Origin of the sequence: Candidatus Methylomirabilis limnetica (genome assembly GCF_003044035.1) — a bacterium.
Taxonomy (GTDB): domain Bacteria; phylum Methylomirabilota; class Methylomirabilia; order Methylomirabilales; family Methylomirabilaceae; genus Methylomirabilis; species Methylomirabilis limnetica.
In genome coordinates this window covers 225583-281483 of record NZ_NVQC01000022.1, presented here as the reverse complement: position 1 = coordinate 281483, position 55901 = coordinate 225583, and the positions used below count along the sequence as shown (strand labels likewise).

The window sequence follows — 55901 nt, the reverse complement described above, 5'->3', positions numbered from 1 at the left end:
CGCTGCGCCCGAGCGCGTTGCTCTCAATGGGTCTCATCACCTTTTATGCTGCCCTGGCGGGCGGGAGCGTATCTGTGGTCAGGGCGGCAGTGATGGCTGACGTCTACCTGCTAGGGTTGGTCCTTGACCGGGAGGCTGATTCGTTCAATACCCTCGCCCTCTCCGCCCTAGGGCTTCTCCTTTGGCAACCGCTGTTCCTGTTCGATGTCGGGTTTCAGCTCACCTTTGTCGCCACCGGGGCGATCTTGGTTGCGGTCGATCGGGTGCCGTTGATTTCACTGCCGCCGCCATGGCGATGGGCTGTAACCCCCGTGGTATTGTCTGTTGCGGCCTTCTTCGGGACAGCCCCGATTCTCGCCTCGACCTTCTATCGGATCTCACCTGTCGGCATCCTGGCCAACCTTCCGATCGTGCCCCTGAGCGGGCTACTCACGGGGGCGGGAATGCTGTTTGCCGTGCTGGCGACGGTAATCCCACGATCCATCGGGTGGTTTGCCACACTCATAGGATTGCTGATCGATCTGCTGGTCAACCTCGCCGGCTGGTTTGCGCGCGTGCCGTTCGCGTCGGTGACGATCTTCCCCCCGTCCGTACCGATGGTCGTCTGCTACTACCTGGCCCTGGGCGCATGGATTGCGGTTGCATGGCGACGGTGGCTCCGGTGGATGGCGTGCGTAGCGACCCTCGCTCTCGCAATCCTGGTCAGCGCACGGATGTTTCCCATTTTTCAGAACGGCCAGGTACGAATGACGGTCCTCGACGTTGGGCAAGGCGACGGCATTGTCCTGGAGCTTCCCGGGAAGCGAACCATCCTGATCGACGGCGGTGGTCTATTCGACGATCGGTTCGATATCGGGGAGCAGGTGGTGGTCCCGTTCCTGCTCTCCCGTTGGATCGGCCGCGTGGATCTCATGGTCCTCACCCACCCACATGCGGATCACCTGAACGGCCTGCAAGCCGTCCTCCGCCGTTTTCCGGTCGGCCAGGTCTGGGATAGCGGCCAGCGAGCGGCCATGCCGGCATACCTCTGGCTCGAAGAGACGCTACGCTACAGGCGTATCCCCCACAAGATCCTGCACGACGGGTACCGGACGTCTGAGTTTGCTCCGGTACAGATCGCGGTGCTGCATCCTGCTAACCCGATGCCCCACGACTCGCCCCGTGGCCATTTTTCTGACGTGAACAGCAACTCGCTGGTCCTGACCGTACGGTACGGTAAGGCAACGCTGCTCTTGCCCGGTGATATTGAACAGGAGGCGGAAGGCCTGCTGCTTGAGCAGGGAGCGGATCTGCAGGCCCAGGTGCTGAAGGTACCGCACCACGGCGGCAGAACGAGCAGCAGTGAGCCGTTCCTCGCGAGAGTGCAACCGAAGATCGCTATAGTTTCTGCCGGCTACCGAAACCGCTTCCGGCATCCGCATCAGGAGACGTTAGACCGGTACCGTGCAACCGCCATCGACCTGTACAGAACCGACCGGGATGGCGCCGTCACCGTCACGAGTGATGGCAACACCGTCGAAGTGGCGACCTTTCGACAGCCCGGTCGGCAGCTATGGCAGGGTAGCCGGCAGCCGTAGGGGCGCCGCTTGCTGCGCCCGATATGAGGCATCTGGTCCATGGGGTGGACAGCGGGTGACTCCGCTTAATCTCGCCGTACGTCCTTGTACGGCTCGAATCGGCACTGACAGGCTGCGCTGTCCGTGCTTTGCCTGTCGGCGACGACGCATCGCCACCCGCCGCCGTCCACCCCCAGCCCTGCCCATACCCTCGCGGGCGTGACGCCTGTAGTGGCATCAGCGTAGGCCGGGTTAGCGCCGCATAACCCGACGATCTCAGATGGACTGGACGCTGACTGGGATCGTTCAAGGTTCAAACTAAGGCCATGGGATAGAGGGACAGACACTATTTATTGGGTTCCGTTCGTGGTCTTCCCTTCTGCACCACGTGTATGACTCGTCCAGTGTCCTGCGCACCTCCCAGATGAACCCGTCTCTTTGCAGTCGCTGCCCTGTCATCGTGTGCCTCCGATTCGCTGTCGTTTCGAAAGACCGCCTGGTGATCATTCCCGCGTTGCCTCACATGATACGGGTGGCCGGCTGCAACGGTTCGGATAATCCGTGGCATGCACGATCATGACCGCGAGCATCACGAATCGTCACGATAATAGTGTCTGTCCCTATTTTTCGCGGGGATCCTTAAAGACCTCTGAGGTCTCTCGCAATAGCCCGATTGTGGGCTTGCTTTACCCTTCTTCCGGAGGGTGTCTAGAGCGTAGCCCAACGGCATGTCGCGCTCCTGAAGGAAAATCCTGCACATCCTTCGCTGCACTTCAAAAAGGCTGGTAAGCTGTGGTCCGTGAGAGCTGGTCCTCATCATCGGGCGCTGGCGGTCGAGGACGGCGCGGATTTCATCTGGGTGTGGATCGGTGCTCACGATGAGTACGAGCGAATCATCAAGCAACAAAGCTAACTCAGCGCTTCAGACCAATCGTCCAAAGGTGATGGCTGACCGTGGTCGGTATGCCCCGTGCTGGCCGCGGGGTATTTTCGATTCGATTACCACGAACTCAGCTCGTGTTGCCATGCTCAAGTACGGCATCAAAGATCTCCGCCTCTTCCACGCTGACGACCTCCGCTTCCTCTGTCGGTTCACCTGCTACCCATCCTGACGACTCCGTCTGGCGAGTTGGTGAAAGAACTTGCCACACCTCCGCAGGACTTCTATACTCATTGTCCATGAGCCCATTAGCAGCTCCACGCGCGACGCCTCTTCTCAGATTACTGCCGGTCTATACTGGTGCGACTTCAATTGATGAAGCGCTTCAAGATCAGCGGGGGGTGCGCCTGCTCTGGCTCGAAGTGTTGGTCAATGACCGTCTTGACCTCACGCCGTGGTTGGAACGCCGCGAGGTCCAAGAGGCATACCAGAAAGCGTGTCGGTGGTACACCACCTACCGGAGCTTGATCGAGACCTTGCTCAGCCGTTCACCCCTCCCTGCTGATCCAGGCCCAGTCGATCCCCGCGAGTACCGTCTGTTTGCGGAGGCGATCCGATTTGTCGCGACTCACGACTGAGCGACTTTCAAAGCTGCTCGAAGAGTACGTACGCCAGACCGGCGTGTCTGTCGATCTCTTGCTGGTCGGCGGCCTTGCGCTGCAGGCATACGGCTATGCCGATCGCGCGACTCAGGACGTCGACGGCGAGGTGACGGGCGATCTCGAGCCCTTGGTTGAATTTCTCCGGCAGCACAATATCCCAGCCGACCTTGGAGAAAATATGTCCGGGTGGTCGGTTATCGCCATGCCTCCTGGATACCGTGATCGGACCTCGGTGATGTATGAGCAGCCCGGCCTTCGCGTGCGGCTCTTACATCCGACCGATTTTGTCATCGCGAAGCTACGGCGAGGAACAGAGCTCGATCTGGAGGACGCGGAATATGTCGTACGTCGCTTCGACCTTACCCCCGAAGCGGTTCAGGCGGCTGCAGCGGCCGCTCTTATGGCTTCGCCGAAAGATACAGCGCTCTTCCTCTTCCGCAAGACAGTCGAGATATTCTGTGCGCGACTGATCGGGCAGCCTAGAGATTCCTCGTAGATCTCCATCACCTCCAAGCGAGCCCGCCTAAAGCGCCCATCGATGGGGAGCTTTCAGTTATGACGGGGAGCCACTACTGTCCCAACGTTAGTAGTGTAAAATCAATTGGTTACCGTCATCCGCGTTCAGTGCCTGGGACATCGAGGCTCCTCCTCAGGGCCGAATGATAGGCTTCGGAAGAGGCGACCGTCAAAGGGAAAGGAAGACTATTTGTTGACGGCATCTCAACGGAAGCGGTATCGTAGAGAAGATGTCTGCACCGAATTCTAGACTTTACCATGCCATAGAGGCAGAGTGAGACGAGCATGACGACGATCCATGTCCAACATATCGGTGACAAGGCGGTGTTACCGCAGCAGGAGCTCAACCGGCTGATTGAGCTCGCACGGCGGTGGGAGGAGATTATGGTGCAGACGCCAGACGATGATGTGCCGACTGTGGACATCATGCGCCTAGTGGAACAGGGAAGAGCGTTTGACTTCTGGAAAGAGGAGGGAGAAGAGATCTACTCGGCAGGTGACGGTGAGCCAGTGTGATACCCCTGACCCTCTCTCGTGGTGACGTTGTCCTGACGCGATTTCCGTTCACCGATCTGATGGGCTCCTCACTCCGACCTGCCGTCGTTGTGTCTCAAGGCCAGGTTGGCCAGGACATAGTGCTCGTAGCGGTTTCGAGCGTCGTGCGCGGGTCGCTTGTGCCCACCGATTACTCCATTGATATCACACACCCGGAATTTGCCCTTACAGGTCTGCGTGTGACATCGGTCTTACGGATGCACAAGTTGGCTGCCGTGGAACGTTCAGTTGTCGTCCGTCGTCTGGGGCGCCTCGGCCCACGGTTACAAGCGGAAGTAGACAGACTGCTGTGTGCGGTTCTGGGACTATAAGGACTCGTCGCGGCTCGACCTAACAACGCACTAAACGGAGGGGGCAGAGCAGCATTGCAGCCCTGTGGTGCAGGCGTAGGCCTGGGGTAGTTTCGTCCCCGCTGCGTGGTACGGGCGTGTGTGCCGGGCATGGCACAGAACTGACGGGGCGCAAGTCCCCGTGCCAGGTGTTCGCGGAGCCGAAGGCGAGGAGAAGCGTAAGAGCCTGCCATGAGCTTGCCGAAGGGGCGTCGCCGCTGGGCGTGGTCTGCAAGAAGCGTGGAGCAAAGACGCTCGACGCCCTTCATCTCGGCTCAGCGCGTCCGTTCCAGGCGGTGACCGGGAGTCGGATCCCGTTTATCACAGCAGATATACGACAGCGAGATGCGGCACGTCGGCTCGATCTCACAGTCGTATGGATTGGATCGGCTCAGCCATGCGCGAATTGATGGCATATCCGGCTGATCTCCGCCTCTTCCACGCCAACGACCTGCGCTTCCTCCGCCAGTTCCCCTGAGAATCATCTGCTTTCCCTCTTTCTTCGCTCCCAGCGATAACCGCGTACACCCTTCGTCCTCGTTTGTCATTGCATCGAAAGTCCCCCTCACGCCGTCATTGCGAGGGAGCGTAGCGACCGAAGCAATCTCGCACTGCAAGTGCGGTGGGATTGCCGCGCTCCCGTTGGGCGCTCGCAATACCCCATGCGCCGGCGGCACGCTCATGGGCATGAAAGGCCTCACCTTCTCCCTCACCCTCCCCTTGTAGGGGCAGGCCTTGTGCCTGCCCAGATCGGGCGACCACAAGGGTCGCTCCTACGCTGAGGGCGGGGGACTTTCGGAGCAATGACGAGCCAGTGAGTTGTACGGTCTCGGTACAAACTTTCATACCCATCTGCCTGTGCGTGCCCACACGTAGACGGTGGGCACGCCGCCGATGCTATCTCACCAGCCCTGCAAGTATAGAGTATTCTGGCACTCAGGCAGTCACGCTTGCCTAGAGCCTATGTAATGGTTCATGGTCAGAGCACTTCTGCTTTACTGGGGTCAAGATGGAATGTATTTCCCTTCGTATCTCGCTTGTTCATCTACATTCGGTGAGCCTCAGCATTTTGTCCTTGACGGACAGGGGGGGGGAACACTGTAGTCGCGTTTTAGGAAGGAAGCGGGGAATCGACCGAACGGAAGACGTCAAAAAGGGGAGGCCAGCGATGACCCGAGGACACCTGAAGCTGCAGACAAGCAAATTTCTGCATCTTTTATTGTTTGGTTTGATTCTTCTTAGTCCTACCGTAAGACCATCCTTGGCAGCCGCTACTACGCCTCCATCGATCAGCACCCTCTCGCCCACCAGCGGCTCGACTGACGGCGGGAACACCGTGACGATTGACGGCACAGATTTGCAGTTTGCCACGTCGGTGACGTTTGGGGGAACGGCAGCGACCTTTGGATACAACAGCATGACCGGCAAATTACAGCCCGTCGCTCCCGCGCATGCAGCAGGTGCCGTCAATGTCAGCGTGACCACCCCGGGCGGCACCGCGACCAAAACAAACGGCTACACCTACGTCACTACGGTGACTACCGGCAACCTTGCTGTTACCGTCAAGCGTAGCGACACGAGCGCGCTGCTCTCCGGGGCCACGGTGACGCTGAGCGGGGGGCCGAGCACGCCCTCCCAGACGACCGGGGGGGACGGGACGACGACTTTCTCGAACCTTGCGGTCGGGAACTACATCGTGACGGCGAGCCTCGCAGAGTACCAGACAAACAACGCCCCGGCGACGGTCATCGCGAACACGCCACCGGTATCCATCAGTCTGACGCCCTCGCAGGAGCTGACGCCGCCGCCGCAACAGCCGAAGCCCCCGGTGGACCCGCCGGTCACCCTCACGCTAGAGGGCAAGGCCGTCGTGATCACCCACGGCTGGAACTCGGATGCCTCTAGCTGGGTGAAGGAAATGGCCGAGGCTATCTGTAAGGAGCTCGGATTGGCCGACCCCCCCACCTGGTCAGTCAAGGAGAACGATTCAGCCATAGTGTGTCAGGTCAACGGCTGGGATGTCTGGGTGTATGACTGGCGTTTAAACGCTGAGGCCTGGCTAGGCTGGGAGTTTGTGGGAGGAGGAATCAGACTCCCTTCTTATGCCAAATCTAACGCCGGGTTGCTTGGTTCGAAGTTGGCCATCGCCCTAAACAAGGGGGCTTACCAACACATCCATTTTATCGCTCATAGCGCCGGGGCCAACCTGATCGAGGAGGCATCACGTTGGATGAGGGTGTACAGACCGACGCGGACGATCCACGAGACGTTCCTGGATGCGTACGATGATGCGGGGGAGGTGTCGTCGTATGGTCATTGGGCTAATTGGGCGGATAACTATGTTGATACACGCAATACATCACCGCTCGGTATAGGAGATGGAACCAAGCTATTTCTCAAGGAAGCCTACAACATCGATGTCACGCCACGCGGGATCGATGCGAGGATAATCCAAAACCAAGACTGCGGTAGCCTACTAATATTGTGGGAGTTTTCGGTTTGCCGCCACGATCGGCCGTTCCGGTTCTATGGGGAGTCGATCTCTGGCGATGGATACCTGGGGGACGGCATTGGCAAAGCATACGATCCGATCAACGGTACCGCCGGGAAGGGCTACCCGCTATCCGTGGAAAACCGTTACACTCTGGATAGTTATCCGCGCACCGATGACAACCCTGCCCCTGGCACTTTGAATCATATCCTTCAGCTGAACACGCAATGCATAATGCAGGACGGAATCTGTTATCCAGACGCTCTCCCGCCGGGCATGTGGTCCACCCAGATTCTGGTGCCTTCGTACGTAGAAGTTACGCAACAGGTTGCAACGTTTTACGTAGAGTCCGTTAAGGGAGCGACTAACTCCCTGTACAGCTCGATCAAAATGGGGTGGTCCTTAGCCACGGGCCTTGTCCTGCAACAGACGCTCGCAGTGCGTGAGAGCGCCACCTCCGGGACTGCGACCGATTATCTCATAGTGGACGTCACGACTACGACACCGGCCAACACCCTGCGCTTCAACTGGAGCTTCGCCGTTGGGGGCGAGGGGCTGCTCCGGGTGTTCGTGGGCGGCAACCTGGTGCGCGAGATCGACCAGCGCTACGTGACGCCGTCCTCACCGGAAACGGAGGAGATCTACATCGGCAGCGTCGAGGGCCCCCTCCCACCGGGGACCCACCGCATTACCTTCCGCCTCGATGGCTTCGGTGCCAGCGCCAACGGGGTAGAGTTGACCGACGTGGATCTGGGGCTGCGGGCGGCGGTGAGCCCGACCCTCACCGTGACCAAGGCAGGCACGGGGACCGGCACCGTGACCAGCGCCCCAGCAGGGATCGATTGCGGCGCGGACTGCAGTGAGAGTTACGCTAGTGGCACGCCGGTCAGCCTCACCGCGATCCCCGATCCCCTCTCCATCTTCGTCGGCTGGGGTGGGAACTGCGCCGCCGATGGGACCGTCACTCTGGATGCGGCCAAAACCTGTACGGCCACCTTCACGGCCACCGTCATTGGACCGCTGACCATCTCGACTACCTCCCCGCCCGCAGGAGAGCAGGGAGCCGCCTACGGGTATGCGTTGCTGGCGGAAGGCGGAACGCCCCCTTACACCTGGAGCCTGGGTGGGGGCAAGAAGAACAAGCTGCCTCAGGGCCTCACGCTGACTTCGGACGGTATCCTCACCGGGGTTCCGACGAAGGCCAAGACCGCGACCTTTACCGTCCAGGTGACGGATGCGACATATGCCTTAGCGACGAAGAATCTCTCTCTCCAGATCGTCAAGAGTGTGAAGATCAAGACCAAAAAACTGAGAGGGGGTACAGTTGGGATACCGTACTCATCCACGCTGAAGACGAAGGGTGGGATCGCGCCCCTTGCCTTCAGTGTGGTCGGTGGGGCGCTTCCACCGGGCCTCACCCTTGATCCGGGTACTGGACAGGTCTCCGGGACACCCGCGGCTGCCGGTGCCTTCGACTTTGTTGCACAGGTGACTTCGAGCGGCGGCTCCAGTCATCAGAAGAACATTCGAATCAAGATGAAGTAGGGCGATTACCTGAGAAAGGAGGCGAATCCACAGAGGGTTTATTCCCCGTGGCTTGCCGCGAGTTCGTCATACCCGGCGGACCCCGGATCGGAGTCCGGGGCAGGCGCCGGTATCCAGAGGGTCCGACTAGATTCCCCCGTATCAAGTACGGGGCAGGCTTGTCAAGCACGGAATGACGGGTCAGAACAGAAGACGATACCCCGCGGCTTGCTGCGGGGTAGTTCATTTCAGGTCATCAAAGCTATCTCGGCCTCTGCGTAGTGTCAGCGTGTGGTAGGGCTCTTTGGCTGAGGGGCCGTTTGCTGGTGTCCGCTCGTGCGCCGCTTAGCCCTGTCGTCATATGGATCGACAACAGATTGCGATCAGCGTAGAATGCCTCCATGAGCATGGAAAAGGCGCTGGAGCGCGTTCTCAGCCGAGCTTCCGACGCGAACATTCGGTTTGACGATCTGTGCCAGTTGCTCAGGAGCCTCGGTTTTGAGATGCGAGTACGCGGCGGTCATCACATCTTTCGCAAAGCAGGAGTAGAGGAGAAGATCAACCTCCAGCGGGAGGGAAGTGAGGCAAAGCCATACCAGGTGTGTCAGGTGCGGGCCGTGATCCTGAAGTATCGGCTTGGAGGGCAGGAGCCATGAACAAGTACGAAGTGATCATCTACTGGAGTGAAGAGGATCAGGTATTTGTCGCAGAGGTGCCCGAATTGCCGGGCTGTTCGGCGCATGGGGCGACGCACGAGGCCGCACTGGCCAATGCTCAAGACGCCATCTGCCTCTGGATTGACACGGCCACAGAATTCGGTGATCCTATTCCCGTCCCGAAAGGACGGCGACTGATCTTCGCCTAGTCTCTGGCGGGACCATCCAATTCTCAATTCCGGTCAATTCTAGAGACGCAATACCGGCGCGTCGCCATGCTCAAGTACAGTATCGACGATATCCGCCTCTTCCACGGCAACGACCTGCGCTTCCTCCGCCAGTTCCCCTGAGACGCATCTGCTTCCGTTAGTGCTTCTACTCTCCTTTCCCCCTGGTGGGGGCCATTTCGGATGGGGAAGCAGAGCGAGGAGGCGATGTCGGTGGCGGAGATTCTGGAGCAGGAGAGCGATGCGACGGTCCACTGCTCGCTGGATCGTGGGAGGCTAGGGCGGCTGGGGAGCCGGCGGGGGCGAAGAGGTGGGCCAGGACGAGGCGCTCCTCTGTCCTTGGATCTCACTCAACCGCCGAGATCTCTGGCTCCGTAGGCTCCTATAAATTCTCTAGAGTTTACGATGGGGATACCCCGAAACGTCTTCAGTTGTCGGAGATGCCGATCGCCGGTAATTACACAATCAGCGTTAGCCTCTACGGCGCACTCCAGGATACGGTTGTCCGGTTCATCCTCGGTGATGAGGTGGATTGCCTCGCGAGGATGGATGAGCTGCGCAAGCTCCTGGATGGCGGTAGTGGCCTCGCGGATGTTCCTGGCGGACCAGTAGAATTTCCGGAGCAGAACCTCCTCGATCTCTTCGAGGATCGAAGGGGAAATGAAGAGCTGGATGGTCCTGGCCCTCCCGAGTCCTAAGATCTCCTCGGATGTGCCGCCGAAGTTGAGGGCAAAGATGTAAACATCGGTGTCGGCTACCGCCCGCACTACCGGCCTTTCCGATACTCCGCAATGAGACGCTCAACGTCAGTCTCTTTAGCGCCGAGCTTATGCGCCTGTTGGGCGCCGTACCCGCGAAGCGCTGCCCACCGCTGTTCCTGGAGGTACCGTCGGAGCGCTTCGCGGAAGAGCTCGCTCTTAGTTCTCCCCTCCTTCTTTGCGAAACGCTCAGCCTCTTGGAGCATGGCAGGTGGGAGCGAGAGGGAGGTGAGTTGCATGTCAAACGAGCGTCGCCCAGCCTCAGGACGTTAAATAGGGACAGACACTATTTATTGAGATCCTTTCTTGGTCTTCCCCTCTGTAACACGCGTATTACTTGTCCCAGCCAGGGCGTAGGTCGGGTTAGCGCAGCGTAACCCGACGATCTCAGATGGGACTACGTCTTCCTCGAGTTCATGGGCTGGGGCTTCTTTGCACTGCTGCTCTACTTTGGGGCGATCGCCCTGGTGTGGGGCCGCCCCGAGCCTCAGACTGTGGGGGGATCGATCGGAGGAATGACCCCTGCCCGTGCGGCAGTGGCCTGAAGGCGAAACGGTGCTGCGGGGGGTGAGGGGGCGAGTAGGGAGATTTATGAAGCCTTCTCGAAATTCTATTGATCGTTACGGTTTTGAATGAGAATATGAGTTCGTGAGTCACACCTTACAGTTGGTCCAGGAGTTGGTGGCCCGTCAGGAGGTCAAGGTTTCGGCGCATGGCTACGATGAGCTAGCTGCTGACGGCATCCTTATCAAAGATATTCTGGCCGGTGTGCAGGATGCAATGGTGGTTGAAGATTATCCGGACTATTTCAGAGGGCCATGTGTGCTGGTCTTACAGCGAGATCAGCGGGGCCAGCCGATCCATGTCGTTTGGGGGATTCCTCGGTATGCCTCCTCACCTGCCGTTGTGGTCACTGCATACCGACCCGATCCGGCTCAATGGACCAGCGATTTCCTGAGGAGGACAGTATGACCATCCGACGTCATACCAAGCTTGTACATGAAGGGGAGTATGTTGCTGAAGTCGAGGTGAAATTGCTCGATTCGGAAGAAGGATGGACGCCATATTTATCCATGGAGGATGCCCGGAAATTGGATGAGGTGCGGGAGGCATTACGGCGATGCGATCTCGCGACGGCGAGCAAGTTAGCTCGGGTCTTTCGTCTCACCCCCGTTGCGGCGTAGTCTTTCCAAACTTCCTCGCCCTCGTCGCCGCCTGCCGGCGAAACGGTGCTGCGGGGAGTAGGGGGTGATGCGCGCTTTCGGCTGCGTGACACCCCAGCACTGCCCCCGTAGAACAGCATTGCGCCTAAAGAGCAATTCATGGCGGATGTATTCGGTGTCAAAGAGGATATGACGTGGAGGCAGCATGAAGACAACGGACTTAATAGCGGAAGCCATTGCTCTCCCTGTGGAAGAGAGAGCCATGGTTGTTGACTCCCTTCTGAAAAGCCTCAACCCACCAGAAACGGATATCGACAAGAAATGGGCGTCAGTAGCCAGGCGACGCGTGGCGGAGCTGCGCTCCGGCGAGGTGAAAGCTGTCCCTGGAGATGAAGCGTGTGAACCCCCCAGCCTTCTTTAAGCGACGACTCGCCCTCGCCTTTCCTGCTGACAGCGTGCATGAGTATGTGTGATTGCAAGATCTGACCCCCACCCAAGCACAGCGATAGACTTCGCAATCCCTCGATTCCTCTCGTTATCGTGAGCGCAGCGAAGGGTCGGGGAAAGGGTTTGACAAGGCCAGGGGCGTGTGTTAAGAAACCCTCATGGTCGCCATCCAGCCGCCGAAAATCTACACAGTCAGCGATCTGACTGCCGAGATTCGCGCCAGCCTTGAGGACTCGTTCTCTGGAATCTGGGTGGAGGGGGAGCTCTCCAATTTTCACCAGCACTCGTCGGGCCACATGTATTTTAGCCTCAAAGATGAGGCGAGCCAGATCCGGGTGGTCATGTTTCGGACGGCCAACCGGCAGCTAAAGTTCCAGCCAAAAGATGGACTGGCGCTGCTGGTGTACGGCGAGCTCAGTGTCTATGAGCGCCGCGGTGAATATCAGCTCGTCGCGGAGTACATGGAACCGAAGGGCCTGGGGGCCTTGCAACTGGCGTTTGAACAGCTCAAGGAGAGGCTGCGGGCGGAGGGGCTGTTTGACGACATTCGAAAGCGGCCGATCCCGTTGTTACCGAGGCGGATCGGCGTGATCACCTCGCCCACAGGGGCGGCCATTCGCGACATCATTAATGTGCTCCAACGGCGTTTTGCCGGCGTCGACGTACTGATCTATCCCGTGGCGGTTCAAGGCGATCAGGCGGCTCCCGATATCGTCGAGGCGCTCGGTGAGTTGAATCGGCGAGGGGGATTGGACGTCCTGATTGTCGCCAGAGGCGGGGGCTCGATCGAGGACCTGCAGGCCTTCAACGAGGAGACGGTGGCCAGGGCGATCGCTGCGTCCAAGATCCCGGTCATTTCGGCTGTTGGCCATGAGGTAGATTACACCATTGCTGATTTCGTGGCAGACCTCCGGGCGCCTACGCCGTCTGCCGCCGCAGAGTTGGTTGTTGCCAAGCAGGACGAACTTATGCAGCGGCTTGACGACCTGGAGGCTCGGATGACCGGCGTCATACGATCGAGACTGCACGGCCTGAGGGTTCGGATGAGCGGGTTGGATCGCCACCTGCGACTGCTCAACCCGATTGAGCGAATTCGGATGCAGCGACGTTGCCTGGCGGAGCGTTGGAAGGACCTGACCGGCTGGGCCAATCGACGGTTGACGGTGCTCCAGAGTGACTTGAGGGCTACTGCCGGTAAGTTGGATGCGTTGAGCCCGCTGGCGATTCTCCACCGAGGCTATAGCATCTGCCTTCGACTCCCCGGCCATGAGATTGTGAAAGATAGCTCTGCGGTGAAGGCCGGTGACCTGGTTGAAGTGCGCCTCCATCACGGCCGGTTGCGCTGCGAGGTCGCCGAGGTCCAGACCGAAGCGTTGTTGCATCCGACGCAATAGACGCTAAGGACGCTAAGGACGCAATAGACGCTAAGGGGGGGTAGGAGTAGTAATGGAGGAGGTCCGGTTTGAAGAGGCACTCAAGCAGCTTGGGGCGGTCGTCTCCCGGCTCGAGATCGGAGACCTCCCCCTTGAGGAGGCCCTCTCGATCTTCGAGGAAGGGATTCGGTTAACGAAGCTGTGCTCGGCTCGGTTGAGCGAAGCAGAGCAGCGGGTAAATATCCTGGTACGCAGCGTCGGGTCGCCCTCTGGTGAACTTGAAGAGCGCCCATTCCCAGCCCTGAGCCCCGTCGAAGGGGAGGAGGGCGAGGAAGAGCTATGAGGGGGAGTCCTTGACACCGGAGGAGTTGGGGCAGTACCTGGAGGCGCGGCGGTTGCTGGTTGACGAGGCGCTGGACAGGTATCTTCCCGGTACAGGCGACAACCCGAAGGAGATCCACGAGGCGGTCCGTTACAGTGTCTTTGCAGGGGGCAAGCGCCTGCGACCGATCCTGATCCTGGCGGCGGCAGAGGCCGCAGGAGGACAGGCGGAACAGGCGTTGGGAGCTGCGGCCGCCATCGAGATGATTCATACCTATTCCCTGATTCACGACGACCTGCCGGCTATGGACGACGATGAGTTCCGCCGTGGGCGCCTGACCTGCCACAAGGTCTACGGCGAGGCGATGGCCATCCTGGCGGGTGATGCGTTGCTGACGCAGGCATTTATCCTGCTGTCGGCGGAAATCCCCTCGTACCCCCCTTTGCGAAAGGGGGGGTGGGGGGATTTGGAGGGGGTGCGTGGGTCGGAGGCCCGCCTCATGGTGATACAGGAGATCTCCCAGGCCGCAGGCAGCAAGGGAATGGTCGGTGGCCAGGTCGTAGATATCCTGCATGAGGATCGGGAGGTTGATCTACCAACGCTACAGTATCTGCATGCGCATAAGACCGGCGCCCTGATCAGGGTATGCCTGCGTGTGGGCGGCCTTCTAGCCTCGGCCGCATCGGAGCAGATGGAGGCCCTTACCATCTATGGCGAGCGGATCGGACTCGCCTTCCAGATCGTGGACGACATCCTGGATCTGGAGGGGAGCCTGGAGGCCCTGGGGAAGCAGGCAGGGAGCGACCTCCGCAAGAAGAAGGCCACCTTTCCGGCCTTGCTCGGGATCGAGGAGTCGCGGCGATGGGCCAATCGCTTAGCGTCGGAGGCGAAGCAGGCCGTGAGCATCTTTGGCGACCGCGGGGCGGCGCTTGCTGCGATCGCTGAGTTCGTTGTGACGCGCCGGGGGTGAGGGAACATCACGAACCTTGTCTTGAGCTCAGTCGAAGGATTGGTTCAACGCGTCCCATCGGTTGTTGACGGTCCCGCCGGCAAGAGGCCCAAACGGGTCCGGCTGGACCTTGCCGTGCAGGCGCAAGGCTTGGCGGCAAGTCGCGAGCGAGCCAGAGCGCTTATTCTGGCTGGCCACGTGCTGGTTGATGGCCGGGTGGCGGACAAAGCGGGGACGCTTATTGCAACAGGCGCACGAGTTGCGCTCATGGTCCCCGAGCATCCGTACGTGGGGCGCGGGGGTGTCAAGCTTCAAGGCGCCCTGGAGAAGTTCGCGGTTCCCCTGAACGGGCGCGTCTGCCTCGACCTCGGCGCATCAACGGGGGGATTTACCGACTGCCTGCTTCAGCATGGCGCCGCCCGTGTCTATGCCGTTGATGTCGGGCGCGGGCAGCTCGACGTGAGGCTCAGGGCCGATCTCAGGGTTACCGTCATGGAACGGACCCACGCCCTGACACTGACGCCGGCCGACTTCCCGGACCGGCCGGACCTTGCCACTGTAGATCTCGCTTTCATCTCTCTTGCCGCGATTCTCCCAGCTCTCCCACCGCTTCTTACCGATTCCGGTGAGATCCTGGCGCTGATCAAGCCGCAGTTCGAGGTCGGCAGGGGTCATGTCGGAAAAGGTGGTGTGGTCCGTGACCCTGAGGCGCATCGGCAGGTCGTCATAAAGGTCGGCAGACGCGCCGCCGAGCTGGGGCTCCAGATTCTCGGTGTAGCCCCATCCTGCCTGCTCGGGCCAAAGGGGAACCGCGAGTTCTTCATCTATCTGAGTAAGAGTAAGATCGGGACAGGCTTAGACCCAGAAGAAGCGGCCGAACAGGCCGTGGGAGGAGGAGCGTGAAACGGATCGGCATCATCGCCAAGCCCCATAAGCCGGAGGCTCGGCCTATCCTTTCCGAGCTGCTTGCGTGGCTTGAGGCTCGGGGTGTGGAAGCGATCCTGGATGAAGAGACCGCCGAGTTGGCCGGGACGTCTGGTGGTCATCCGAAGCCCGATCTGCCAGGGCTGGTGGATCTCCTCCTGGTCCTGGGAGGCGACGGGACGCTCCTGTCCGTAGCGCGCCTGATTGGGGCGCGTGACGTCCCGATTCTGGGAGTCAACCTCGGCGGCCTCGGGTTTTTGACCGAGGTGACACTTGAAGAGCTTTATCCAATCCTGGATGCGGTGTTACAGGGAATCTATGAGGTGACCCATCGGATCCTGCTGACCGCTACGGTCCACCGGCAGGGAGAGCGGATCGCTGAGTATGTCGCGCTGAACGATGCGGTCATCAACAAAGGCGTCCTGGCCCGGATGATCGAGCTGGAGACGTACATCGACGGGCAATATGTCACGACCTTCCGCGCCGATGGCCTCATCCTTTCTACTCCGACCGGCTCTACCGCCTACTGTCTTGCGGCTGGTGGGCCGATCGTCTACCCGACACTTCGCGCGCTTGTCCTGACCCCGATTTGCCCCCATACGCTCACCCTCCGTCCGCTTGTTATCCCAGATGCTGCAAAGGTGGAGATCGTCCAGGGCTTGACGAACGAGAACGCCTACCTGACCCTGGACGGCCAAGTTGGGTTTACCCTTCGCCATCGCGATGTGATCAGGGTCGTTCGCTCAGACCATACCATCACCCTGCTCAAGGCGCCCGGGAAAGACTACTTCCAGATCCTTCGGACAAAGCTGAAATGGGGCGAGCGGTAACGCCGTGCTCCGCGAGTTGAGTATAACGAATTTCGCTCTGATCGACGAGCTCCGGGTGGAGTTCGGCCCTGGATTGAATGTCCTCACAGGGGAGACCGGCGCAGGGAAGTCGATCATCATCGACGCATTGGGGTTGGCGCTGGGGACGAAGGGCGAGACGGAGCAGATCCGCACCGGGGCCGAAGGGGCGACGGTAGAGGCCGCGTTCGATCACTGGGACGAGGAGGCTCGGCGCCTGCTGGCCGACAGTGGGATTGAGTGTCCGCCTGATGAGTTCCTGCTCGTACGGCGCATGCTCATGCGGGAGGGAAAGAGTAAGACGTATCTGAATGGGAGACTTTCGTCGGCGGCGTGGCTTCGGGGTCTTGGCGATCTGCTGGTCGAGATCCATGGCCAGCACCAAGGGGTGGTCCTGACTCAGCCTTCTCGTCAGCGGATGCTTCTCGACGCCTATGCCGGTCTGACAGGGGATGTGGAAGCCTTTCGCGCGATGTATAGCAGACGGCAGGCCCTGAGGGCAGAGCTGGATGCCGTGAGCGCGGGAGAGCGAGAGAAGGCCCAGCGTCTTGACCAGCTTCAATATCAGCGAGGAGAGATCGCTGCCGCGCGCCTCACCGATGGGGAGGAAGAGGAACTCATCCAGGAGCGGACGATCCTCATGCACGCCGAGCGGCTACACGCGGCGGCGCACCTGGGGTACGAGGGTTTGTACGGAGAGCAGGGGTCGGTCATGGGTCGCCTGGCCGCGATCGTCTCGAAGCTCAAAGATGCGCAGAGCATCGATCCGAGGTTGAAGGAAACGGTTGATGCCTGCCTGGCTGCCATCGCGTCGATTGAGGATGCGGCAGCCCAGCTCAGGGACTACAGGGAGGGCGTAGCCTTTGACCCTGAGCGCCTCGAACAGGTGGAGGGGCGCCTGCACGAGATCGGCAAATTGAAGCGGAAATACGGTCATTCGATTGCCGAGATTCTCAGATGCGCCACGTCTACTGAAGCGGAGTTGCAGCGCCTCATCTGCTCAGAGGAGCGTGGGCAGGAGGTCGAACGGGAGCTTGCGACGCTGGAAGAGGCGCTGACGCAGCGGGCGGCTGCCATTACCGCGCGCCGGAATACAGCAGCCGATCGGCTGGCCGTGGCGGTGCAGGATGAGCTGCAGGCTCTGAAGATGGAGAAGGCGGTTTTTGCCGTCCAGGTGAGGGCTCGCCATGAGTCCGGCAGTCCGTGTTTGGAGGCGAGCGGGGCGGACGCGGTGGAGTTCCTGATTGCCCCGAATCCTGGCGAGGAGCTAAAGCCGCTTAGCCGCATCGCCTCCGGCGGTGAACTATCTCGAGTCATGTTGGCCATCAAGGCCATCCTCGCGGCCTCCGATCGGATCCCGACGCTGGTCTTTGACGAGGTGGACGTGGGGATCGGCGGGGGGATGGCCGAGGTGGTGGGCCAGAAGCTCTGGGCTATCGCGAAAGAGCGACAGGTTCTCTCAATCACGCATCTGCCTCAGATCGCGGCCTTGGCCGACCGCCATTTCTCGATTGTGAAGCGTCTCAATGGGGCTCGCACTGAAATCGCCGTCCAGGTGCTGGAGGGAGAAGATCGAGTCCGCGAGATTGCGAGGATGCTGGGGGCAAAGGGGCGATCGGATACCCCCCTGCACCATGCCCAGGAGATCATGGAGACTGCCCGGCGGTGGAAGGCTGCGAGGGTGCCAGGAGCTTCTGCTTGACAGGGCGCTATGAGCGGTCTACACTATGCCACATTAATAATCCGTAAATGAGAGGCCGGTGGCCTCCTCTCCGTTTTTGAAAGCCTTGATCCAGGAGGACTAAACAGTGTACGCAATTATCGAGTCGGGAGGTAAGCAATGCCGTGTGAGTTCTGGCGACCTTGTCACCCTTGAACGAATCGAGGGCGAGACAGGGAAGCAGGTGGAGCTTTCGAAGGTGTTGCTGGTGGCCGATGGAGACCAGGTGAAGATCGGGGCTCCTTACTTGCAAGGCGCCCTGGTTATGAGCGAGATCGTCAGACAGGGGCGTGGGCCCAAGGTTATCGTGTTTAAATTCAAGCGGCGAAAGCGGTATCGGCGTACGCAGGGACACCGTCAGGAACAGACCATCTTGCGAATTACAGAGATCAGGGCGTAACAAAGGTTCTAAGTTCAAGGTTCAATGTTCAACGTTTAGAACCTTGGACATTCATTCGAGGTGAAGAATGGCGCATAAAAAAGGGATGGGGAGTTCCCGGAATGGCCGGGATAGCCAAAGTCAGCGACTGGGCATGAAGGTCGGAGCAGGGCAGACCGTGCCGGGTGGCAGCATTCTGCTCCGCCAGCGTGGTACCCGCTTCAAACCGGGTAAGAATGTTGGGATCGGCTCTGATGATACGCTGTATGCCAGGGTATCCGGGGTCGTGACTGTCGAACGCCGAGGGGGACAAGGCCGCTTCCTCAGCATTATTACGGCAGTCTGACCTGCCTGGCGGCAGACAGGCGCGTTCACTTGAAGCTCGTCGATGAGGCCCGCATTCAGGTCAAGGCGGGGGATGGTGGTCGTGGCGCTATCAGCTTTCGGCGAGAGGCGCATGTCCCGAGAGGTGGGCCGGACGGCGGCGACGGCGGCGACGGCGGGAGTATCTATATTGTTGCCAGCCGTTCGTATCGAACCCTCAGCGACCAAAGGTATCACCGGCGCTCTCGCGCCAAAGACGGAGCGTACGGACGCGGCAAGAAGATGCATGGTCGGCGCGGCGCCGAGCTGATCATCTCGGTTCCGCTTGGTACGGTCGTCGTGGATGGCGACACAGGGGAGCTTCTGGCCGATCTGGTTGAGGACGGACAGCGGGTGCTGGTCGCTAAGGGTGGGAAGGGCGGCCGTGGCAATTCCCACTTTGCCACCCCCATCTTACAGGCCCCTCGCCTCGCCGATCCTGGGCAACAAGGGCAGGAACGGTGGCTTCATCTCACCTTGAAACTACTCGCCGAGGTCGGCCTGATTGGCCTTCCCAATGCGGGAAAATCCGCTCTTCTCTGTCGTATCTCTTCCGCCCACTCGAAGGTAGCAGCATACCCCTTCACGACGCTTACCCCACACCTGGGAACCATCGAGATCGATTCGCTGGGCACCTTCGTGGCGGCTGATATCCCTGGCCTGATCGAGGGGGCATCCTTGGGCGCAGGTCTCGGAATCCGTTTTCTGCGACATATCGAACGGACCCGCCTGTTGGTGCATGTCATTGATGTCTCTGACACTGCACGGGATCCTCGAGAAGCGCTGGCGGTGGTAGAGGAAGAACTCCGAGCCTTCAATCCCGAGCTGCTCACGCGCTCCCGCGTCATTGCCGCCAACAAGATCGATCTTCCCCATGACACCCATCTCCCCATGATGCGCGCCCTCTGTGCAGAGCGGGTTCTCCCCCTTTTTCCGATCTCAGCCGTGACCGGTGAGGGGATCGGGCAACTCGTTGAGTACCTGACCGATCAGGTTCAAGCCAGTTCCTGGTTTGGAGTTTCGAGTTTCGAGTTGCAAACGCCAAGCGTTGGGAGCCAGGTGGGAGGTGTCGCTGGGCAGGACCCGAAACCCGAAACCCGAAACCCGGAACTTGAAACTGCGGAGCCGTCAGCGGTAAACGGCCCATGAGCCGCGCGGAAAGATCATCGCCAGACGATCGCGCCGCCCCCTCGACAAAGCCTGTGGTGGCCCTGATCGAACCGCTCAGGGCAGGTGTGCGGGAGGCAAAACGGTTAGTCGTGAAGGTTGGCTCGGCCGTCCTGTCCAAGGGCGATGTCGCGTTGCATCAGGCGACGCTGGAGCGAATCTGTCGTGAGCTCGTCTGGCTTCGGAAGGAGGGGTGTCAGGTGGTCCTGGTCTCCTCCGGCGCCATCCTGGCTGGGATGAGTCGGCTTGGACTGACCGAGCGGCCCGGGAGCATCCCCTTGAAGCAGGCCGCTGCCGCTGTTGGCCAGAGCCTGCTCATGCGCCACTACGAGGAGGCCTTCGCACCCTATGGCCAGAAGCTGGGGCAGCTTTTGCTTACCCAGGAGGACTTTCGCTCGCGACACCGGTACCTCAATGCGCGGAACACCTTATTTACGCTGCTCCATCTGGGGGTGCTCCCTGTCATCAACGAGAACGACACTGTCGCAGTGGAGGAGATTAAGTTTGGGGATAATGACCATCTTTCGGTGTTAGTGGCGACGCTCCTCGGGGCGGACCTGCTCGTCATCCTGACCGACCTGGATGGGCTGTACACGGCTGATCCGAGGAAAGATCCTCACGCGCGGCTTGTCCATGAAGTGCCGCGGCGGTCCACGGATCTTCACTTGTGGGCCGACGAGTCGGGGACTGGGCTCGGCACTGGCGGGATGGTCACAAAGGTGGAAGCGGCACGCCGGGCGGCAGCCTCCGGCATCCCCACCATCATCGCGAACGGTCTTGTAGAAGGAACCCTGGAGCGGATCATCCATGGTGAGGCGGTCGGTACAATCTTTCAGGCGTCTGCTTCCAGGATGCGTAGTCGAAAGCGTTGGCTAGCTTTTGCGACGGAGCCCAGGGGACGGATTACTGTGGATGCCGGGGCCAAGGAGGCGCTAATCCGTCATGGTAAGAGCCTTCTCCCTTCCGGGGTTGTATCGATCGATGGCGGGTTCGAGGGGGGCGAGGTGGTCATCCTCTGCGATATCGAGGGCATAGAATTCGCCAGGGGTGTAGCGAACTATGATGCTGAACAGGTGGAACGGATCAAGGGCATCAAGAGCAATCAGATCGAGGATACGCTTGGCGCCAAGCTGTTCGATGAGGTGGTTCACCGGGACAACCTGGTGATACTGTGTAACTACTCAGGTGTTTAGGCTGTAGGCTGAAGGCTGTTAGCCATTGCGCATGGACCGAATCAAAGCGCCCAGAACCTTTTCGGTCTCCATCATTTTCGCGTCGCATTCGGCAAACGCCTGGCTCATCTGTGCGCGTTCCTACAGTCTAACAGCCTACAGTCTATCTACCTTGTAGTTACGATTCTGGCATAAGAATAGTCTCGAGTTTCGAGTTTTAAGTTGGGGAGGACTCGAAACTCGAAACTAGAAACTGGGACTTTCACACCGATGGGCAATGTGACGATGCAGATGGTCAGAGAGTTGGGGGAGGCGGCGCATCTTGCGGCTCGGGCCTTGGCCCTGGTGGTGCCGGAGGTAAAGAATCGGGCGCTGATGGCTATAGCGGACGCGCTGTGGAACGGCCGGGCGGAGATCCTCTCTGCTAATGAGATCGATCTAGCCGAGGCCAGGTTACAGCATCACTCGTCTGCGGTCCTGGATCGGCTGGCTCTCGACGAAAGGCGGATTGAGAAGATGGCAGCCGGCGTCCGGCAGGTGGCCGCGCTCTCCGATCCTGTTGGGGAGATTACCAGGATGTGGCCCAGGCCAAACGGTCTGCTCGTTGGCCGGATGCGGGTACCGCTCGGGGTCATCGGTGTCATCTACGAGGCCAGGCCAGGGGTTACCGCCGATGCGGCGGCCCTCTGCCTGAAGTCAGGGAATGCCGTCATTCTGAAAGGGGGTCGAGAGGCGATCCGCAGCAACAGGGTCATCAGCAGTCTGCTTGCGGATGCCGCCATGGGAAGCGGCCTGCCCAAGGGTTGCGTGGCCTTCATCGATTCGGTTGACCGAGAGGCAGTAACACACTTGCTTCAGCTTAGCGGGCTCGTAGACCTGATTATCCCCAGAGGAGGCGAGGAGTTGATCCGGGCAGTGCAGCGGACCTCAACCATTCCGATCCTGGCTCACGACAAAGGGCTCTGCCACACCTACGTTGATGAGGGGGCCGATCTCGTCATGGCGGAGGAGATTGCCTTCAATGCCAAGGTCGATCGACCGGGCGTCTGCAACGCCATGGAGAGCCTACTGGTTCATGAGCGGGTGGCCCCTCTCTTTTTGCCACGAATCGTCGGGCGGTTGCAGGAGGCTGGGGTTGAGATCCGGGGTTGCCCTCGAACAAGGGCCTTGGTGCAGGGTATCGTATCTGCCGCCGAGGTAGACTGGGATACCGAGTATCTCGACCTGATCCTGTCGGTCAAGGTGGTCGGCTCGTTCGAAGAGGCTGTGGCGCACATCGCTGCACACGGCTCCGGCTTGGCCGAGGCGATCGTCACAGCGGATCACAGCCGGGCTATGCGCTTCCTTCGGGAGGTGGATGCCGGTGCTGTGTTCGTTAACGCCTCCACCCGTTTCACTGACGGCGGCGAGTTTGGGATGGGGGCCGAGATGGGGATAAGCACGCAGAAACTCCACGCCCGCGGTCCGGTCGGCCTCACGGAACTGACCTGCGAGAAGTTCATTGTCATGGGCGATGGCCAGGTGCGAGACTCAACTAAATGATATGCGAAGTGCGACCCCCCCTCCCTCACCCTCCCCCTCGGAGGGGGTGCGCAGTGCGTTGAGTGGGCTTTTTCGCACCTCGCGCCCCGCACATTTCTGGTATTGATCATGCATATCGGCGTGATGGGGGGGACCTTTGATCCGATTCACCTCGGCCACCTGCGGGCCGCTGAGGAGATCTACTGGGCCCTTGGGCTGGATAGGATCACTTTTGTTCCGGCCGCCAGGCCCCCTCACAAAGAGGAGGAGTTTGAGGCGTCAGCCCTGCACCGGTACGAGATGGTTTCGCTGGCGACGGTCTATACGCCGTACTTCAGTGTCTCCCCAATTGAGCTGAGCCGCCCGGGCCGATCCTACTCGGTTGAGACGCTCCGGGAGTTTCGGAAATTGTATGGCGCAGAGAATGCCATCTACTTCATTATGGGCGTGGATGCGTTTCTTGATATCGCCACCTGGAAAGAAGCACAGGAGCTGCTGTCACTTGCCCAAGTCATCGTCGCTGCCCGTCCCGGCTGGCGGCTTGATGAGGTGGAGCGCCATATGACGTCCGAGCAGCGGCAGCTTCTGGGTAATCCTCGATTTGAGTACGTGAAGATCTCTGCCATCACGAGGGAGACCGCAAAAGCACACCATGAACCCCGTCCGGTCCTGTTGGTTGAAGTGGTATCGCTGGATATCTCCTCCAGTGAGATCCGGCAACTCGTGAAGGAGGGGAGGAGCATCCGGTATCTGGTGACCGACACTGTAGCCGCTTACATAGGCAAGAACCGCCTGTATTGTTCCGGGCAAAAGCTAATAGGCGAATGCGAGGCTTCGACGTGAGTTTAGACAAACGACCTATGTTGTCACGAGACGCGAGAGAGCGGATCGACACCGACACGCTGTTGCGACTTGCAGCAGCAGCAGCCGAAGAGGTGAAACCTATTTCCCTGGTACACCTCGATCTTCGTGGTCTCTGCTCTTTCACCGACCATTTCCTCATCGTAAGTACCCCCTCGATCAGACAGGGCCGAGCCATTGCCGAACGGATCGAGGAGCGGCTTCGGGAAGAACGAGTTCGGATATTCCATCGGGAGGACGACAAGGAGGCCCGTTGGATTCTTCTTGACTACAGCGACGTAATCATCCATATTTTCGACGAAGAGACGCGGCTGTACTATGACCTGGAGGGGTTGTGGGCCGACGCGCCGAAGCGAGAGTTGATTCGTCACGGATCGTCGGTTCTTTCGGGGTAGGCCGCTAGAATGAAGCTTCCCTGCGGCAAGCTGCGGGGTATCGTCTTCTGTTCTGGCCCGTCATTCCGTGCTTGGCACGCCTGTCCCGTACTGGATACGGGAGAATCCAGTCGGGCCCTCTGGATACAGGCTTTCGCCGGTATGACGAACTGGCGGCAAGCTGCGGGGTATCGACCCTCAACAAAATGAAACCGATACCCGTGAGGCGTGGGCTCATGAGCCTCGCTTCTTTTTTATTGGGGACTAGCCGTGCCTGAAGCCTCTACTCTCTCTTTTGAGTGTGAGGGTGATCTTCCGAATCGCTGGGGTGGCTTGCCTGCGTGCGGCCACGCACAGGCAGAGAGGTGATGGGGATGCCGTTGAGGGCAGCGCTACTGGAACGATTAAAGGAAAAACTGTTAGAGAAGCGACGTACGTTGATAAACACAGTACGGGAGAAGCAGGCGGACAATCTGGAGACCGGTAGCGACGGTACGCAGGACATCGCCGATCAAGCCACGACAGCCTACACGAAGGAGTTTCTGCTCTCTATCAGCGACACTGAGCGCCAGCTATTGAAGCAGGTGGATGCTGCCCTGGAGAAGATGCGGCTGAAGAAGTACGGGGAGTGCGAACGGTGTGGCGAGCCAATCGGCGAGAAGCGGCTCGAGGCGTTATCTTTTGCCCTATTCTGTATTGCCTGCCAGGAGGAAGAGGAACGGAGCTGAAGGAGCTGCTGGCAGCCTTTCTTCATCTCATTTTTCCCTCCCCCTGCCGAGTGTGTCATCAACCCCTGGACGCCACCCGTCGGTCCGTCATCTGCGGCCGCTGCTGGCGTGATGTTCGGCTCGTTTCCGAACCGTTCTGTCCCCGCTGCGGTAGGCCATTCGCCTCTCCGAGAACCCTTGAAGAAAGTCCAGGCCACCTATGCGGACCCTGCCGAGAGCGGTTGCCACCCTTTGCCATGGCGAGGGCGGCAGCGTTGTACGAAGCGGACCGGACGATGCGCCAGGCCATTCTGCTGCTCAAGTACGGCGGTCGTCGCACGCTTGCTCGCCACCTCGGTCGTCTGATGGTCGAGGGGGCCGGACGACTCTTTGATCCCCGCCAGTTCGATCTCCTGATTCCGGTTCCGCTCCATCCAAAGCGGGAGCGTGCGCGAGGCTTTAACCAGGCGGCGCTCTTGGCGAAGGAGATTGGGACAGGCTGGGGTCTCTGCGTCGATCACCGTGTATTGCAAAGGGTCCGGGCCACGGAGGCTCAAAGCGGGGGTCGGCGAGAGCGAGAGGAAAACGTCAAGGGGGCCTTTGCTGTGACGCGGTCTGAACGGGTGAAGGGCATGAGACTCCTCCTTATTGACGATGTCTTTACCACCGGTGCCACAGCCGGCGAGTGCGCAAAGGTCCTGCTCGCTGCCGGCGCTGCGGAAGTCGGAGTCTACACACTCGCCCGGGTGGAGTGAAGGCGCCTGCGGAACTCCGCTAACTACTCAGGCTTTTAGGCTGAAGGCTGAAGGCTGAAGGTTCTAAAGTATCTCGCAAGGCACGAATCGAGCCATTCAAGACCTTTTCGGAGTGTTGTATGATCACGCGACTTCCCCCTAAAAGCCTTCAGCCTTCAGCCTATCTACCTTGTAGTTACGAATTCTATGAGAGATTGACCATAAGGGATTGACATTTAGAATCAAAGGCCTTATAAAAAAGGGCTGGTTTGCCTTCTAGCGGAATGCCTTCCGGTTGTTCATTCATCCACCGGAACAATAGGCGTCGGTTCGTTACTTCAAGGAGGAGGAGCGAGGCATGGCGATCAAGGTTGCGATTAACGGATTCGGCCGCATCGGCCGGAATGTCTTTCGGGCAGCGCTCGGAGACCGAGAGCTGGAATTCGTAGCGGTGAACGACATTACCAACGCTAAGACGCTCGCCCACCTGTTGAAGTACGATTCCATCCATGGGGTGCTACAAGCAGAGGTACAGGCCAAGGACGATGCCATCGTGGTCAATGGCCGCGAGGTTAAGATCTGTGCCCAGAGAGATCCGGCGGCGCTCCCCTGGAAAGAGCTGGGGGTACAGGTAGTCATCGAATCTACCGGACGCTTCACCGACAAGGCTGGGGCGAGCAAGCACCTCCAGGCTGGGGCGAAGAAGGTCATCATTTCAGCGCCAGCGAAGGATCCAGATGTCACGATCGTACTTGGCGTCAACGAGAAGATGTACGATCCGGACAAGCACGCGATCATCAGCAATGCCTCCTGTACCACCAACTGCCTTGCGCCTATTGCGAAGGTGATCATGGAGAACTTCGGAATTCGCCATGGCCTTATGACCACGATCCATTCCTATACCAATGACCAGCAGATCCTGGACCTGCCCCATGAGGATCTTCGCCGGGCGAGGGCCGCTGCCCTCTCCCAGATTCCCACGAGTACTGGAGCGGCCAAGGCGGTGGGCCTGGTGCTCCCTGCACTGCAGGGAAAGATGCATGGGCTTGCTATTCGTGTTCCGACGGCGAATGTGTCTTTAGTCGATCTCGTCGCAGAGACGGAGCGGGTTGTCACGGTCGAGGAGGTGAATGCCGCCCTTCGGAAGGCAGCCGATGGTGAATTAAAAGGGATCCTCGGTTTCTGTGAGGAGCCGTTGGTCTCTGTCGATTTTTGCGGCAATCCGCTCTCGTCAATTGTTGATGGTCTTTCGACATCGGTCGTAGACGGCACCTTGATCAAGGTCCTGTCCTGGTACGACAACGAGTGGGGCTACTCCAGCCGAATTCACGATCTTGTGAAGTATATCGCTACGCGATAAATATCAGTTCCGAGTTTCGGGTTCCGAGTTCCGAGTGGAGAAAAAGCCGCAAGGTCAGAACCTGAAATCGTGAACCCGAAACTCGCAACCCGAAACGCGGAACTCAGCTATGAAACTGTGTATCGATGACCTGGAACTCCAAGGGAAACGGCTTCTGATCCGTGTCGATTTTAACGTCCCGATCGATGAGCAAGGGACGATTACGGACGATACACGCATCCGCGCCGCGCTCCCGACGATTAACCATGCGATCCGACATGGAGCGAAAGTTCTACTTATCTCTCACCTTGGTCGACCCAAGGGTGGCCCCAACCCAAAGTTCAGCCTCGAGCCAGCGGCTGGGCGGCTAGCGGCATTGCTGGGGAGTCCGGTAGAGCTGGCCGAGGATTGTGTGGGATCGGGGGTGAAGGCTCGGATCGACAGGATGGCCCCGGGGCAGGTGCTGATGCTTGAAAACTGCCGCTTTCATCCGGAGGAGGAGAAGAACGACGAAGCGTTTGCCATGGCATTGGCGGAGTTGTGTGACCTGTATGTCAACGACGCCTTCGGGACTGCGCACCGCGCCCACGCTTCTACCGTCGGAGTGACAGGATTCGTCAAGCAGTCGGCGTCTGGTTTTCTCATGCGGGAGGAACTCAAGCAACTCGGGGCGCTGCTCGACTCGCCAAAACGCCCCTTCATTGCCATCCTCGGGGGGGCCAAGGTTTCGGATAAGATCGGGGTCCTGGCCAATCTACTCTCGAAGGTGGACAGCCTCCTGATCGGCGGTGGTATGGCCTATACGTTCCTGAAGGCCCAAGGGCACGAGGTGGGGAACTCTCGAGTAGAGGCCGACGGACTAAGGATAGCGCAGGAGACGATGGAGCAGGCCAGACATTTGAATGTCGCCATCCATCTGCCCAGTGACCATGTGATTGCGGAGCGGATTGGCGCAGATGCACCCACCAGGACCGTCGATGGGACGATCCCGATCGGTTTTATGGGACTTGACATTGGCCCCGCGACAATCGGCCGGTTTATTCTGGAGGTTGAGCGCGCAAAAACCATCCTGTGGAATGGGCCAATGGGCGTATTCGAGCTACTGCCATTTCGGGAAGGGACGTTTGCGCTGGCTAAAGCGATCGCGACCTGCCGTGCGCATTCGATAATTGGGGGAGGCGACACAGCGGCCGCGGTCTCCCTGGCTGGAGTTGCCGACCAGATGACCCACATCTCGACGGGAGGTGGCGCGTCCCTGGAGTTCCTGGAAGGAAAGGAACTGCCTGGCATCGCCGCCCTTACAGATAGGGTAGAGGGGATAGGGTAGAGGGTATAGGGGTCCGAAGGGTCTTTGGAGCCCTTACCCTGAACTCTGAACCCTATACCCTAGACCCTAAACCCTACACCCTGGATTCTCATGCGGATACCACTCATTGCCGGAAACTGGAAGATGTACAAGACCTCGTCCGAGGCGATCGTATTGGCGGAGGCGGTTGTGAAGGCGCTTTCGATGCCTGACGAGACCCAAGTGGTGGTCTGTCCTCCATTCACGGCACTTGCTGCTGTTGGTCAGATCGTTGCCGGGTCAAAGATCGGCTTGGGCGCGCAGGACCTGCATTGGGCAAAGGAAGGGGCCTACACTGGCGAGGTGTCGGCCGAGATGCTTTGGGATATCGGGTGCCGCTATGTCATCGTTGGCCACTCCGAGCGACGCCAGTATTTCGGTGAAACGAATGAGAGTGTGAACAGGAAGAGCCTTGCCGCCCTGGCAAGCAACCTCACCCCGATCATCTGCGTTGGCGAGATCCTCTTCGAACGAGAGGCGGGACACGCCTACGCCGTTGTGGAGGCACAGCTCAAAGGGGCGCTGTCAGGCCTCACGTCTGAGCAGGTTCAAGGGCTCATCTTCGCGTACGAGCCGGTCTGGGCCATTGGTACAGGAAAAACGGCTACCCCGAGCCAGGCTGAGGAGATGCATGCTCATATCCGAAAGACCATCGCCCTGCTGTTCGGTGCTGAGATCGCTCAGGGTGTCCGCATCCTCTACGGAGGAAGTGTTAAGCCCGACAATGCCAAGGAGTTGCTGGGGCGATCTGAGATCGACGGTGCGCTGGTTGGCGGGGCAAGCCTGCAGATCGATTCATTTGCAGCGATCGCAAAAGCCGCGAAGCGTTAACAGTTTAGAGTTCATAGTTCATAGTCAGAATTGTGAGAGCCCACTTCAGAAAATTCCAGATCGCTGAACTACGAACCCTGAACTACGAACGCCTTTAGGAGGTACGTATGATCATCGCGCTTTCCGCTATACATCTATTCATTGCAGTGGTCCTCGTTGTGGTTGTGCTCCTACAGAGCGGCAAAGGTGCTGACATCGGCGCCGCGTTTGGCGGCGGCTCTAGTCAGACCGTCTTCGGTGGGCGCGGTGCTGCCACCTTCTTGAGCAAACTGACTCTGGTAGCGGCTATTCTCTTTATGGTCTCATCCATCATACTGACTATTTTGTCAGAGCGCAGGGGTAGTTCCTCAGTGATCACAGAAGAACGAGTCAGGCAGACCGCCCCAGTCTCTGCATCTCCTCAGGCCGGTGCGCCGGTGCCGCCAACGTCTCCGGCCGGACAGACGCCGCCAGGGCAGGTCCCTCCAGCCGCCAAATAATAAGCGTTCATCGTTCATCGTTCAGAGTTCATAGGGCAGAAGTGCCTGGACCGTAATAATCCACGAACTGCAACCTCTTATCTATGAACGATGTACTCACAACCATGAACGCCTTCGGGCGAGAATTCCGGTCCCGCTTACGTCTCGGCTTCGCCCATGCCTTCGCACTCCGCAGGCAGGAGAGCCAGATCGAGGCGGAAGATCTCGCGTTACTGGATCGTTTTGCCCGCCTTCTCGCCGATCGTGGCCTCGCGACTCCTGCCGTATTCCTGGTGGAGTCTCTTATCCCACTCGGTTTCCTTGCAAGCCAACTGGTCCATGCCATGACACCGATTATGGGAATGGTTGCCTCCCCTGATGACATCGAACGGCTCGCGCGTGCGCTGGAACGTGAGGAGACCCCGGCGCTCTTCGTAGACAGACTTCGACTCATGGAGGAGGGACAGCGCCGTGAGTCGTGAGATGACGGCGATCCTGGCCACTGACTGTGGGAGCACGACCACCAAGGCGATCCTGATCGAGAAGGTAGGGGAAGAGTACCGCCAGACCTTCCGCGGCGAGTCCCCGACAACTGTCGAGGCGCCGTTCGACGATGTGACCCGCGGGGTGCTGAACGCTATCCAGGAGATAGAGGAGCTGTCAGGGCGGAAGATCCTGGATGGGGAGAAGATTCTGACGCCTGCCGAGGAGGGTCGCGGGGTCGATATCTATGTCTCCACGAGCAGCGCCGGCGGAGGCCTCCAGATGATGGTGGCGGGTGTGGTGATGGCCATGACCGCCGAGAGCGCCCAACGGTGCGCCCTTGGCGCCGGCGCCATCGTCATGGACGTACTGGCCGGCAATGATGGCAGGGCTGCCCATGAGAAGATCGAGCGAATCCGGGTTCTGAGGCCCGATATGATCTTACTATCAGGCGGGACTGATGGCGGAACCGTCTCGCACGTTGTGGAACTGGCAGAGTACATCCGGGCAGCCGATCCGAAGCCACGGCTCGGCGGGAGCTTTAAGCTTCCGGTGATCTTTGCCGGGAATAAAGATGCGCGTGGCCGGATTCAGGAGATTCTGGGCGATCGGACGGCCCTCGTCATGGCGGACAACATCAGACCCATCCTGGAGCGGGAGAATCTCGCACCGGCCCGTCACAAGATCCATGACCTGTTCCTCGAGCACGTCATGGCTCAGGCGCCAGGCTATGGGGTGCTCATGGGGTGGACAGGGGCGCCGATCATGCCAACCCCGGCTGCTGTCGGTCTCATTATGGAGAATGCGGCGAGAGCGCAGGGGTTGAACCTGCTTGGTGTGGACATCGGTGGCGCCACAACGGATGTCTTCTCGGTGGTGGATGGGCAGTTCACCAGGACAGTCAGCGCCAATCTGGGGATGAGCTACAGCATCAGTAATGTCCTGGCCGAGGCCGGCATCGAAAAGATCGAGCGATGGCTGGCCGATCCACTTGCAGAGCAGGAGATGCGGAATCGGATCAAGAATAAGATGATCCGCCCCACTACTATTCCTCAGACACAGGCAGACCTGGCCCTGGAGCAAGCAGTGGCGCGAGAGGCGCTCCGCCTTGCCTTGGATCAGCACAAGGCGCTGGCAGTTGGCCTGAAGGGCGTGCAGCAGGAACGGACTATCGCGGATGCCTTCGAGCAGGAAGAGGGTGGGAAGAGTCTCATTGACCTGTACAGGATCGACCTGATCATCGGGAGCGGCGGAATTCTCTCCCACGCACCGCACCGCGTCCAGGCGATGATGATGATGATCGACGCCTACCAGCCGCTTGGACTGACGCAATTCGCGGTAGACAGTATCTTTATGATGCCGCACTTGGGCGTGCTATCCGAGGTCAATGAGCGAGCGGCCACTGAGGTCTTCCTGAAGGACTGTTTGGTTCCTCTGGGGAGCTGCCTGGCCGCCGAGGGAAGGGCGAAGCGCGGCGATCCCTGTTTCGCGTATACCATCCGATTTGCAGACGGAGGGCTCGTGCAGGGAACCCTCCGCTTTGGGGAGATTCTTCGCATCGATCTTCCGCCTGGAGCAGAAGCCGACCTCCAGGCGGAGCCGTCGAAGAGCTTTGATCTGGGTGCCGGGAAGGGGAAAGCGGTGAAGCTTCAGGCGAAAGGCGGAGTGGTCGGCCTGATCCTGGATGCTAGAGGGCGGCCGCTCGCCCTGGCAGAGGAAGAGTCAGAGCGGGTCGCCCAACTGCGCACCTGGGCCAAGGCGGTCGACCTGTACCCCAAATGAAGTTTGGAGTTTCGGGTTGCGGGTTTCGGGTGTCGAGTTCGGATCTAAGAACCCCAAACTCGAAACTCAAAACTCGAAACATGGGTAAGTGATGGCTCATTCATACACACCAGGCTTGCGCATGGCGCCACAGACCGTGGTTCGGAAGCGGCGAATACTGCCGATTCCAGGGCAGGTGCTTGTCCATGAGGGACAGGCGGTCACCGCTACCACGGTGATCGCTCAGACCGAGCTGCCTGGCAAGGTCCACGCAGTAAATGTGGTCAACCTGCTGGGGATCGTCCCGCAGGAGATCCGGCGCTATATGTTGAAACGGGAGGGCGATTCAGTTCAAGCTGGTGAGCCGCTTGCCGAAAACCATCCATTCATCAAATGGCTGAAGGTCCAGGTTCCTGCTCCTATCACAGGAACAATCGAGACTGTCTCCGAAGTTACCGGGCAGGTTTTCCTGAGAGAGCCGCCACGGCCCCTGGCTCTTACAGCCTATCTGGACGGCCATGTCGCTGAGATCTTTCCGGGTCAGGGCGCCACAGTGGAGACGGCGTGCAGTCTCGTACAGGGGATCTTTGGGATCGGCGGCGAAGCAGTGGGGACGATTGCAAGAGCGGTCGGGAGTCCAGACGATGAGCTTACTCCGGAGCGGATTACCGACGCACACCGAGGGACGATCCTCGTAGGCGGCTCGCTGATCGGTCGTGATGGCTTCGCCAGAGCAAAGCAAGTTGGTGTTGCCGCCATCGTTGTAGGCGGCATCCACGACCTCGACCTGAAACTGCTCCTCGGGCGGGATCTTGGTGTCGCCATCACCGGAACTGAACAGGTTGGCCTTACGCTGATCATTACCGAAGGATTTGGTCGAATTGCCATGGCCGGGCGAACCTTCGACCTCCTGGGCTCCAAAGTTGGCCGGCGCGCATCCTGCTCCGGGGAGACGCAGATTCGGGCCGGCGTCATCCGACCGGAGGTGATTATCCCGCTCACCCCCCCACCCCCTCCTTCCTCCCCCTTAGTAAGGGGGAGGGTTGGGGAGGAGGTGCGGAAGAAGGAGGGCGAGGGAGGGGGTGCGGAAGCAGGTGTGAGTGTGGCCATAGGGAGCGGACTCAAGATTGGTGATCAAATCCGGATTATTCGGGAGCCATATTTCGGCCAAATTTGCAGAGTATCCGCTCTTCCGGCCGACCTTCGTCTCCTTCCCACGGGAAGCAAGGCCCGCGTTCTGGAGGCAGAGCTTGACGATGGGCAGCAAATCATCATCCCTCGAACCAACGTGGAACTGCTGGAGGCGTGATGACGTTCAGTTTCGAGTTTCGAGTTTCGAGTTTTGAGTTTCAAGTCCCAAGTTCCAAATTTAACACCCGAAACCCTAAACCCGAAACCCGAAACCGGGTCCCGGGACGCGCTCTTGCCGCACTCCTCACTCTTCTTCTCTTCACCCTATACCCTACACCCTCTACCCTCGCCTCACCCCTCTCCCCTCCAGAAGAGTTCGAGGTCTTCGACATGCCTGGCGACGGTGGAGGCAGCATTGGGCTTTCATGGCGATCGGCCCCCTTCGATGGGCCGATGCTTCGCTATCAGGTCTATGTAGCTGATCAGGCGCAAGGACCCTTTAAGCGGTTAGTAGAGTTTCCCGCCAACACTCACCACAAGAGCGATGTTGATCGCCCCTGGTGGAGCTGGGACCGAAATAAGGCGTATCACTTTTACCAGGTGAAATCGACGCAGGATCTCCGCATCGAGAGTGGCCGACCCTATTTCTTCAAGGTGGCGGTGACCGATCCCCGATCGAGGTCGGGGACAGGCGGGATGCAGACGATCGAAGGGCCGGTTCGATCAGCAGTCCCGGTACCAAATTATTTCAACTCGGCAAAGGCCAACAACCTTCTGTTAGTGCTCCTCTTCTCTGCCCTTGTCCTGATCGCTATTGCTCAGGCCAAGCGACGCCCTACCATCTTCCTGCGCCGGATTCCGGGGTTGGATGCGGTGGAGGAGGCGATTGGCCGGGCGACCGAGATGGGGCGGCCGATCCTCTACCTCACTGGCTCTGACGACATGTCAAGTCTTTCGACTATTGCGGCTACGGTAATTCTTGGACAGGTCGCGAAAAAGGCGGCGGCGTACGATACGGAGCTCAAGGTGCCGCACCGAGATCCAATCGTCATGGCTATCTGTCAGGAGATCGTCAAGGAGTCATACCTGGAGGCTGGACGACCTGATGCCTATCGTGATGATTCGAACTTTTTCATCACGTCAGATCAGTTCAGCTACGCCGCCGCGGTGAATGGGATTATACTGCGGGAGCGACCGGCAGCTAACTTCTTCATGGGCTTTTACTACGCTGAAGCGCTACTCCTGGCGGAGACCGGCGCCGGGACCGGCGCGATCCAGATTGCTGGGACCGACGCCGACCTGCAGCTACCATTCTTCATCACGACCTGCGATTACACCCTGATCGGCGAGGAGCTCTACGCCGCGAGTGCGTATCTCTCGCGCGAGCCGGTGCTGGTCGGGACCTTGCGGGGCCAGGATTTGGGTAAGGCGTTTCTACTGCTCTCTATCGTGATCGGGACCATCCTGGCGACTATTGGTGGGCTTACCGGAACCCAGGCGTTCGTACCACTGCTGCAACTATTCCGGGATTTCAAATAGTAGGGGCAGCCCTTGTGGCTGCCCTCAGTGCGAGGCGTAAAATCCCCCCGCACCCCCCTTTATCAAAGGGGGGACTTGGGGGGGTGGTATGGGGTGCGAAGTGCAGGGTACGAGATAGGATGATTCGATGACACTGTTCCTTCGGCGGACCTTCCCGCTTCTTCTGACCTTCCTGTTCGGTGTGGCGGCAGCCCTCCAGTATTATATCCCCCACCCCCTCTCAGAAGCGGCGCTCACCGAGGTCTCGGTCTGGCTTCGGATTATCCTTGGATTTGCCATGATCCTGGGGATCGCCAGCCTTTGCCACGTCCATTACGCGAAGATCCGGATACGGGCTGCCGGCTGGGGGTACAGTATGGTGGTCTATCTCTCGATGCTGGCTACGGTAGCGGTTGGGTTGTGGTCAAGTGGGCAGGAGGAGGGGACGGGGTTCGGCTGGATCTATACCTATGCCTTGCTTGCGCTGCAGGGGACGATGTTTTCCATACTCGGATTCTTCGTTGCCTCTGCCGCGTTCCGCGCCTTTCGGGCCAGGAGCAAAGAGGCCGCAGTGTTGCTGGTGGCCGCGCTCATCGTGATGTTCGGTAGGGTGCCGTTGGGTGAGTATCTGATCCCCGATGCAGGGCCGCTGGCCGGCTGGATCCTGAACGTTCTGAACACTGCCGCCCGTCGGGGGATTATCATCGGGATCAGCCTCGGTGGTATCGCGACCTCGATTAAGATCATCTTCGGGATCGAACGATCATACCTGGGAGGCCGAGATTGAGGGAAAACGTAGGGGCGCTGCTTGCCGCGCCCTCTTTGGGGATCGAGCGATCATACCTGGGAGGCCGAGATTGAGGGAGCTGGCCGTCAAGCTGCTGCGCCTGGACCGCCGGGTGATTTTTGTCCTGATCGCGCTTGCCACGTTGATCCCGCTCCTCCGTCCGATCGGCTTGCCGGTCCGAATCTCGCCTGAGGTGAGGAAGGTCTACGATTACATCGAGTCGCTTCCAGCCGGATCGGTGTTTCTGCTGTCATTTGACTTCGATCCGGCCTCGAAACCGGAACTCTATCCGATGGCCGTGGGGTTGCTCAACCATGCCTTCAAGCGGGACCTGCGAGTGATCGGTATGACCCTCTTGGTCACCGGGACCGGAATGGCCGAAAAGGTGGTAAGTGGTGTGGCGAGTGAGCATGGGAAACAGCGGGGACTGGACTACACCTTCCTGGGCTACTCGCCTGGCGGGTCCAACGTCATTATCAGCATGGGCCAGGACCTGGCTGCGGCCTTTCCGACCGACCACTACGGCCAGCGGACCGCGGACCTTCCCGTCCTACAGGGGGTCAACTCGCTCAGGCAGGTCAACTATGTGATCAGTCTGGCGGCAGGTACCCCAGGCGTTGAAAGCTGGTACGTCTATGGTAAAGAGAAGTACGGCTTCGAGTTGGGTGGTGGGGTAACGGCCGTGATCGCTCCCGGCCTCTATCCCTTCCTCGATACCGGGCAGATCAACGGCTTAATCGGCGGGTTGCGCGGGGCGGCCGAGTACGAGACATTGATCGGGATGAAGGGGAAGGCGGTGGCCGGAATGGATGCGCAATCAGCCACGCATTTTGTCATCATTGGCCTCATTCTGCTCTGCAATATCTTTTACTTTCTGACGCGCTACACGACGATCCGACCGGGCTCGTCGCAGGAGGCTCATCGCTGATGGCCACTTCTGTCCTCATCGGCGCCTGGGTGGCCGCTGGTCTCACCCTCTTCATGTTCAGCTTCCTGTACAAGGACAACCCCTTCTTCCGATTCGGAGAGCACCTCTACGTTGGAATCTCGATGGGGTACACGATCGTCCGAATCTACTACGACGTTATGGTCAAAAGCCTCTATATCCCAGTCACCCAGGAAGGGAAATGGTGGTTCCTGATTGCGGCCCTTCTGGGCCTCTTGATCCTGACTCGTTTCATCCCGAAAGTAAGCTGGCTGAGCCGGATCTCGTTTGCCGTAATCGTGGGTTTCGGTTCCGGCGTTGCCATCCCCCGCATCATCTCCTCCAACATCCTTCAGCAGGTCCAAGGGACCCTGAAGCCGCTGCTCGGGAACGCCGGACAGCCCCTTCTCGGGATGGCACAATTCAACGCGCTTCTGATCCTTGTCGGCGTCGTCACAGTCCTGGTCTACTTCTTTTTCTCTATCGAGCATAAAGGACCGATCAAGGTCGCGGCGAGGATCGGAATCTATTTTCTGATGATTAACTTCGGCGCAGGGTTCGGCTATACGGTGATGGCCAGAATGTCGCTACTCATCGGCCGATTCGACGACCTGATCCTCTTTTCCTCCCGCGACTACGGCTACGCCTCGTTGGTTCTCCTGGGGCTGATCGCCTTTGGCCTGTTCCTATGGGAGCGTCGCTCAATCGCTCTCTCCGGCCCCGATCAGGACGGGCGTGCCGCTGGAAGCGATCCGCACGCGTAGGGGTAACTGAACATCACGTGCTGGATCTGCTATGAATAATGCGCAATCTGGAATCCTGGAATCTACCCCTCCGGTCGCTCGGTATCTCATCTTCTCTCTGACTGACCATGGCGACGCCCGGAGGAATCTACGGGCGCTCCGTGACATGGCTGACGGCCGACAGACTGTTGTCGGGCCCGGTCAATCGCTCGTGCGTGCACTTGGGGCAACCGTACCCGGCCTTCGCACTTTTCCGAGCTATGCCGGCGCCGGGTGTGACGGACCTTCCACGCCGTTTGCGTTATGGTGTTGGTTGAGGGGGGATGATAGGGGTGAGCTGCCGCATCGGGCCAGGCGCATGACCTGCGCGCTGACGCCCGCGTTTCGCATGGAATACGTCATCGTTGCCTTCACCTATCTGGAGCGGGTCGTGATTTGACGAGATATGAGGACGGGACAGTAGACGCATTGTTCACATTCACCCATCCGATATCTGGCTCCTTTTTCTGGTGTCCAGGCTTGCAAGACGGGCGACTGGATCTCCGACTACTTGGCGTGTAACGCATCCTTGCAGCCGACACCCGTTACCGCTTGTGGCTGAAGGGCGGCATCAGACCGAGCATGCATGGTTTCCAGCGCCCATCCTGAGGAAACGATGAGGGCAATTGGCGAGCCGGTACGGATCGGCACCTCGGGTTGGTCGTATCCAAGAGGGGAGGGGAGCTGGAACGGGATCTTCTATCCGACGAAGCCGAAGAACGAGTTGGAGCTCTACAGCCGGGCCTTCAATGCGGTGGAGGTAAACTCCACCTTCTACCGGCTGCTCGATCCACAAACCGCGAGGGCTTGGGTTGCGGCCACGCCGAAGGATTTTGCATTCGCCATCAAGGCCTGGCAGAAGTTCACGCATCCTGGGATGTTCCAGAAGGCGACGGGCGCCGAGCCTGAGATCACGCAGCAGGATTACGATAGTTTCAAGCGAGGCATCAACCCGATTGCCGAGGAAAGTAAGCTCGCGTGTCTGCTGATTCAGTTCTCCGAGTGGTTTACGAGCACGCCTCAGCACCAGGCCACCCTCTCGACTCTCCTGCGGCAGTTCAAGGACTATCCCGTCGCAGTCGAGCTGCGCCATGCCTCCTGGGGTGAGCGCGCCAGCGACACCAAGACGCTACTGGCCGCCTCTGGTGCCGGCTGGGCCTGTATCGACATGCCGGAACTTCCGGGCACGATCAAGCAGGAGTTGGAGCCGCAACGGTTGCTTTACCTGCGTTTCCACGGCAGGAACCGCGAGAAGTGGAGGGCGCATGAGACAGCCGAGGAGCGGTACGATTACCTCTACTCAGAAGAGGAGCTGAAGCCGTTCGCAGAGAAGGTTCGGGAGATTACAGCGGCTGGAGAGAGTAAGGTGTTTATCTTCTTCAACAACCACGTCCGCGGCCAGGCCCCGGCGAACGCCCTGATGATGGCACATCAAATCGGATTGCCGGCCGTCGCCACGGTACGGGCAGAGTTCGTCACGGCGTTTCCCGCGATCAAGGATGCCGTCAAGGAGATTTACACCCCAGAGAAGAAGGAGTCGAACCAAGGGGTACTGTTTTCTGTCTGAACGCCTACCGAGGCAGATTCGGAATCTTGTGGATGGTCGAGTTGGAAACCGCAAAGGTATGCACCTGCGGCTCCCCGTCAATTACCCCTTCGAGCGCCTGCAGCACCCGAGGATAGGTTTCGCGATGATACGTCTCCGCGCTATCAGCCCTGTCCCACAGGCTGATGGCTACTGCCTCGCTGCGCTCCCCTGAGACGATGGAAATCTCGTCGCAAAACCCTTCTTGTTCCCTGAGGATGGGGATGATTGCACTCTGCATCGTCCGGGAATACGCCACCGAGCTACCCGGAAGGAGCTTCACGCATACTTTTCTTGCAAACATACACGCCTCCAGATTGAATCCACCGGTAGTTCATTCCCCGCGGCTTGCCGCGAGTTCGTCATACCGGCGGAAGCCGGTATCCAGAGGGCCCGACTGGATTCCGTGTCAAGCACGGAATGACGGGCCAGAACAGAAGACGATACCCCGCGGCTTGCTGCGGGGTAGTTCATTGACGGTGAATGGGATCCCAGGTGACCTGAACGATGAGGACGACCGCGGAGCTCCCGATGGGAGGATTTCAGCCAGCGAATTGTAGTCAGCACGACAGCGTGTGTCAATAAAAATCCCCTGGCCTTGTGCAGGCCAGAGGATGTGAAGACGGGATGTCGATTGAGATCTGAGACCCGCGCCGCGGGTCTTCTAGTGCTTTCAGCCAGACCCTCGCTTGCGGAAGACGATCAGGTACGCGAGAACTCCAACAAGCACGACCCCTCCGATCTGCCACAGCAGAGTTTCCATACGCACCCCCTAGGCCGTAGCCTTGATGGTATAGTTCAGCATCCCACCGGCCAGGACGATATCCACCTCCCGAGGGGTGAGATCATGCCTGGCCACGAACTCCGTCTCTTTGGTGACATTGCTCACAACGACCTGCTGTCCCCCTCGGATCTGCTCGGCCACTCGCTCGATCCGTAGGTGATCCCCCTGGCTGATGGCATTATAATCCTGCCTATCCACAAAGATCAACGGCAGGATCCCGAAATTGATCAGGTTGGCGCGATGGATGCGGGCGAACGACGTGACGATGGCCCCCCTCAGCCCCAAGTACATCGGCGCCAGCGCCGCGTGCTCACGGCTGGAGCCTTGGCCATAGTTGCTGCCTCCGACCACGAAGCCGCCGCCCTTCTCCTTTGCGCGCTTGGCGAACTCCGGATCGACCCGGCTGAAGGCGTACTCCGAGATGGCCGGGATATTGCTGCGCAGCGGCAGGATCTTGGAGCCTGCCGGAAGGATATGGTCGGTGGTGATGTTATCGCCCATCTTCAGGAGGACCTCGCCCTCGATGGTGGAGGGGATCTCGCCCCGAATCGGGACCGGCTTGATATTCGGGCCACGAACGATCTCGACCTGTTCCGGGTACGGTGAGGGGGGGACGATCAGGTTGTCGTCAAGGGCGAATTGCTCCGGTAGACTGATCGAAACGGGTTGGCCGACACGCTTCGGGTGAACAATCTCTCCGGCCAGGGCGGAGGCCGCACAGACCTCCGGGCTGGACAGATAGACCTTGTCGTTGGGTGCGCCGCTCCTCCCCTCGAAGTTCCGATTAAAGCTTCTGAGCGACGCCGTTCCGCTGGCCGGCGCCTGACCCATGCCGATGCACGGGCCACAGGCGGATTCCAGGATCCGTCCGCCCGCTGCGATAAGATCGGCCAGCGCGCCATTGGCGGCGATCATGGTATAGACCTGCTTGGAGCCTGGCGTAACCGTGAAGCTGATGTCCGGGTGGACGGTCTTTCCCTTCAGCATTGTCGCGACCGTCATCAGATCCCGGAAGGAGGAGTTCGTGCAGCTTCCGACGCAGACCTGAGAAATTTTGGTTCCCTCGACCTCGGATATCGGGCAGACGTTGTCCGGACTCGAGGGCCGCGCTACCATCGGCTCAAGTCGGTCCAGATCGATCTCCAGCACCTCGTCGTAGGTGGCATCGGGGTCGGGCGCCATGGGGACCCAACTGCTCCCACGTCCCTGCGCCGCGAGATAGCGACGGGTCTGCTCGTCACTGGGGAAGATGGAAGTCGTCGCGCCCAGCTCAGCCCCCATATTCGTAATCGTGGCCCGCTCCGGCACGGTCAGGTCCTGTACCCCCTCCCCGCCGTACTCCAGGATCTTCCCCACGCCGCCTTTCACGGTAAGCCGCCGCAAGACCTCCAGGATGATGTCCTTGGCCGCGACCCAGGGGCCCAGCCGGCCGTTGAGTCGGACCAGCAGGACCTTTGGCATCGGGAGATAGAGTGGTCCTCCCCCCATGGCCACGGCAACATCCAGGCCGCCTGCCCCGATGGCGATCATCCCGACGCCGCCGCAGGTCGGGGTGTGACTATCGGAGCCCAGCAGGGTCTGTCCCGGCGCGCTGAACCGCTCCAGGTGGACCTGATGACAGATCCCATTCCCCGGACGCGAGAAGTAGATGCCGTACTTGGCCGCGATGCTCTGCAGGAACCGATGATCGTCGGCGTTCTCGAAACCGGTCTGCAGCATGTTGTGGTCCACGTAGCTGACCGACAGCTTCGTCCTGACCCGCGGGATGCCCATCGCCTCAAACTGCAGATAGGCCATCGTTCCGGTCGCGTCCTGGGTCAGGGTCTGATCGATCCGGATCGCAACCTCTTTCCCTGGAACCAGCTCCCCGGCCACCCGGTGGGCCTCGAAGATCTTCTGGACGATGTTCATACCCATCGCTTCACCCTATCGGTCAGTGGCATCGTCATGATCGAGACATATGATCTTGTTATAGCCGGTACAACCAACCACACACATTTCACATTCATCGTAATTGCAACCGCCCACAGCGTCAACGAAAAAGGGGCAGCGTCTGACGCTGCGGGCTATTTCAAGCGTGTAGCTTTAACCTGTCCTTTCACCGGATTGCCCCGGAGCGGGCCGGGGAAGCAGTTGCCGCACCATGAAAATCGAATACGCCATATTCCTTTTTCATGGTATCGGTAGCGCCTTACTGAGGAGTATGATCGCAGCGCTGGGCGACGGGCAGGAAAATAGGAAAATAGTAAAATAGGGACAGACACTATTATCGTGACGATTCGTGGTGTTCGTAGGCATGATCGTGCATACCACGGCTTGCTCGAATCGTAGCACCCGGCCACCCGTATCATGTGAGGCAACGAGGGAATGATCACCAGGCGATCTTTCGGAACGACAGCGATTCGGAGGTACACGATGATAGAGCGACCACTGGCAAGGGATGGGGTCATCTGGGAGGTGCGCAGGAAACTGGAAAAGTAATACACGTGTAGCAGAGGGGAAGACCAAGAAAGGATTTCAATAAATAGTGTCTGTCCCTATATCCCTGCGCGGCTTCGCGACAAGGCGCGCAGGATCCGTGAGAGGGTGAGCGGCCGTTTGATCATGTGCGGAGTATACCATGAAAATCAAACACTTAATATTCCTTTTTCATGGTACTGGATCTTCGGCTACTAGCCAGGCGGCCGCCCCTCATACTCCTCCTGGTGCGGAGCACAACGCCGGGCGAGGGGGATCTCCTCGCCACGCCCGACGTAGCGCCCATAGGTCCCCGCCTTGTGTCGCCGGATCGCCGCGTCGATCTGCGTGAGGAGCCGTTCTTGCTGTTGGACCATTACCAGATTCAGGCTCCCCTCGGAGACACCCTGCGAATAGCGTGGATCTATTATTCGCTCCGATGGGTTTTTTAGTGGGGTTCAACCTCAATTCCATAAATCGCTCGGAGCTCCTCGATTAGGAGGCGCTCATCCCCCTTCCAGATACCCTCGTTACCAAGATTGATATCAGCCAAGGCCTTGCGGCCCTTGACGCGGCGGATAAAGTTGACGATGGTGTCCGCAACGAACCTTGGTTGATCGATTCCGGCAAAGTGACCTGCACGAGGTACGTAGGTTATATGAACATTGTCAGTACCGAGGACGTTCGCAAATCGTTGGGTTTGTGCTGCAGGCATTATATTGTCGTACTCTCCCCACATGATGAGCGTTGGTACAGTAATGTCCTCGTATTTGACACCCTCCGGGTTCCTTTTCGCGTCATAGGGTAAGAGCAGTGCAGGACTGAGGATCGCTGCACGATCGGCTAGCACCCGGATGTTGTGCATCTTCAGTCTAAGGGTAGTGGATTTCGCAACATCGGTTACTCCATCTCCAGTACCGTTCCTCTCATAATCAACATCAACATATGGGAATGTGAGGCGTCTCAGTTTGTATTGATTGAACACAGCCGGGTCGTGAACCAAAGTCTTGTAGATCAGCGCAAGAGTCTGATCAAACGCACCGAATGCGGCGGCAAACCTTGCGTCCCCCTCAGGTGTGTTAGGGATCATGGAGGCGCGGCCAATCGCTTGGATCTCGTTTACTGGATATCCATCAAAAGCAATGGGATCCAGTTGAACGAGGGCATCCAAGCGATCATTATGTTTGGCGGCATGATGTGAGGCGATACCACTTCCCCAGTCATCAGCGACAAAGATAAACTTCCGACCAGGATACTCATGCTGCATGAGCTTTTCGATGTAGTCGGCATCGTGTTTCCAGTACCACCGGTCGTTGTCCCCCTTGTCCTTTTTCTTACCGTACTGACGAGGTTGGGTGCTCTCACCCATGCCGAGCATGTCAATGGCGATGGTTTCACAGAATCTGCCAACATGCCTCTGGATGTCCTCCCATTGCGCTCGATTCGTAGGGACGCCGTGTAAGAAGAGCACGAGTGGGCCTTTGCTTCCCACTTTTGTGTAGGCAATCTCAAAATTGTCTGTCCACTCGAACTTTTCGCTATGGGACCCGTTAACCTGAACAAGACCCTCAGCGGGAGCCTTGTATTGAAACTTTCCATAGGTGGGCTCGCCGGCCTTTCGGTAGATTGAGAGATCCACATCATTTCCAGCGGCACGCACGGGGGCGTGGCTGAGCTGCGTATAGAAGCTCCTGCTTTCCATTTCTTTCTCTCCTCCCTTTGAGTGGTTAAGTCGATAGCGCATGCACCTACTCGTTTCGCCCCTTTCGATTGTTTCTGGATACGATCCGTTCTTGGTGATTGTGCGTTGTTCGCTGCCAGTCATTTCCCCGCATTTCCAACCGAGAGGGTTGCCGCAGGATCTTGTCCTTCTGGTGTCAAGACCCCATTTTGTGGACCATCTACCTCTTCACCTCCTCCCACCCCTGGTTTTTATTGGCTGGCCTTGGTGATCCTGATGCCTCACCAAACAGGAAGGGGCCAAAAGGATTCCCCTTGCAGCCCCTCACTGCTCGGTGCGTGGCCCTGACCAGGGAGTCAGGGTTGCCGGGGTGGCCAACCCCACCACATCTATCCGACCTAACACATCTGTTTTATTTCGGCGCTCCTCCTTCTTTTTCCTCCTTAGTTCAGAAACCTCCCAAAGTGATACCCAAACACATCCGGGTGACATTTGAGGACATGAAGAATGGCAACTCCATTGAACCTTCTCACATCGTATTGGCAGATCGCCACCATGGGGAACCGCTTCGCAAAGAGGTTAAGTCGCATCTCGAAGTCCATCAACTCCTTTACGGACGGCATGCTCTGTAAGCCCCACGTCATATCCCCTACCAGCCGGACATGGCCGGGCCTTGATTTCAGGGCTTCATTAAATGCCTTCTCAAAGTAGGCCAGTGCCTGCTTTGCTCCAGGAAACCCAGAGGCCACGATCAGCTGATGGCGTTCCATAGCCTCCTTCACATCCACCCCTTCTCTTTCCAGCTCCCGCAGCATCTCTCGCTGCGCTCCAAGTGTGGCCAAAAGAAAGCAGGTCTGGTCAGATTCGAGGCCATCCTTGAGAAAGGGGATAGCAAGCCTAGCTCTCCCTTCATCGTTACTGTAAAGGTTGCAGAAGTGGCTTCCCACCCGCACGTCCATCCCTTCAATCATCACGAGGTCTCGCCGCACGGGGAATGTCACTGTTGGGCGCTCCCCTTCCTTTAGGAAGAGGAGGAGATGGCCCTTCGTAAACCGCCGCTCTCTTCGACCTCCGATCCTTTGGCAGGGCAAGGTCCCCGCATCAGTCCAGCGTCGCACGGAGGCTTCGCTCACCCCAAGAAACTTCGCCGCCTCCTTTGTATTCAGTAGATGCCCTCCACTCATGGTAGTGAATCTCCTTAAATTAAATAGCTATGGATAGGACAAGTCGCTTCCCGGTTTTCATGCCACCTTGAAGTAGTTTACTTTGTTTAGCAATGCTACTCAAACAAAGTTAATAGTGTCAAGTAAAAAATGAAGCGGCTTGCCAACGCGGTAGGTACCCCTTATCGATAGGCCTAGCAGAGAACTTGCGGTGGGGAGCCATAGATACAACGGAAGGGACAGAGAGCACTTTCTTAGGCCGGGCGCGTGAAGAACCGGAGCCACTTCTTGAGCGGGCGTCCGAAGAGCTTCTCGCGGTAATACTGATCAGCCGTCCGGCGGTTCGCTTCGGCGAGGGTGGGATATGCAAGGATGTTCTGAGAGAGTGGGCCGACCGGCAGCCCCTTCCACTGCTCGATCAAAAATAGGGACAGACACTATTATTGCAACAATTCGTGGTGTTCGCAGTCATGATCGTGCATGCCACGGATTACCCGAACAGTTGTACCCGGCCGCCCGTATCATGTGACGCAACGAGGGAATGATCATCAGGCGGTCTTTCGGCACGACAGCGATTCGAAGGCACACGATGACAGAGCGACCACTGCGAAGAGATGGGTTTATCTGGGAAGCAGGAAACTGGACGAGTCATACACGTGGTGCAGAGGGGAAGATCAAGAAAGGATTTCAATAAATAGCGTCCGTCCCGATATCCCTGACGATCGGGGGCGTTGATATCCTGGGCAAATTCCGGATACCTTGAAAAGGCCACCGGACTCCTATGAACAGGACCTCAAATCACATTCTCTCTGTTGCGAAACCCGGAGATAGACCTATCTTTTCTGGACAGTTGCAATTCTTCTGTTATCGGCGGATACTCCAAGAAGGAGGAGCCAACATGAAATTCACAATAGTCATCACACGCGACGAAGACGGAATATACGTCGCGGAATGTCCGGCCATTCCCGGCTGCGTCAGTCAAGGCAAGACGGAGGAGGAAGCTCAGGCCAACATTCAGGATGCAATCAGGCAATGTCTGGAAGTTCGGGCTGAAATGGGCATGCCGTTGACTGTCACGACGCGTCAAGTTGAAGTCGCCGTGTAATGCCGTCCGCCCCTATTCTTCGCCCATCTGAAGCAGCGCAAATCTTCCAAACGCTAGGTTGGCAAGTAGTTCGACAAAAGGGAAGTCACATTATCATGACGAAACCAGGCCACAGCGTCACTCTCTCCATCCCTAACCACCCAGAAGTTGCACGCGGGACCCTCCGCAGTCTTATCTCCAAGGCGGGATTAACGGTTGAGCAATTCCTTCACGCTTCTAACAAATAGTGAAACCGGCCGATTGTCTCGTTGCAGGATGTGCCCAAAAACAGAGATAGCCTTTGCCATAATCCCATTGTGAACCGATCACGACGGTTTGAAGACCCCGTGACCAGCATGGCCCACGAGGAGCACGTCTCTGTACGCGGGCTCACCCGCTCAGCGGCCTCTTGGGACCCGAATCACCCAATCCGAGACAAGTACTCCTCCCTCGTCCTCCCATGCCCCTCGTCCCGTTCCTGGGAGTCCTCAGGTCACCCCAGTCAGCGCCCAGCACGAAAAATAGGAAAAATAGGGACAGACACTATTATCGTGACAATTTGTGGTGTTCGCAGTCATGATCGTGCATGCCACGGATTACTCGAACAGTATGCATCCGGCCACCCGTATCATGTGAGGCAACGAGGGAATTATCGTCAGGCGGTCTTTAGGAACGACAGCGATTCAAAGGCACACGATGACAGAACGGCCACTGGAAGAGACGGGGTCATCTGGGATGTGCGCAGGAAACTGGATGAGTAATACACGTGCTGCAGAGTGGAAGGCCAAGAAAGGTTTTCAATAAATAGTGTCTGTCCCTATATCACTATACTTCGACTTCCAGGTGCGGGTAACCTCAGGCGGCGGCTCCAGCGATCATAAGGGGATGTGGGTCACGGTGAGATGGGGTCTCGTCACGACAATGGACACTTGTCACTAATCATGCTACGCTGAGCCATGATTCAACGGTTCGGGCATAAGGGGTTGAGACGGCTGTTTCAACAGGGTGATGTCAGGGGCGTCTCCCCGGATCTACTCGAGAAACTCGAAAACATCCTGTTCATGTTGAACCGCGCCAGAAGGTCTGAAGAAATGAACCTGCCAGGTTTTAGACTGCACCGGCTCAAGGGTGACCTCACAGGCTTCTGGAGCGTGACTGTCCGGGCAAACTGGCGAGTCATCTTCCGCTTTGAGGAAGGCGACGTATATGATGTAGATCTGATCGACTACCACTAGTAGGGAAAAAGGAGAATACGGCATGCGTATGAAGAATCCCCCCCACCCCGGAAGGATTGTCCGCCAAGAGTGTATCGAGTCGCTCGGAGTGACTGTTACAGACGTAGCGAAACGCCTTGGTGTGACGCGGCAGGCCCTCAACAACCTGGTGAACGAGAAGGCCGGGATCTCTCCGGAGATGGCGATCCGACTTTCTAAGGCCTTCGGCAGCAGCCCCGAGGTGTGGCTCGGTCTACAGATGGAGTATGACCTTGCTCAGGCAGAACGACACGCTGCGAAGATCAAGGTGAATCGAATTACCGCCACACATCCTGCCCCGCGCTAGGGGACGCAGGTCTCTGTCATCGGCAGGGCGGGGCCTCAGCAGCGCAAGTAGCTTGGCATGCGCCGCACATGGCGAGATAGAGCGCCGCCCGACGCAGCGGCTAGTAAAGAGGTAAATAGGGACAGACACTATTTATCGTGACGATTCGCGGTGTTCGCGGTCATGATCGTGCATGCCACGGATTGCTCGAACCGTTACATCCGGCCACCCGTATCATGTGAGACAACGAGGGAATGATCACCAGTCGGCCTTTCGGAACGACAGCGATTCGGAGGTACACGATGACAGGGCGGCCACTACGAAGGGATGGGTTCATCTGGGGCGCAGGAAACTGGACGAGTAATACACGCGTAGCAGAGGGGAAGACCAAGAAAGGATTTCAATGAATAGTGTCTATCCCTATATCGAGACGGTCGTCTCTGACGGGAGCGGCTACTGCTGTGGTACCACGGTCGTTCCCATATCTCGTTTGATGAGCACCGTCGTCCGCGGCGAGGCCACGATGTCCTCGATGATCGTCAGCCCGCCCACCCTGAACTCCAGGGTGTGGGATCCAGCCGCCACCGGGACGATGACCGGTCCCTGAAACTCCTTGGCCATCCCCACCCGGGTGCCATCCACCAGGATCTCCGTCTCTCCAGGCGTCACCTCGATCTGGAGCGACGCACCGCCCGCCGCAGCGTCGTAGTCGTACGCATACGGTGGCACAGCGGGAGGGTAGGCGTACGATGGAGCGTACCCACCATAGGGGTGCTCAGGGTAGCCGTAGTATCTGGGCGCTCCCCACCCGTACGGCGCGTACCCTCCATACCCCCACGGGTTCCACCACCCACCAAATTCGACGACGACGCCACTGCTGAACCCTCCGTGACCATGCCGGCCACCATGGTGACCACCCCAATGATGGCTGGCACCGCCATGACCACCGCCATGGCTGCCACCTCCCCGACCACCACCCCCACGGCTGCCAGCACACGCCTCCGTCAGCGGCACTGTTACCGCCAGCACGCTAACAAGGATCAGGACGCTCCACCGTAGTACGCCATTCACGATGTTCATTCTCCGGCTCCTTCAGGCGCGATCACCAACCACCATCGCCCTTCGCATATAACTACGCTTGAATTATGTCGGTGGTCACACCGGCGATAGTCTGGAGTTTGCACATTAGCACCTCAGTCATTCCGCCTGCATTCCACCTCTGATGTGGAACTCATGGGTAATGAGGTACAATAGGTGGGGAGCGTCCAGCACTCCGATGTCTAACTGATTGAAAATACAGGGATGCTTATGCCGTCACAGGAGGGTCAGACAACTCTGGATCTGCTTATCGAGGTTCGAATCCTTGCCCCTCAGCCACTCGTTAACAGTCGTTGCGCTCTCCCGATATCAGCGCCTTCAACCGGGCATAGTCGTAGCCTAAAAACCACAGTACCGACTCTGCGGCCTTCAGCGTGAGTTCCGTGTACTTCTCGACATCGTATCCCAGGCTGCCGTCGTAAAAACCGTACGCTTTTGCTTTCGAGACGTGATCGTTGGCTTTAGAGTCCACGATCACAAGCTGGATCGTCTCACCTGCAGAGAGATGAACCCCTCGACTCGCAAGGTCCTTGGCCGCCTCCGAGAGGATCGTGTCGGTCTTGTACGCCACAGGTACTAGAGACAGGTGTCTGGAGATGGCCAACTCCGCAAGCGGTACCCCGCCGCTTCGTAGTGCATCAACGCGTACCCTCAGCTCGTCGAGTAGTTCAGGGACCCGCGCTGTGCATTCGTCGTAGGTTCTGGCCTGCGAGAGCGTCTTAAGCATCGCAGCCTGGGCGCTCCGCACAAACCCCGGCGTGTCTGAGCGCCTGACCTCCAGGCCCCGCACCTTGAGTGTGCCGTCTACGAAACAGCCGAAATAGCGGTTGGGGACCGGTGCCTTCGGGGATACCCGTGACGGCAGGAATGCGATCCAATGGTACACCCCTTCAATGGCCATAGAAAGCCCGGTCTGCCGCGAGATGTCTGCCGCCAGCCGCTCATAATCCTCCCGTGTCGCGCCCGCCTTCTTCAGCCACATCGAATCGACAATCGCATGGATGAGCGAGTAGCCTTGTGCCTCAGCGATCTCCTTGGCAGCCAGCAGCGTCTCCCGCGCATAGGCGGTGACCGCCTCGTGCCCTTCAAGCCGTCCGAAGCGCGCGTTCCGGTATCCCTGATACCCGAATGAGACCAGGCCAAGCCACTTGAGAGCAGACTGTCGCTTGTTGTACAGCTCGCGCTCGTCCGCCGTGACTGCCTGCCGCATCAGCAGCTTGTAGGCGCGCCGCCGCGTGAGCACCGGCTCGAGCGTCCGAGGCACCAGCCCCCGCCGCTTCGTGCAGATGTGGTGGCCGATCTCCGGGACCCTGTTCTCCGGACAGCAGGCGCACCGCAGAGTTTCCTGCGAGATGTTATACTTGACCATGATGCTGGGAAACATTGAGCTGAAGTCGAGCTCGCAGACCTGCTCGTACAACCCAATCTGCGGCTGAAAGACCAAGCCCCCCTTGTCTGTGAGCAGCAGCTCGCTCCCGGTCTTGAAATCCTCCGGCATTCGCTTGCGCCAGGGGATCAAATAGCCATCCTGGAACGCCACGTCAAGCTGCATTGATGAGACGCCCGTACCTGGAGAGGTCCTCGCGCAACGCTGTACCGGTAGCTTCGTGACCCGGGCCAGCTCCATCAGGCCGTCCAGACCCGTCTCCTTGACAACAAACGAGTTCGCGATATCCAGGTGCCAGCGGCCATGCAAGATCTGAGCACCCGCCTGATAGACGATCCTGCCGTAGGTGAAGAAGCTCCTGGCCTGCTTGCTGGTCATCCCTGCCGCGCCGTCCCTGTTGAAGTCAAGCGGGATGCCACACGTATCCGCCATCCTCCGGAGTCTGGGAAGGATGTACGAATCGCCGTATCGCGAGAGGATAACATCGGGGTCGTACTTCTGGAGTAGGCTGTTCAGACTCCTCAGAAGCTCTGCCCCTTCCGCCTCGAAGACGAACTCGCGGTCATCGACTGACGCGATTAACCGGGTGGTCCGGGCGTGGCTCGGGTTGGCCTCATGCTCCATCCGCAGTTGCAGGAAGCGAAGCGGCGGGATGGGGTAGTTGACAGCCCACGGCGAATCCAAGAGCTGGATCTCTTTGAGTCGTAGGCTCTCATCGTAAGTCAGTTCACACTGGGCCAGAGGGAACAACCCCGTCTCGTAGAGATAGCGCTGCGGTAGCAGGATATCGCAGTTGTAGAAGGTGAGCTCCGGGTTGAACCGATAGGCCAACTGGACAAAGGCGGAGAACCTGTCGAGTCTCGACGTGCTGACCTTGAGCACGGGGATGAAACGATTCGACAACAACTCCCGGCGCTCTGTCCACTCCGTCGTGATCGGCAGGCGCTGCCGGAGCATGTAGGACACGCACGCCTTGAGCGCCGCGTCTGGGCCGGCAAGGTAAAACGACGCCCAGTACGTGTCAACCAGGCGGAGGCATTCCTGCTCGGTCTTGAGCCAAAGCACCATCCCGTCCCTGGACGGATAGAGATCAAATAGCCAGCCCTTCTGTGTGCGCAACTCGCTGCTCCAGAATCCTGAGTTCCTGTTTCAGTTCGATCAGCATGCAGATCAGCATCGTCTCGAACGGCTTCGCGTTGCTGGCATAGGCGCCGGCCTGCATCTGGATCTTCGGCGCGATGAACAGCTCATCGAACAACTCCTGGTCGTCCCTACGCAGCGCCCGCCGAAATCGCTTCCACTCGTCCTTGTCGAGTTCTTGCAGGATCAGCATGTTATACGTCGGCAGCGTCCTCCCCATGGTCCCACCTCGCTTTCGTAACCCGCTATGTTGTTGTCATGGCGAAGGGCAAAGCCCCGAAATCACCTGAGCAACTACTCAGGTAACTACTCAGGTGTTTAGGCTGAAGGCTGAAGGCTGTTAGGGGTAAGTCATGCGTGATCATACAAAACTCCGAAAAGGTCTTGAATGGATCGATTCGTGCCTTGCGAGATAATTTAGAACCTTCAGCCTTCAGCCTAAACACCTAAGTAGTTACACAGTAATTATACGGATGACTAATACCGTGAGTCAAAAAAATCGCTCAAAAACCGAATGCCTCCTCATGATTCGGCTTCAAGCGCAGCGCCTTTTGGCGCCCCGTTGCTTTGGCGAACGCTAGCGATCAGCGGCGCGCCGCTTTTTGCGCGCGTCCGTGTGGATGCGGTCGTTCTACGTCGATCAAGCACGGCCCGCACAGTTCGACAGCCTTAGGATACTGCGTCTACGGTTGGTGTCGCGACGACTTCAAACTCCTCTTGTAGCCTATGTAGTAACACGTGGTTCATTCTGTCAAAATACTCGCTCGAAAGGATTGGTGCGTGCAAAAGTCTCCCCGGTACGACTTGAGCGTAATTCGTCGTATCGAACGACAATGACTCTAAGAGGTAGGGTGCCTGAAATAGGATGAGCCGATCAAAAAGCCGTTCGAACGAAGACTTTGGGCGCCGACGAAAATCGTGCTTGTCGGACAGTTGAATCCCCTCCAGTGCAAGCGCTTTGGTCCCGCGCTCGAAGAGCATGGATAACTGATTCCCCGTAGAATGCGTAATGTTGAAGATAGGGGTGCCAGAAATCTCTTGATCCGCTATGCAAATCATTGCGTCAATGACGTAGTCGACCGGCACGAGATTAAGGCGCAGGTCTGGATCAGCGGCGACGCGAAGTCTCAGGTTCCGGTCAAAGTCAGGTCCGAATGCGTTCTGTAGCATACGGCGCAAAATATACAGGGCGCGAAATACACCCTGGTATCCGTTGTAACTGAGGCACTGTCCGTTTGTGAAATGTCCGGAAACAACCGACGGACGGTAGATTCGCACATCCAGATGTCGCTCCTCGCGTGCCGCCATGACAAGGTGCTCAGCGCGAGATTTAGTCCATTCGTACGACGTACGAAACGCACCGTCACGTCTGTCGCTCAGGCGCTCGAAACATGTGTCGTTGATTTGGAGCCCGGCGTAGGCTGTACTCAGGAAATGAAATCGAATGGATTGACCTGTCAGGGTATGAGCGAGATCGAGCGCATGTTTGGTACCAACGACGTTAGTATCAACAATGGCTTTTCGATGCGACGAGCCGATCTCGAAATTGGCGGCGCAGTGCCATACGTCGGTCACATTCTGCAGCCTGCTAACCATTGATGACGTGAGCCCTAGTAGCGGACGGGTTACATCGCCTTCCAGCACGGTAAGACGTTCAAGAACGGCAGGGTTACCCCGTAGTTCGTGCGCAAGTAACGCTTGGGGTAATTGGTCCGGCTTACTACGGACAAGCGCGTAAATCTGCCAACCTCGATTAAGCAGTGCCGCCGTGAGGAACGATCCCAGGAAGCCGGCGGCGCCTGTGATCAATGCTGTACGGTTTGTCATGGTTTTATTTCTCGGCAGAAATGAGGCTATAAAGATACGCGGTTGGCTTTGTCCGGACCCTTCGAAATCCAGCAGTGCGCAAGAGTTTGCCCATTGCCACTCTTGTTCTTAGCCCTCCTTCCGGACTGATTAGCAGCATCAGAAGATCGATCAATGCGGTCAGTGACGCCTTCTCTGAACCTTCGCGCAGCGTTTCGAGAATGACGATTCGTCCCCCTGGTTGCAGAGCCGCATGTGCTTTCTCCAAGAGACGAAGCGCCTCCTTATCGGACCAATCGTGAAGGATGCGCACAAAGCAAATGGTATCGACCCCATGCGGGTAGTCCTCGTCAAAGAAATTCCCCGGGTGAAATGTCACGCGCGCGTCAGATGCCGGATGCTGCTTGGACAAGGCCTTCCCGCGTTCACAAATTTCGGGAAGGTCGAACACCGTTACGCGAAGGTTGGGATATCGTGCCGCCAGCGCGTGAGCTGTAGCTCCGAGACATCCGCCCACGTCGAGAACGTGCCGCGCATTGGAGAAATCCCAAAACTCACCGAGGAGTAGCGCGGGTGCAAACCCACTTCCGTCCATATCATCCGGGTAAGAACCTGTACCGGCGCCAAAAAAGTACCCATATTCACGGCTGGCCGGATTTCCTGTTTTGAGCGTGTGTTCAAGTGTTCCGCACCCAAGATACAAATGATCAAACAGCGCGACGGCGCCACGTTGATCGGCTATGCGACCGCGTACCAAGAGCTGCTCAGAGAGCTCAGTGTTACGGAACAGTCCATTCTCGCACCGCAAGAGCCCTATCGCGGAGAGCACATCAAGAAATACTCGTGAGGTCCGCTCTTGAAACCCCAAATACGCGACGACTTGTTCTACTGTCTGCCCGTCTCCCCCCCGCGACAGCCACGTGAATAGATCTCGTTGAACCGCGATCGCAAGCGCTCGAGATGCAAAAGCGCCCGTCATCAGCCCGAAGAGTTGTTTTTCAAATCGACTTAGCATCAAGACTCCTGTCCGCAGATAACCCCGATTGTTCTGTACTGCGATCAACTGGCGCAGGTGCATGTGAACAACTATGCTTGCGACGTATAACTATTCAGTAAGCCGCTTACGTTTCGTATGCCAAACCTGAGAGGCGGTCAAGTCTTTTAGCTGTGCTCCTCACCATGACCGACTTTTCCAGGGAGAGCCCTGTACTGAGCGTAGCCGAAGTAGTGGAGGTGACCAGCTTGACAACTCGATCGGCCGTGGCGATCAGGGCATCCAGCAGCCCGTCCCGGTCACGGAGACGGATGGTTCGACCTGGCTCACTACGAGCGGCTGGTGTGGGACAGACCACCAGGACGAGGGTGCCTGCATCGGCCAGCGCCCGCAGATGGGCCACCGCTTTTCTGAAGATCCGCCAAGCCTCCCGCGGCGCCACGTCTTCATCATAGAGGTTGTGGAGAAAGCCGGAGGCGATCAGGATGCGTGAGGCATAGGTGTGCAGGGCTCTGGCGATGCGTTCCGTGATGAGGGCCTCCAGTTGATGGACGGTGAAGGTCCGTGAAATATGGAGGCAGTCGAGGAGCTCTTTCGGCTGCCTGTTCATGCGCGTCGCGACCTCGGCGATCAGGAAGGGGTTGACGGTGTTGGCCGAATCGATGAAGACGACATGCTCTCCTTTGGCGAGCAGCGAGGCGATCGCCAATAGGGCATAGGCGAGGACATCTTCACTGCCATAGAGCAGGACGAGGCCACCCTGCGCGCTCCACCGGTCGAGGGCGCAGGTGAACTGGGACAAGGGCGGCTTGGGCGTAAGCACACGTTGCATGACTACAGCTTCCGATAGACGCCGATGACCTTACCCAGGATCTGAAAACGCTGCTCTTGCGTGATCCTGATCGGCGCGAACGCCTCGTTCTCCGGCATGAGGACGACCGTCGTGCCGTCCGTCTGGAAGCGCTTGACCGTGGCCTCGTTCTCGACCATGGCCACAACGATCTCGCCAGGGTGGGCCTCCGGCTGCGCCGCCACGAGCACGAGGTCGCCGTCAAAGATGCGGGCATCGCGCATGCTGTCGCCATGAACCTTTAAGAGGAAGGTCTTCCCGCTACCGGTCCATTCCTGGGGAAGCGGGTACGTGGCCTCGATATGCTCTTCGGCCAGGACCGGCCGGCCGGCCGCCACCCGACCGAGTAGAGGCGTGAGGGTGGTGCGTTGCTCCTGGCGCAGTTCGATGGCCCGCGCCCGCTTGGGCGTGCGGGTGAGATGGCCGGCCTTCTCCATACGCTCGAGGTGATACTGGACGCCCCGAATATAGATCTTCAAGTGCTGGGCGATCTCGCGCTGCGTCGGGGGGGCACCATGCCGGGCCTTATAGGTGGCGATGAAAGTCAGGATCTGCCGCTGCCGGTCGGTGAGTACCATCGAGTCTCCCTGATTTTCTCCTCTGAACCTCTACTCCTTAGTAGTATATATATGACTAATACGTCAAGAAAATAATGCTTCTTCCGGATGTTCCGTGGGTACCCGGGCCTTCCAGGATCCGATCACCCCCACCTTCATCCTCTCCCCTCAAGGGGTAGGAGCACAGCTACCCTATTCCCCAGAAGGGATATTGAGCCCTCTTGTACCCACGCTAGTGCCGGAAGAACCGAAATAATTATTGATCCTTGCATAAGTCATGCATGCCGTGGATGTCTCCCTCCGCTCATGGTGAGCCAGGCGAACCACACGCGGATCAGTCTTATTGGGCCAGGAAGCGATTAGTTAAGGGGGCGATATCCTCGGGGTGGTCTCTGAGTGGTGGAAGCGAGACAGTGATGACATTGAGGCGGTAGTAGAGATCCTCGCGGATCGCTTGGTCCAGGCATCAGTTAGTGGCGGCAACTAAGCGGAGGCCGGGCCAGTGAATGGCCCTAGGCAAGGTTACGAGAGTCAGGCTATATTGGTAAACCCTTGCTCTTTAAAATGCTTGTCGAAGGCAAAGACGGTGTTAATCCCTGATGTGCGCATGACCTCAAAGCTGACACAATCCACTATGCTGAGATCTCGTCTTGATGCAGACAGAAGGGCCGCGACCCCGGATCGATGTGTACCCGAGGCAATAAACTCAATGTTGATCAGCGGGAGTATATCGTCCTGAAATGCTCGTGCCGCTTCCATGCCGAGGCGATTTTGCAAAAGCGCAAAAGTTTCCACCAGAATATAATTGCTCGTAACAGGGGGGATCTCAACAGAGAAGTGCGGATGATTCGTCTTGGATACCGGCGTGACGGGTAAGTCATTGCATCGTATGCCTCTCGTGCCACTGCCTGTGACTGGCCGGGCCCGGTGGGTCGTCATCACGATTGGAATCGTGGCGGGACTCATCCTCTTCGTGCTTGGCAGTATCTCCCTGCTGCTGCGGACTCACTCTATTCAGGCGAAGATTCGATCCCGAATCCAGTCCGAGGTCCAGGCACGATTCGACCATGAGGTCCAGATCGGCGAGGTACGCGTGAGCGCGGTCCTCCGATCATTGAATCTCCGGGACGTCCGAATCGCGAGCCGGGAGCGGCTCCAGGACGGAGTCCTCGCAAAGATTGAGGAGGTGCAACTTTATCCGAACCTGATGGACCTCCTTCGGTTCCGCCTCCGCCTTG

General features: G+C 58.6%; 63 protein-coding genes and 3 pseudogenes (2 of these 66 only partly in view). 47 read left to right on the top strand and 19 right to left on the bottom strand.

Features of this window, described 5'->3' with window-relative positions:
- Window positions 1-1577, top strand: partial view of a DNA internalization-related competence protein ComEC/Rec2 gene (locus CLG94_RS08775; RefSeq protein WP_239993184.1) — the 3' portion only. Its footprint begins 934 nt before the window's first position; the window shows 1577 of its 2511 coding nt (coding positions 935-2511); its start codon lies off the left edge, out of view; the stop codon is at window positions 1575-1577.
- A 989-nt stretch (window positions 1578-2566) separates the two neighbouring features.
- On the opposite strand, the gene CLG94_RS13310 is transcribed toward CLG94_RS08775, so the two are convergent.
- Entirely contained in the window at window positions 2567-2737 is a 171-nt protein-coding gene (locus CLG94_RS13310; RefSeq protein ID WP_161954102.1) for a hypothetical protein, read from the bottom strand.
- Here CLG94_RS13310 and CLG94_RS08760 point away from each other — a divergent pair.
- From CLG94_RS08760 to CLG94_RS08745, 4 genes are all read left to right on the top strand, one after another.
- The gene (locus tag CLG94_RS08760) at window positions 2736-3074 is read left to right on the top strand and encodes a hypothetical protein (protein ID WP_107562673.1); all 339 of its coding nucleotides are present in this window, start codon (window positions 2736-2738) and stop codon (window positions 3072-3074) included. The two genes, CLG94_RS13310 and CLG94_RS08760, sit on opposite strands and share 2 nt — an antisense overlap.
- Window positions 3055-3594: a DUF6036 family nucleotidyltransferase gene (locus CLG94_RS08755; RefSeq protein ID WP_107562671.1), complete on the top strand. Its 540-nt coding sequence runs from the start codon at window positions 3055-3057 to the stop codon at window positions 3592-3594. The genes CLG94_RS08760 and CLG94_RS08755 overlap by 20 nt, the downstream gene beginning before the upstream one ends.
- 305 nt (window positions 3595-3899) lie before the next feature.
- Window positions 3900-4130 (top strand): hypothetical protein, encoded by a 231-nt coding sequence (locus CLG94_RS08750; protein WP_107562670.1) that lies wholly within the window; start codon window positions 3900-3902, stop codon window positions 4128-4130.
- A complete protein-coding gene (locus CLG94_RS08745; RefSeq protein ID WP_107562668.1) occupies window positions 4127-4480 on the top strand; it encodes a type II toxin-antitoxin system PemK/MazF family toxin in 354 nt (117 codons plus the stop codon). Before CLG94_RS08750 ends, CLG94_RS08745 begins: the two co-directional genes overlap by 4 nt.
- A gap of 293 nt (window positions 4481-4773) precedes the next feature.
- On the opposite strand, the gene CLG94_RS13115 is transcribed toward CLG94_RS08745, so the two are convergent.
- The gene (locus tag CLG94_RS13115) at window positions 4774-5187 is read right to left on the bottom strand and encodes a hypothetical protein (protein WP_153062394.1); all 414 of its coding nucleotides are present in this window, start codon (window positions 5185-5187) and stop codon (window positions 4774-4776) included.
- A 572-nt stretch (window positions 5188-5759) separates the two neighbouring features.
- On the opposite strand from CLG94_RS13115, the gene CLG94_RS08735 reads away from it, so the two are divergent.
- From CLG94_RS08735 to CLG94_RS08720, 4 genes and pseudogenes are all read left to right on the top strand, one after another.
- Window positions 5760-8534: a putative Ig domain-containing protein gene (locus tag CLG94_RS08735; protein ID WP_161954101.1), complete on the top strand. Its 2775-nt coding sequence runs from the start codon at window positions 5760-5762 to the stop codon at window positions 8532-8534.
- Between the two features lie 380 nt (window positions 8535-8914).
- Entirely contained in the window at window positions 8915-9169 is a 255-nt protein-coding gene (locus CLG94_RS08730) for a type II toxin-antitoxin system HicA family toxin (protein WP_107562663.1), read from the top strand.
- Window positions 9166-9378 carry a type II toxin-antitoxin system HicB family antitoxin gene (locus CLG94_RS08725; protein ID WP_107562661.1) on the top strand — a complete coding sequence of 71 codons (213 nt, stop codon included), beginning with the start codon at window positions 9166-9168 and terminating at the stop codon, window positions 9376-9378. Before CLG94_RS08730 ends, CLG94_RS08725 begins: the two co-directional genes overlap by 4 nt.
- Before the next feature lie 57 nt (window positions 9379-9435).
- Window positions 9436-9519 (top strand): annotated as a pseudogene (locus CLG94_RS08720) (tRNA ligase subunit PheS family protein); the annotation flags it as partial.
- Window positions 9520-9746: 227 nt separating this feature from the next.
- Here the strand turns inward: CLG94_RS08720 and CLG94_RS08715 are convergent.
- Both CLG94_RS08715 and CLG94_RS08710 read right to left on the bottom strand, forming a co-directional pair.
- A complete protein-coding gene (locus tag CLG94_RS08715; RefSeq protein ID WP_107562659.1) occupies window positions 9747-10163 on the bottom strand; it encodes a putative toxin-antitoxin system toxin component, PIN family in 417 nt (138 codons plus the stop codon).
- Window positions 10163-10393, bottom strand: coding sequence for a CopG family ribbon-helix-helix protein (locus tag CLG94_RS08710; RefSeq protein ID WP_107562657.1), 231 nt, complete (start codon window positions 10391-10393; stop codon window positions 10163-10165). The genes CLG94_RS08715 and CLG94_RS08710 overlap by 1 nt, the downstream gene beginning before the upstream one ends.
- A gap of 152 nt (window positions 10394-10545) precedes the next feature.
- Between CLG94_RS08710 and CLG94_RS14015 the strand changes: the two genes are divergently transcribed.
- The 33 genes and pseudogenes from CLG94_RS14015 to CLG94_RS08550 all read left to right on the top strand — a co-directional run bounded on the left by CLG94_RS14015 (window position 10546) and on the right by CLG94_RS08550 (window position 38105).
- Window positions 10546-10725 carry an SEC-C metal-binding domain-containing protein gene (locus CLG94_RS14015; protein WP_107562656.1) on the top strand — a complete coding sequence of 60 codons (180 nt, stop codon included), beginning with the start codon at window positions 10546-10548 and terminating at the stop codon, window positions 10723-10725.
- A 77-nt stretch (window positions 10726-10802) separates the two neighbouring features.
- Window positions 10803-11126, top strand: coding sequence for a DUF4258 domain-containing protein (locus CLG94_RS08700; protein ID WP_107562654.1), 324 nt, complete (start codon window positions 10803-10805; stop codon window positions 11124-11126).
- A complete protein-coding gene (locus CLG94_RS08695; RefSeq protein WP_107562652.1) occupies window positions 11123-11338 on the top strand; it encodes a hypothetical protein in 216 nt (71 codons plus the stop codon). The genes CLG94_RS08700 and CLG94_RS08695 overlap by 4 nt, the downstream gene beginning before the upstream one ends.
- A gap of 184 nt (window positions 11339-11522) precedes the next feature.
- Complete coding sequence (locus CLG94_RS08690; RefSeq protein WP_107562650.1) at window positions 11523-11738, top strand: addiction module protein; 216 nt, start codon at window positions 11523-11525, stop codon at window positions 11736-11738.
- 184 nt (window positions 11739-11922) lie between these two features.
- Window positions 11923-13158: an exodeoxyribonuclease VII large subunit gene (xseA, locus tag CLG94_RS08685; RefSeq protein WP_107562648.1), complete on the top strand. Its 1236-nt coding sequence runs from the start codon at window positions 11923-11925 to the stop codon at window positions 13156-13158.
- Between the two features lie 52 nt (window positions 13159-13210).
- On the top strand, window positions 13211-13480 hold the full coding sequence (gene xseB / locus CLG94_RS08680) for an exodeoxyribonuclease VII small subunit (RefSeq protein WP_107562646.1): 270 nt from the start codon (window positions 13211-13213) through the stop codon (window positions 13478-13480).
- A 10-nt stretch (window positions 13481-13490) separates the two neighbouring features.
- Complete coding sequence (locus tag CLG94_RS08675) at window positions 13491-14429, top strand: polyprenyl synthetase family protein (protein ID WP_107562644.1); 939 nt, start codon at window positions 13491-13493, stop codon at window positions 14427-14429.
- 21 nt (window positions 14430-14450) lie between these two features.
- The gene (locus CLG94_RS08670; RefSeq protein WP_107562642.1) at window positions 14451-15311 is read left to right on the top strand and encodes a TlyA family RNA methyltransferase; all 861 of its coding nucleotides are present in this window, start codon (window positions 14451-14453) and stop codon (window positions 15309-15311) included.
- The gene (locus tag CLG94_RS08665; RefSeq protein ID WP_107562640.1) at window positions 15308-16162 is read left to right on the top strand and encodes an NAD(+)/NADH kinase; all 855 of its coding nucleotides are present in this window, start codon (window positions 15308-15310) and stop codon (window positions 16160-16162) included. The genes CLG94_RS08670 and CLG94_RS08665 overlap by 4 nt, the downstream gene beginning before the upstream one ends.
- 4 nt (window positions 16163-16166) lie before the next feature.
- Window positions 16167-17882: a DNA repair protein RecN gene (gene recN, locus CLG94_RS08660; protein ID WP_107562638.1), complete on the top strand. Its 1716-nt coding sequence runs from the start codon at window positions 16167-16169 to the stop codon at window positions 17880-17882.
- Window positions 17883-17988: 106 nt separating this feature from the next.
- The gene (gene rplU / locus CLG94_RS08655; protein WP_107562636.1) at window positions 17989-18300 is read left to right on the top strand and encodes a 50S ribosomal protein L21; all 312 of its coding nucleotides are present in this window, start codon (window positions 17989-17991) and stop codon (window positions 18298-18300) included.
- A 67-nt stretch (window positions 18301-18367) separates the two neighbouring features.
- Window positions 18368-18625 (top strand): 50S ribosomal protein L27, encoded by a 258-nt coding sequence (gene rpmA, locus CLG94_RS08650; RefSeq protein WP_107562634.1) that lies wholly within the window; start codon window positions 18368-18370, stop codon window positions 18623-18625.
- 29 nt (window positions 18626-18654) lie between these two features.
- On the top strand, window positions 18655-19791 hold the full coding sequence (gene obgE, locus CLG94_RS08645) for a GTPase ObgE (protein ID WP_107562632.1): 1137 nt from the start codon (window positions 18655-18657) through the stop codon (window positions 19789-19791).
- Window positions 19788-21002: a glutamate 5-kinase gene (gene proB / locus CLG94_RS08640; protein ID WP_107562630.1), complete on the top strand. Its 1215-nt coding sequence runs from the start codon at window positions 19788-19790 to the stop codon at window positions 21000-21002. Before obgE ends, proB begins: the two co-directional genes overlap by 4 nt.
- A 249-nt stretch (window positions 21003-21251) precedes the next feature.
- Window positions 21252-22523, top strand: a complete 1272-nt coding sequence (locus tag CLG94_RS08635) for a glutamate-5-semialdehyde dehydrogenase (RefSeq protein WP_193450645.1) — start codon at window positions 21252-21254, stop codon at window positions 22521-22523.
- Between the two features lie 108 nt (window positions 22524-22631).
- Window positions 22632-23345 carry a nicotinate-nucleotide adenylyltransferase gene (gene nadD / locus CLG94_RS08630; RefSeq protein WP_239993183.1) on the top strand — a complete coding sequence of 238 codons (714 nt, stop codon included), beginning with the start codon at window positions 22632-22634 and terminating at the stop codon, window positions 23343-23345.
- Window positions 23342-23758, top strand: coding sequence for a ribosome silencing factor (rsfS, locus tag CLG94_RS08625; protein WP_161954099.1), 417 nt, complete (start codon window positions 23342-23344; stop codon window positions 23756-23758). Before nadD ends, rsfS begins: the two co-directional genes overlap by 4 nt.
- 347 nt (window positions 23759-24105) lie before the next feature.
- A complete protein-coding gene (locus CLG94_RS08620) occupies window positions 24106-24465 on the top strand; it encodes a TraR/DksA family transcriptional regulator (protein WP_107562626.1) in 360 nt (119 codons plus the stop codon).
- Window positions 24366-24668, top strand: a pseudogene (locus tag CLG94_RS14010) (double zinc ribbon domain-containing protein); the annotation flags it as partial. The gene CLG94_RS08620 and the pseudogene CLG94_RS14010, both read left to right, overlap by 100 nt.
- Before the next feature lie 18 nt (window positions 24669-24686).
- Window positions 24687-25199, top strand: a complete 513-nt coding sequence (locus tag CLG94_RS08615; RefSeq protein ID WP_153062393.1) for a ComF family protein — start codon at window positions 24687-24689, stop codon at window positions 25197-25199.
- Window positions 25200-25536: 337 nt separating this feature from the next.
- Window positions 25537-26538 (top strand): type I glyceraldehyde-3-phosphate dehydrogenase, encoded by a 1002-nt coding sequence (gene gap / locus CLG94_RS08610; protein WP_107562622.1) that lies wholly within the window; start codon window positions 25537-25539, stop codon window positions 26536-26538.
- A 109-nt stretch (window positions 26539-26647) separates the two neighbouring features.
- Window positions 26648-27844: a phosphoglycerate kinase gene (locus CLG94_RS08605; RefSeq protein ID WP_107562620.1), complete on the top strand. Its 1197-nt coding sequence runs from the start codon at window positions 26648-26650 to the stop codon at window positions 27842-27844.
- A gap of 90 nt (window positions 27845-27934) precedes the next feature.
- Window positions 27935-28693 (top strand): triose-phosphate isomerase, encoded by a 759-nt coding sequence (tpiA, locus tag CLG94_RS08600; RefSeq protein WP_107562619.1) that lies wholly within the window; start codon window positions 27935-27937, stop codon window positions 28691-28693.
- Between the two features lie 107 nt (window positions 28694-28800).
- Window positions 28801-29172 (top strand): preprotein translocase subunit SecG, encoded by a 372-nt coding sequence (secG, locus tag CLG94_RS08595; RefSeq protein ID WP_107562617.1) that lies wholly within the window; start codon window positions 28801-28803, stop codon window positions 29170-29172.
- 104 nt (window positions 29173-29276) lie between these two features.
- Complete coding sequence (locus tag CLG94_RS08590; RefSeq protein WP_107562615.1) at window positions 29277-29633, top strand: hypothetical protein; 357 nt, start codon at window positions 29277-29279, stop codon at window positions 29631-29633.
- Window position 29634: 1 nt separating this feature from the next.
- A complete protein-coding gene (locus tag CLG94_RS08585) occupies window positions 29635-31416 on the top strand; it encodes a glutamate mutase L (RefSeq protein ID WP_193450651.1) in 1782 nt (593 codons plus the stop codon).
- 121 nt (window positions 31417-31537) lie between these two features.
- Window positions 31538-32704, top strand: a complete 1167-nt coding sequence (locus tag CLG94_RS08580) for a hypothetical protein (RefSeq protein ID WP_239993182.1) — start codon at window positions 31538-31540, stop codon at window positions 32702-32704.
- Window positions 32704-34065, top strand: coding sequence for a DUF6754 domain-containing protein (locus CLG94_RS08575; RefSeq protein WP_107562609.1), 1362 nt, complete (start codon window positions 32704-32706; stop codon window positions 34063-34065). Before CLG94_RS08580 ends, CLG94_RS08575 begins: the two co-directional genes overlap by 1 nt.
- A gap of 127 nt (window positions 34066-34192) precedes the next feature.
- A complete protein-coding gene (locus CLG94_RS08570; protein ID WP_107562607.1) occupies window positions 34193-34831 on the top strand; it encodes a hypothetical protein in 639 nt (212 codons plus the stop codon).
- A 70-nt stretch (window positions 34832-34901) separates the two neighbouring features.
- Window positions 34902-35759 (top strand): hypothetical protein, encoded by an 858-nt coding sequence (locus CLG94_RS08565; RefSeq protein ID WP_107562605.1) that lies wholly within the window; start codon window positions 34902-34904, stop codon window positions 35757-35759.
- Window positions 35759-36520 carry a hypothetical protein gene (locus CLG94_RS08560; protein WP_107562603.1) on the top strand — a complete coding sequence of 254 codons (762 nt, stop codon included), beginning with the start codon at window positions 35759-35761 and terminating at the stop codon, window positions 36518-36520. The genes CLG94_RS08565 and CLG94_RS08560 overlap by 1 nt, the downstream gene beginning before the upstream one ends.
- Before the next feature lie 31 nt (window positions 36521-36551).
- Entirely contained in the window at window positions 36552-36938 is a 387-nt protein-coding gene (locus CLG94_RS08555) for a Dyp-type peroxidase (protein ID WP_432264761.1), read from the top strand.
- A 216-nt stretch (window positions 36939-37154) separates the two neighbouring features.
- Window positions 37155-38105: a DUF72 domain-containing protein gene (locus CLG94_RS08550; RefSeq protein WP_161954098.1), complete on the top strand. Its 951-nt coding sequence runs from the start codon at window positions 37155-37157 to the stop codon at window positions 38103-38105.
- 4 nt (window positions 38106-38109) lie between these two features.
- Here the strand turns inward: CLG94_RS08550 and CLG94_RS08545 are convergent, their stop codons facing one another.
- From CLG94_RS08545 to CLG94_RS13295, 6 genes are all read right to left on the bottom strand, one after another.
- Entirely contained in the window at window positions 38110-38427 is a 318-nt protein-coding gene (locus CLG94_RS08545; protein WP_107562599.1) for a hypothetical protein, read from the bottom strand.
- A gap of 468 nt (window positions 38428-38895) precedes the next feature.
- Window positions 38896-40824 (bottom strand): aconitate hydratase, encoded by a 1929-nt coding sequence (locus CLG94_RS08540; protein WP_107562597.1) that lies wholly within the window; start codon window positions 40822-40824, stop codon window positions 38896-38898.
- 755 nt (window positions 40825-41579) lie between these two features.
- A complete protein-coding gene (locus tag CLG94_RS13300) occupies window positions 41580-41741 on the bottom strand; it encodes a hypothetical protein (protein WP_161954097.1) in 162 nt (53 codons plus the stop codon).
- A gap of 71 nt (window positions 41742-41812) precedes the next feature.
- Window positions 41813-43108, bottom strand: coding sequence for an alpha/beta fold hydrolase (locus tag CLG94_RS08535; protein ID WP_161954096.1), 1296 nt, complete (start codon window positions 43106-43108; stop codon window positions 41813-41815).
- A gap of 380 nt (window positions 43109-43488) precedes the next feature.
- Complete coding sequence (locus CLG94_RS08530) at window positions 43489-44229, bottom strand: MEDS domain-containing protein (RefSeq protein WP_107562593.1); 741 nt, start codon at window positions 44227-44229, stop codon at window positions 43489-43491.
- Between the two features lie 233 nt (window positions 44230-44462).
- Window positions 44463-44630 (bottom strand): hypothetical protein, encoded by a 168-nt coding sequence (locus CLG94_RS13295; RefSeq protein ID WP_161954095.1) that lies wholly within the window; start codon window positions 44628-44630, stop codon window positions 44463-44465.
- Between the two features lie 476 nt (window positions 44631-45106).
- Here CLG94_RS13295 and CLG94_RS08525 point away from each other — a divergent pair, with 476 nt between their 5' ends.
- The 4 genes from CLG94_RS08525 (at window position 45107) to CLG94_RS08510 (ending at window position 46852) form a co-directional block, all read left to right on the top strand.
- Window positions 45107-45313: a type II toxin-antitoxin system HicB family antitoxin gene (locus CLG94_RS08525; RefSeq protein ID WP_107562591.1), complete on the top strand. Its 207-nt coding sequence runs from the start codon at window positions 45107-45109 to the stop codon at window positions 45311-45313.
- A complete protein-coding gene (locus CLG94_RS08520; protein WP_107562589.1) occupies window positions 45313-45540 on the top strand; it encodes a type II toxin-antitoxin system HicA family toxin in 228 nt (75 codons plus the stop codon). The genes CLG94_RS08525 and CLG94_RS08520 overlap by 1 nt, the downstream gene beginning before the upstream one ends.
- Window positions 45541-46248: 708 nt before the next feature.
- Window positions 46249-46527, top strand: a complete 279-nt coding sequence (locus CLG94_RS08515; RefSeq protein ID WP_107562587.1) for a type II toxin-antitoxin system RelE/ParE family toxin — start codon at window positions 46249-46251, stop codon at window positions 46525-46527.
- A 22-nt stretch (window positions 46528-46549) separates the two neighbouring features.
- On the top strand, window positions 46550-46852 hold the full coding sequence (locus CLG94_RS08510) for a HigA family addiction module antitoxin (RefSeq protein WP_107562585.1): 303 nt from the start codon (window positions 46550-46552) through the stop codon (window positions 46850-46852).
- A 432-nt stretch (window positions 46853-47284) separates the two neighbouring features.
- On the opposite strand, the gene CLG94_RS13435 is transcribed toward CLG94_RS08510, so the two are convergent.
- The 9 genes and pseudogenes from CLG94_RS13435 to CLG94_RS14005 all read right to left on the bottom strand — a co-directional run bounded on the left by CLG94_RS13435 (window position 47285) and on the right by CLG94_RS14005 (window position 55602).
- Entirely contained in the window at window positions 47285-47911 is a 627-nt protein-coding gene (locus CLG94_RS13435) for a sulfur globule family protein (RefSeq protein WP_107562583.1), read from the bottom strand.
- Between the two features lie 301 nt (window positions 47912-48212).
- Window positions 48213-50435, bottom strand: coding sequence for a DNA polymerase domain-containing protein (locus tag CLG94_RS08500; RefSeq protein ID WP_133174674.1), 2223 nt, complete (start codon window positions 50433-50435; stop codon window positions 48213-48215).
- Window positions 50407-50676 carry a DUF8156 family protein gene (locus tag CLG94_RS08495; protein ID WP_107562579.1) on the bottom strand — a complete coding sequence of 90 codons (270 nt, stop codon included), beginning with the start codon at window positions 50674-50676 and terminating at the stop codon, window positions 50407-50409. The genes CLG94_RS08500 and CLG94_RS08495 overlap by 29 nt, the downstream gene beginning before the upstream one ends.
- A 449-nt stretch (window positions 50677-51125) precedes the next feature.
- A complete protein-coding gene (locus CLG94_RS08490; protein WP_107562577.1) occupies window positions 51126-52283 on the bottom strand; it encodes an SDR family oxidoreductase in 1158 nt (385 codons plus the stop codon).
- Between the two features lie 4 nt (window positions 52284-52287).
- On the bottom strand, window positions 52288-53277 hold the full coding sequence (locus tag CLG94_RS08485) for a methyltransferase (RefSeq protein ID WP_161954094.1): 990 nt from the start codon (window positions 53275-53277) through the stop codon (window positions 52288-52290).
- A gap of 106 nt (window positions 53278-53383) precedes the next feature.
- Window positions 53384-54088: a P-loop NTPase family protein gene (locus tag CLG94_RS08480; protein ID WP_107562573.1), complete on the bottom strand. Its 705-nt coding sequence runs from the start codon at window positions 54086-54088 to the stop codon at window positions 53384-53386.
- 2 nt (window positions 54089-54090) lie between these two features.
- Window positions 54091-54684 carry a transcriptional repressor LexA gene (gene lexA, locus CLG94_RS08475; RefSeq protein ID WP_107562571.1) on the bottom strand — a complete coding sequence of 198 codons (594 nt, stop codon included), beginning with the start codon at window positions 54682-54684 and terminating at the stop codon, window positions 54091-54093.
- Between the two features lie 322 nt (window positions 54685-55006).
- Window positions 55007-55111 (bottom strand): annotated as a pseudogene (locus CLG94_RS13615) (AAA family ATPase); the annotation flags it as partial.
- Between the two features lie 83 nt (window positions 55112-55194).
- Window positions 55195-55602 (bottom strand): type II toxin-antitoxin system VapC family toxin, encoded by a 408-nt coding sequence (locus CLG94_RS14005; RefSeq protein ID WP_275666222.1) that lies wholly within the window; start codon window positions 55600-55602, stop codon window positions 55195-55197.
- Here CLG94_RS14005 and CLG94_RS08465 point away from each other — a divergent pair.
- Window positions 55517-55901, top strand: partial view of a YhdP family protein gene (locus CLG94_RS08465; protein ID WP_107562569.1) — the 5' end (the start) only. 2906 nt of this gene lie beyond the right edge of the window; 385 of the gene's 3291 nt are visible here — the first part of the coding sequence; its start codon is at window positions 55517-55519; its stop codon lies off the right edge, out of view. The genes CLG94_RS14005 and CLG94_RS08465 overlap by 86 nt on opposite strands.

Coding starts and splice junctions, on each gene's coding strand:
- CLG94_RS08590 (WP_107562615.1), top strand. CDS start 29,277: ATGAACGCCTTCGGGCGAGAATTCCGGTCCCGCTTACGTCTCGGCTTC.
- CLG94_RS08490 (WP_107562577.1), bottom strand. CDS start 52,283: ATGACAAACCGTACAGCATTGATCACAGGCGCCGCCGGCTTCCTGGGA.
- CLG94_RS08530 (WP_107562593.1), bottom strand. CDS start 44,229: ATGAGTGGAGGGCATCTACTGAATACAAAGGAGGCGGCGAAGTTTCTT.
- CLG94_RS08525 (WP_107562591.1), top strand. CDS start 45,107: ATGAAATTCACAATAGTCATCACACGCGACGAAGACGGAATATACGTC.
- CLG94_RS08480 (WP_107562573.1), bottom strand. CDS start 54,088: ATGCAACGTGTGCTTACGCCCAAGCCGCCCTTGTCCCAGTTCACCTGC.
- CLG94_RS08495 (WP_107562579.1), bottom strand. CDS start 50,676: ATGGGGAGGACGCTGCCGACGTATAACATGCTGATCCTGCAAGAACTC.
- CLG94_RS08570 (WP_107562607.1), top strand. CDS start 34,193: ATGACACTGTTCCTTCGGCGGACCTTCCCGCTTCTTCTGACCTTCCTG.
- CLG94_RS08690 (WP_107562650.1), top strand. CDS start 11,523: ATGAAGACAACGGACTTAATAGCGGAAGCCATTGCTCTCCCTGTGGAA.
- rpmA (WP_107562634.1), top strand. CDS start 18,368: ATGGCGCATAAAAAAGGGATGGGGAGTTCCCGGAATGGCCGGGATAGC.
- CLG94_RS13435 (WP_107562583.1), bottom strand. CDS start 47,911: ATGAACATCGTGAATGGCGTACTACGGTGGAGCGTCCTGATCCTTGTT.
- xseB (WP_107562646.1), top strand. CDS start 13,211: ATGGAGGAGGTCCGGTTTGAAGAGGCACTCAAGCAGCTTGGGGCGGTC.
- CLG94_RS08750 (WP_107562670.1), top strand. CDS start 3,900: ATGACGACGATCCATGTCCAACATATCGGTGACAAGGCGGTGTTACCG.
- CLG94_RS13115 (WP_153062394.1), bottom strand. CDS start 5,187: ATGCCCATGAGCGTGCCGCCGGCGCATGGGGTATTGCGAGCGCCCAAC.
- CLG94_RS08560 (WP_107562603.1), top strand. CDS start 35,759: ATGGCCACTTCTGTCCTCATCGGCGCCTGGGTGGCCGCTGGTCTCACC.
- CLG94_RS08550 (WP_161954098.1), top strand. CDS start 37,155: ATGAGGGCAATTGGCGAGCCGGTACGGATCGGCACCTCGGGTTGGTCG.
- CLG94_RS08710 (WP_107562657.1), bottom strand. CDS start 10,393: ATGCAACTCACCTCCCTCTCGCTCCCACCTGCCATGCTCCAAGAGGCT.
- CLG94_RS08620 (WP_107562626.1), top strand. CDS start 24,106: ATGGGGATGCCGTTGAGGGCAGCGCTACTGGAACGATTAAAGGAAAAA.
- proB (WP_107562630.1), top strand. CDS start 19,788: ATGAGCCGCGCGGAAAGATCATCGCCAGACGATCGCGCCGCCCCCTCG.
- CLG94_RS08515 (WP_107562587.1), top strand. CDS start 46,249: ATGATTCAACGGTTCGGGCATAAGGGGTTGAGACGGCTGTTTCAACAG.
- CLG94_RS13310 (WP_161954102.1), bottom strand. CDS start 2,737: ATGGACAATGAGTATAGAAGTCCTGCGGAGGTGTGGCAAGTTCTTTCA.
- gap (WP_107562622.1), top strand. CDS start 25,537: ATGGCGATCAAGGTTGCGATTAACGGATTCGGCCGCATCGGCCGGAAT.
- CLG94_RS08510 (WP_107562585.1), top strand. CDS start 46,550: ATGCGTATGAAGAATCCCCCCCACCCCGGAAGGATTGTCCGCCAAGAG.
- CLG94_RS08605 (WP_107562620.1), top strand. CDS start 26,648: ATGAAACTGTGTATCGATGACCTGGAACTCCAAGGGAAACGGCTTCTG.
- CLG94_RS08520 (WP_107562589.1), top strand. CDS start 45,313: ATGCCGTCCGCCCCTATTCTTCGCCCATCTGAAGCAGCGCAAATCTTC.
- CLG94_RS08635 (WP_193450645.1), top strand. CDS start 21,252: ATGGGCAATGTGACGATGCAGATGGTCAGAGAGTTGGGGGAGGCGGCG.
- CLG94_RS08545 (WP_107562599.1), bottom strand. CDS start 38,427: ATGTTTGCAAGAAAAGTATGCGTGAAGCTCCTTCCGGGTAGCTCGGTG.
- xseA (WP_107562648.1), top strand. CDS start 11,923: ATGGTCGCCATCCAGCCGCCGAAAATCTACACAGTCAGCGATCTGACT.
- CLG94_RS08585 (WP_193450651.1), top strand. CDS start 29,635: ATGACGGCGATCCTGGCCACTGACTGTGGGAGCACGACCACCAAGGCG.
- CLG94_RS08760 (WP_107562673.1), top strand. CDS start 2,736: ATGAGCCCATTAGCAGCTCCACGCGCGACGCCTCTTCTCAGATTACTG.
- CLG94_RS13300 (WP_161954097.1), bottom strand. CDS start 41,741: ATGGTCCAACAGCAAGAACGGCTCCTCACGCAGATCGACGCGGCGATC.
- CLG94_RS08730 (WP_107562663.1), top strand. CDS start 8,915: ATGAGCATGGAAAAGGCGCTGGAGCGCGTTCTCAGCCGAGCTTCCGAC.
- CLG94_RS08540 (WP_107562597.1), bottom strand. CDS start 40,824: ATGGGTATGAACATCGTCCAGAAGATCTTCGAGGCCCACCGGGTGGCC.
- nadD (WP_239993183.1), top strand. CDS start 22,632: ATGCATATCGGCGTGATGGGGGGGACCTTTGATCCGATTCACCTCGGC.
- CLG94_RS08555 (WP_432264761.1), top strand. CDS start 36,552: ATGAATAATGCGCAATCTGGAATCCTGGAATCTACCCCTCCGGTCGCT.
- CLG94_RS08725 (WP_107562661.1), top strand. CDS start 9,166: ATGAACAAGTACGAAGTGATCATCTACTGGAGTGAAGAGGATCAGGTA.
- CLG94_RS14005 (WP_275666222.1), bottom strand. CDS start 55,602: ATGACGACCCACCGGGCCCGGCCAGTCACAGGCAGTGGCACGAGAGGC.
- CLG94_RS14015 (WP_107562656.1), top strand. CDS start 10,546: ATGGGACTACGTCTTCCTCGAGTTCATGGGCTGGGGCTTCTTTGCACT.
- CLG94_RS08695 (WP_107562652.1), top strand. CDS start 11,123: ATGACCATCCGACGTCATACCAAGCTTGTACATGAAGGGGAGTATGTT.
- CLG94_RS08575 (WP_107562609.1), top strand. CDS start 32,704: ATGACGTTCAGTTTCGAGTTTCGAGTTTCGAGTTTTGAGTTTCAAGTC.
- CLG94_RS08535 (WP_161954096.1), bottom strand. CDS start 43,108: ATGCGCTATCGACTTAACCACTCAAAGGGAGGAGAGAAAGAAATGGAA.
- lexA (WP_107562571.1), bottom strand. CDS start 54,684: ATGGTACTCACCGACCGGCAGCGGCAGATCCTGACTTTCATCGCCACC.
- CLG94_RS08580 (WP_239993182.1), top strand. CDS start 31,538: ATGGCGCCACAGACCGTGGTTCGGAAGCGGCGAATACTGCCGATTCCA.
- CLG94_RS08485 (WP_161954094.1), bottom strand. CDS start 53,277: ATGCTAAGTCGATTTGAAAAACAACTCTTCGGGCTGATGACGGGCGCT.
- secG (WP_107562617.1), top strand. CDS start 28,801: ATGATCATCGCGCTTTCCGCTATACATCTATTCATTGCAGTGGTCCTC.
- tpiA (WP_107562619.1), top strand. CDS start 27,935: ATGCGGATACCACTCATTGCCGGAAACTGGAAGATGTACAAGACCTCG.